Raw genomic sequence first — 57317 nt, 5'->3', positions numbered from 1 at the left:
ATGCCGGTCGCCGCCAACACGGCGGCAAGCCCCTCCTGCAGATCTCTGACGAAGTGGTCTGGATTCTCGAGCGACGGAAAATGTCCCCCTGACTCGGGTTCCTTCCACCGCACGATCTGACGGAAGCGCTCCTCAGCCCACGCACGAGGATTCTTCTCGATGTCGCGCGGATACGTAGTGATCGCCGCCGGAACGTCGACCCGCAGGTCCGGATCCAGGGAGTTGTGGCTTTCGTAGTAGATCCGAGCCGACGACGCTCCCGAGCGCGTGAGCCAGTACAGGGTGACGTTGTCCAGCAGCCGGTCTCTGGAGATCGCCGGGAAGGGGCTGTCGTCGGTATCCGTCCACTCCGCGAATTTGTCGAGAATCCAGGCGAGCAGACCGACCGGAGAGTCGACGAGTGAGTACCCGATCGTCTGTGGCCGGGTCGCCTGCTGCTTCGCGTACGCCGAGTGGTGGTGCCGGAAGTCGCTGTTCTCCTCGGTCCAGCGGCGCTCGTCAGCAGTCAGGCCCTCGGTTGTCATCCCCGGCGGTGCCTGCGCCAGAGTTGTGTGGATCCCGATGACATGCGCGGGGAATCTGCCTCCGAGGATCGTCGTGATCACGCCTCCCCAGTCACCACCGTGGGCCAGAAACCGGTCGTAACCCAGCCGGCGCATCAACTCGACCCACGCTGTCGCGATCTTCTCGGTTCCCCATCCGGTCGTACTCGGCTTGTCGCTGAAGCCGAACCCCGGCAGCGACGGGACGACGACGTGGAACGCTGGCGCGCGGGGGTCATCGGGATGCGCCAGAGCGTCCACCACATCGACGAACTCGGCCATACTGCCCGGCCAGCCGTGCGTCATGATCAGCGGAGTGGCATCGGTACGCGCGGACCGGCAGTGCAAGAAGTGAAATCCCAGACCGTAGACGCTAGTGCGGAACTGACCGATCGCGTCGATGCGCTCCTCGAACTTTCGCCAGTCGTAGCCCGTGCGCCAATAGTCGAGGATCTCCTGCAGGTCGGCGAGAGGAACGCCTTGGTCCCATCGCCGACGGCCGGGCTCGGTCGAAATCACCGGTTCGGATTCCGGCAGCCGTGCGGCGGCCAACCGCGCGCGCAGGTCGTCGAGGTCGTCGTCGGGTGTGAGGGGCTCGAACGAACACACTTCGAGGCCGCTGAGCGACTGCATAGGAACTCCTGCTTTCGGTTGAACCGTCTAAGCCAGTTCTACAGGGCACGTCCTTGGACCGCAACCGGCTAAGCTGGTTCCATGCCCGCAAGGTTTCCCGAATTTCGCCCCGGTAGCGTCCTCTCGACCGCCTTCACCGGGACGCTGACCGAACGATGCGGCGAACCTGTGGAACGGATTCCGGTGCCGCAGCGGCTCATCGACTGGTTGGCGATGAACGGGCTCGCCGTCGAGGGGTGCACCGACTCCCAACTGTTCCTGGCTCACGAACTGCGAGAGGCGATTCATCTCGCAGCGACAGCTGCCGCAGTCGAAGACACACTGCCCAGGTCGGCCGTCCGAACCATCAACGATCGCAGCATTCGCGGGCAGTCCGCTGCTGTTCTGACGGCCGAGGGCGACCGCCGCTGGCAGCTGAGTTCGATGCAGTCCGTAGAAGACGCCCTCGGCGTAGTTGCGGCCGACGCCATCGACGTCATTGCCGGTGTTCGAGACGGCAAACTGGCATTGTGCGCGTCCCCTACGTGCCGGGCCGCGTTCTTCGACACCAGCCAAAGCCGCTCGCGCAAGTGGTGCGACATGAACACCTGCGGAAACCGTCAGAAGAAGGCGCGATTCATAGCGAATCAGCAGCGCCGAACATAGAAGGAGCCGAGAACAGTGAGCATCCATTCGATACGTCCCGAGGATGTTCTGCCCGACGGGGCCGAGAGGGCGTCGTTCGACGGACTCGAGATTCGCAAAGGCACCGTCGCGGCGTTCGTGGCCAACGCCCGAGCGCTCGACGACGCCGAACAGGGCACCGAGACCCACCGAGAACTGTTGGCAGCGCTGGGGAATCTCGCGCCGCAGCTGGCGGCAATCGGACTGCTCGAGGTATTCGAGCCGCGGAATCCACAGATCGCAGAGCTGGTGAAGACCGCGGTCGCCCGGGACTGAACGACTGCAACGCTGTTTGCGTTGCTTGACCGTGGGCAATTCTCTGGTCATGCCCCTCGCCTCTCATGGACGCTTCGACTACTCCCCCATCGGCGATCGCCCGCAGTTCGAGTGGCCGGGTGGCGCGCGCCTCGCGGTGTACATCGCCGTAAACTGCGAGCACTTTCCGTACGACGACGGCCGCCCAGGGCTGGGCTACACGCCCGCGATGGATCAGCCGAACACCTACAACTGGGGGTGGCGTGAGTACGGCAACCGCGTCGGCGGCTTTCGGATCGCAGAGACGTTGCAGCAGAGCGGGATTCGGCCGACACTGCTCGTCAATACCGAGGTGTACGAGCATGCGCCGCAGCTGATCGACGCCTTCCGCGCCCTCGACGCCGAGGTTGTCGCACACGGCCGAACGAACGCCATACAACCGAACGATCAGAACGAGGACGACGAACGACGATCGATAGACGAGGTCACGTCCGCCATCGAGCGGCACGAGGGAGCCCCTCCTCGGGGTTGGATGAGCCCCGGTGCCAACCCCAGCCGAGTGACCGAAGACCTTCTCGCCGAACGCGGCTACGACTACACCTTGGACTGGCCCATCGACGACCAGCCGGTGTGGCTGAACACCCGCGGTGGCCCGTTGCTCAGCGTCCCGTACCCACACGAGGTGAACGACCTACCGGTGTTCGTCCACCATCACCAGACCGCAGCGACGTTCGAGCGCAACATAATCGACAGTTTCGACGAGCTGAAGGAGAACTCGGCGCACCAACCCGTAGTGCTCGCGATCTCGCTGCACACCTTCCTCACCGGACAGCCCTACCGACTTCGACGGCTACGCGCGGCGCTGAAACACATGACCGACAACAGCGACGGCGTCTGGTTCACCACCCCGGGCGAGATCGCGACGCACTACCGAGAGCTGGTGCCACCCGCCCCCGCTCATCACAACCGGTGACGACAGACGACGCGTAACTCGAACCACTCCAGCCGCTGAGGACCGGGGCGCGCTCCGATGCACCGATGCACCGCCGACGGAGTCACGACGTTGCCAGGTCCGCACGCAGCAAGCAGCTAGCAGCTGACTGGGCGGTCGAACGCAGAGCGACCATGACGGTACGTCGTATGTCGGGCAGAAGCACTCCCCCGGCGGCCCGAAATTCGACGGCGTGTTCGCAGCTGACATGTTGTCAGGCTGCGCGCCGTTTTCGTCGGTGGTAGCTGGGGATGGGTTGTCGTGTGGGGTCGATGGATTCGGGCGGGATGGCGTAAGGGTGTCCGTCGTCGCCCATGAACAGTTGCCAGTCGCCGTGGTGGACGAGGCGGTGGCATTCTCCGCAGACCAGGGCGAGGTTGTTCAGATCGGTGGGGCCGCCGTGTTCCCAGAATTTCACGTGGTGGGCTTGGCACCACTGCGCGGGGCGCCCGCACATCACGCAGCATCTGTCGCGGATGGTCAGGGCGATGCGTTGGTCGTCGGAGGCGAGTCTGGTGCTGCGGCCGAGCGCGAGCGGGACGCCGTGGTGGTCGACGATGACCGGGGTGAGGTCGGCGTCGCAGGTGAGAAGCTCGGCGAGGGACCGGCTCATCGGCCCGGTCCAGTCGAAGTGGAACGGCCACTCGGCATCGCCAGGCTCGGGAGCGGACTTCTCCCCGGCAGCGCGACCACCGGCAGCATCACTACCGGCATCGCTACGGCCGACACGATCGTCGCGGAAATCGCCGGTTCGTGAACTGCCGCCGGCACCGGCGTCGGCATCCCTGGTTCTGGTAGCGCCGTCGGCACCGGCACCGGGTGTCGAACTCGTTGGTGCGCAGGCAGTGTGATTCTTTCCGCGGTCACTGAGCAACTCCCGCAGCGGGACGATCAAATGCACCGACGCCCGTGACCCACCTGCCGATCCGCGGCTGCTGCCGCTCAGGTGCCGGTCGAGGATCTGATCGAGTGCATCGGCCCGCCGCTTCGACGGACTCCGCGGGTCACGCGCACCACCCGGGCCGGGCCGCGGAGCGGTCAAAGCCGACAGTGTCGTGAGCAGCTTCTCGGCGAGGAGCCGGTCGACGTTGCCACCGAGCTGGAAGCGGCCATCGGACAACGGATGAACATCGAACCGGTTCAGGTTCGGGTTCTCCGACACCGGTACCGGCGGCGGCCCCGATGGAACAGGTTCGGGCCCAGCAGGTTCGGGCCCAGCGGCACCCGTGCCACCTGCGCCATCTGCGCCATCTGCGCCACCGCAATCACCCGAGCTACCTGCATCGGCTCGGCTCGCCTGCTCCTGCTCGCGCTCTCGTTCCTGCTCCCGTTCGCGTCGTTCCTTCTCTGCCTGCTCATGTCTTTCTCGCGCGTCCTCTGCCGCAGAATGCGCGAGAGCCTGCGCACGGGAGGTGGCCTGCCCGGCGGTGCTACGCATCGCGGTCTCGAGCAGGTCCGCGACGACAGCGTCGCGGCGCTGCTCGTCGAGGGTGGGGTCGGCGACCAGCACGGTGGCGTAGCCGTCGGCGATCGCCGAGGCGTGTGCGGCGTGGATGTCACCACCGGCGAGGGCGTCGAGCACCGTGCGCCGGCCGGTGAGCCACTGGCCCAGTTCCATCTGACGGGCAGCGGACCCGTCGGTGATGCGCACCGACCTCGCGTACCACCGCGTGACCGTCGAATGCCCGAGTTTCATGGCCAGACCACGCCGCTCGATCTCCGCCAGCATCGCGTATCTGGCTGCAGCGAGCGCATTTTCGTGGGAGGACACCTCAGCGAGCGCGGAGACCAAGTCCTGGTCCCCGAGCCCGAACACATCCCCCCATGTCTTCACCCCACGAAAGCTATACCCACCCACCGACAGGTTCGGATCACGGAGCGACGGTGCGGTACCGCAACATCATTTCGTGGTCCTCGTGATCGAGCATGTGGCAGTGCCACATGTAACCCTGCAATTCGCTGGACCCGCCCATGTCATGGCCACCGTGATCGCCGCCGTGATGCGCAGCCGGACCGGCGAAGGTGGCGTCGGGGTCGAAGCCGAGTTCGTCGGCCGTCGGGAATCGGACGAGGATCTGCGTGACGGTGCCCGGGTACGTGTTGACGGTGTCTTTCCAACCGGCTTCCCACGCCGCCGGCGGCACCGACGGTCCGGTGAGGAACTTCTCCACCGGCGGAGCCCATCTGGTACCGAATGTGGGCCTGGGGAAGTCGCGCTGGTAGGCGGCGAGGTCGATGGGGATCCGTCCCAGCGTCCGGAAGTGCGCCAGGTGCAGGTGAATCGGGTGCGGCTCCACCGTCGTGTTGACGATGTTCCATATTTCGACGGTGCCCTGCTTGGGCATCTCGATGTCCGGGTCCGAGTACCTCAGGTTGTTCAGGTTCATCAGCGTCATATCGAGGTTCAGCCCACCGGACGGCTGATTGACGGTGACCGTTCGAGTGAAGGTCGCAGTCGGCAACGGCGGCAACACATCCGGCTGACCCTTGCCGCCGCGCAGCAACGTCGGCATGCCGCCCCGGAACCCAGCGGCGGACGCGACGCGGAACTGGCAGAACATCGGCATCGGCACCGCACCGAGCGATGCGGCCTGAGCGGGCGGCGGCTCGTCGTTGAGCAGCTCGATCAGTGCGCCCGGCTCGACGGCACCGAAGTCGACGAGGATGTCCACGCGCTCGGCAGGCGCGAGCCGAATGCTGGTAGCTTCCACCGGGGCGTCGAGCAATCCACCGTCGTTCCCGATGACCCAGAAGCGAAGTCTGTTGGTGAAGAACAGGTTCCACACGCTGTACGACCCGGCGTTGACGACTCGCAGTCGGTACATCCCCCGGGCGACCTCCATCGTCGGCCAGATCTTGCCGTTGACGACGCCCACGTCTCCGGTGCCGCCGCCCTCCCACTTTCCCTGCGGGACGGTGATGTTGGAGCGGATGCTCATACTGCCGTCGGGGTTCATGATCTTTTCCTGCAGCACGAGCGGCAGCTCGAACTCACCCGAGGGCAGACCCAGCGCGTTGTCGGAAGTGCCGGTGTCCCACCGGTCTCTGACGAGGTTCATGCCGAGCAGGCCTGCATAGACGTTGATGCGCGTCATCGACATCGCGTGGTCGTGGTACCACAGTCCCGCAGCGTCGTTGAGTCCAGGGAAGTTGTGCGTCATCGACTCGCCCGGGCGAACCAGCATCTCCGAGTGCCCGTCGCTCGCCGGTTCGGTGATGCTGCCGTGCAGGTGCAGCGACGTCGGCGTCATCGTGCGGTCCATCTCGCTCATGCCGTGCAGCGAGGTGTCGATGTCGGCGGCGAGCGGGTTCCCGGCGGTGGTGTTGGAGTACTTCAGCGTCCACGGCTGGCCGGTCTGCGACTCGATGGTGGGTCCGAGGTAGTCGCACTCGCCGTATCCGAAGGTGGGCGCGGGCCGTAGATCGGCGTGGAACACATGGGTGGAGCTGTGTGCATCGAGCGAGATCTCCGTGCCGCTGATCAGCGGCAACCGCGGCAATTCGTCCCGGAACGGCGTCAGGGGCGGTGAGTGGAACAGCAGGGGGCTCTGCCCGCGGAGGAAGTCGTCGGCCATCGCGCGGCGCGTCGTCGACGCCACCGGGAGTGCAGCGGCACCAGCGGCTACGGCGGCGACGGCGAGCCCACGCAGGGCGGTTCGTCTGGACACAGAGCCGCTCACCCGGCCACCTCTCTCCTTGTTGTGATTGGGGCCATACTATGTGCCCGTCGGCTCCCGCCGTCACCCCACACTCGGATCGTCCGGCACGTTCCTGCCGGTGGAGGGATTTATTTGCCATGGCAACGATTACTTTCGAGCGCACCACCAGGCTGTTTCCGGGCTCCGACGCCCCTGCGGTGGACGAGCTCGACCTGCACATCGAGGATGGCGAGTTCCTCGTTCTGGTCGGCCCCTCCGGCTGCGGCAAGTCGACGTCGCTGCGGATGCTTGCGGGGCTCGAGGAGGTCAATTCCGGCCGCATTCTGATCGGCGGCAAGGACGTCACCCATTCCGAGCCCAAGGATCGCGACATCGCGATGGTGTTCCAGAACTACGCGCTGTATCCGCACATGACCGTCGCGGAGAACATGGGCTTCGCCCTGAAGTTGGCCAAGGCGAGCAAAGAAGACATTCGCACTCGCGTCGAGGAGGCAGCGAAACTCCTCGACCTGGAGCCGTACCTGGATCGCAAGCCGAAGGCGCTCTCGGGCGGTCAGCGTCAGCGAGTTGCCATGGGCCGCGCCATCGTTCGTCAGCCCCAGGTGTTTCTGATGGACGAGCCACTGTCCAACCTCGACGCGAAACTTCGGGTCCAGACGCGCACGCAGATCGCGCAGCTGCAGCGCAGGCTCGGGACGACGACGGTGTACGTCACTCACGATCAGGTAGAGGCCATGACGATGGGCGATCGCGTCGCCGTCCTGAAAGGTGGTGTGCTGCAGCAGTGCGCCACTCCGCGCGAGCTGTACCGGAAGCCGGTCAACGCGTTCGTCGCCGGGTTCATGGGCTCACCGTCGATGAATCTGTTCCGTGTCCCGGTCACCGACGGCGGCGTTCGCCTGGCCGATCAGGTGATTCCCGTACCGCGGCAGACTCTCGGGTCCGCCACGGAGGTGATGTTCGGTATCAGGCCCGAGCACATCGAGATCGCCAGCAGCGGAGTCGCTCTGGAGATCGACGTGGTCGAGGAACTCGGTTCCGAGGCGTTCGTGTTCGGCCGTGCAGACATCAACGGCAAGTCGGAAACCATTGTCGCGCGGGCCGACTGGCGCAGCCCGCCCGAGAAGGGTGACCGCGTCCACGTCCGCATCGACGACGCTCACGCGCATATCTTCGACGCCTCCGCCGAGGGCCTGCGGCTCAACTGACGCCCGCTCGTGCTCGTTGTGCACCCCCAAGAGGTGCACAACGAGCACCAGCTACACCAGCAGTTCGGCGATCTGAATCGTGTTGAGCGCCGCGCCTTTACGGAGGTTGTCGCCCGAGACGAACAGGGCCAGTCCCCGGCCCTCAGGAACGCCCGGGTCCTGACGGATGCGGCCGACCAGGGAATCGTCCGCGCCTGCGGCTTGCAAAGGCGTCGGCACATCGACCAACGTGACACCGGGTGCCGAGGCCAGCAATTCGCGAGCGCGCTCCACCGAGAGCGGGCTGGCGAACTCGGCGTTGATCGACAGCGAGTGACCGGTGAACACGGGCACGCGCACGCAGGTGCCGCTGACCAGCAGGTCGGGCAGGCCGAGGATCTTGCGCGATTCGTTGCGCAGTTTCTGGTCCTCGTCGGTTTCGCCGGATCCGTCATCCACCAACGCACCGGCCAGCGGCAGGACGTTGAAGGCGATGGGCGCGACGTACTTGTTCGGGGCCGGGAAATCCACCGACGAACCGTCGTGCACCAGCTTTTCGACGTCGCCGATGACGGCGCGCGCCTGGGTGGCGAGTTCCTCGACGCCGGCGAGTCCGCTACCGGAGACGGCCTGGTAGCTCGAGACGATCAGACGCCGCAGGCCTGCCTCGTCGTGCAGCACCTTGAGCACCGGCATGGCGGCCATGGTGGTGCAGTTGGGGTTGGCGATGATGCCGCGAGGCGGGTTCTTCGCTGCCTCGGGGTTGACCTCGCTGACCACCAACGGCACGTCGGAGTCCTTGCGGAAGGCCGACGAGTTGTCGATGACGGTGGCACCTGCCGCGGCGAAGCGCGGTGCCTGTTCGCGCGAGAGCGTGGCACCGGCCGAGAACAGTGCGATGTCGATTCCGGTGAGGTCTGCGGTGGACGCGTCCTCGACGACGATCTCCTCGCCGCGGAACGGCAGCTTCTTGCCGGCCGACCTGGCGGAGGCGAAGAATCGAACGGTGTCGGCGGGAAAGTTACGCTCCTCCAACAGGGTTCGCATGACGGCACCGACCTGGCCGGTGGCTCCTACGACTGCAACTGTGGTCATCTTCTATCGTCCTGTTCCTGCGTGTACGACCGCTTCTTCGTCGCCGCCGAGATCGAAGGCGGCGTGCAGCGCGCGTACTGCTTCGTCGAGCTGAGTGTCACTGCACAGCACCGAGATACGGATCTCCGAGGTGCTGATCAGGTCGATGTTGATGCCGGCGTCGGCGAGGGCCTCACAGAACGTCGCGGTGACGCCGGGGTGGCTCTTCATGCCGGCACCGACGAGGGAGACCTTGCCGATGTGATCGTCGTAGAGCACCTGCGCGAAGCCGATCTCGGCCTGGAGCTTGGTGAGCTTCTCCACTGCCGTCGGGCCGTCGGCCTTGGGGCAGGTGAAGGTGATGTCGGTCTTGCCGGTGTCGATCTTGGACACGTTCTGCAAAACCATGTCGATGTTGATCTCGGAATCTGCCACGGCGCGAAAGACCTTGGCGGCGTAGCCCGGTGTGTCGGGCAAGCCGACGACGGTGACCTTCGCCTCGCTGCGATCGTGTGCGACGCCGGTGAGAATTGCTTCTTCCACTGGAATGTCCTCCATAGATCCGGAGACGATCGTTCCGGGTTTCGTGGTGTACGACGAGCGCACGTGAACGGGAACGTTGTAGCGACGGGCGTATTCGACGCAGCGCAGCATGAGCACTTTCGCGCCGCAGGCGGCCATCTCCAGCATCTCCTCGAACGAGACGGTGTCGAGGTGCCGGGCATTGGGCACGATGCGCGGGTCTGCGGTGAAGATGCCGTCGACGTCGGTGTAGATCTCGCAGACGTCGGCGTTCAGTGCTGCGGCGAGGGCTACGGCGGTGGTGTCCGAGCCACCGCGACCGAGCGTGGTGACGTCCTTGCTGTCCTGGCTGACGCCTTGGAATCCGGCGACGAGCACGATCGAGCCCTCGTCGAGAGCGCTGCGCACGCGACCCGGGGTGACGTCGATGATCTTGGCGTTGCCGTGCACGCTGGTGGTGACGACGCCTGCCTGGGAGCCGGTGAACGACCGGGCCTCGGCACCGAGCGAGTGGATGGCCATTGCGACCAACGCGTTGGAGATGCGTTCACCCGAGGTGAGCAGCATGTCCATCTCGCGGGCCGGCGGGGCCGGGCACACCTGCTGTGCCAGGTCGAGCAGTTCGTCGGTGGTATCGCCCATGGCCGACACGACCACGACGACGTCGTTGCCTGCCTTCTTGGTCTCGACGATTCGTTCAGCGACGCGTCGGATGCGTTCGGCGGTCCCCACCGACGATCCACCGTACTTCTGGACGATGAGAGCCACGCGTGTTTACCTCCGCTGGATAGCCGACAATCGGGCGATTGTTCCGGGGTAACCCTACCGATCCGGCACCCCGAGCGGTGGCCCGGGTAGCTCCGAGCAGGGGCTTTAGGGTGGCTCGCCTGCGGATACGCCTGTCCTAACATGGTCGGGTGACCGTTCCCGAGCACCGCCCACCACCACCCCCGCGAGGTCTGCGGGTGCTCTTCGGGCTCCCCGCCGTCGGCCGTCGCTGGCCGGGTGGACTGCGCTCGGCTCTGGCGTTCGGTGTCCCCGCGATCGCGGCGTGGGTTCTCGGGTTCCATACCGAGGCCCTGCTGGTGGTCTCGGGCAGTTTCGCCGTCATCTACGGCGAGGGCCGTCCCTACCGTTCGCGATGGTGGGTGGTCCTGACTGCAGGCGGCGCCCTGGTGGCCTCGGTGTGGCTCGGGGCGACGGCCGGGCAGATGGCGCTCGATCTCGGCAGCACCGGATGGGCACAGATGATCCCGGTGACCCTGCTCTCGCTCCTCGCTCTCGTTGCGGTCTACGTCATCGCCGCGCTGCGACTGGGACCGCCGGGAGCGTTCTTCTTCGTGCTGGTGTGCGCGGTGTCGTCGTACATCCCCGGAGCCGGCATCAGCGCCGCTCACGGAGCGGTCTGCGCGGCTATCGGCGTCTCGTCGGCGCTGGTGGTGTCGATGTCCGGGGTGCTGTGGGACCCGCGCGGACCCGAACGAGAGGCCGTCGGAGCCGCGGTGGGCGCGATCGAGAGATACACGAGTTCGCCGACGGCGTCTGCCGCCGATCGTCACGCGGCGGCCGCGCGTCTGCACGCAGCCTGGGCCGCCGTGTACGACGCGGGTGCGGCGCGGTTGTCGTCGAGGCCGGTGCTGGTTCAGAGATTGTTCGACGCGCACCGGGCCTTCGCGGCGACGACCGCTCGAAGCACGGATGCGGACCGGACGGTCGACTCCGTGTCCGACCAGCTGCCGCTGGCTCGGCCCAGCGTCGGGTATCGATTGCGGCGCTCACTGCATCGGGATTCGCATGCGGCGTCAACGGCCGTGCGGGTGTTCTGTGCGGCGGCGGCCGCGGGCGGGATCAGCGTCGCGCTGGATCTGAGTCGACCGGACTGGGCCATCCTCGGTGCCGTCCTGGTGCTGCAACAGGGTCCCGATCGGGTGCACGGCACCTACCGTGGACTGCAGCGGCTCGGCGGAACGCTCGCCGGCGTGGCGTTGTTCTCGGCCATCTATCTCTCGCCGCTGACCGGCCTGGCCGTCATCGTGGTGTTGATGGTGCTGCAGTTCGCGATCGAGGTGTCGGTTGCGCGGAACTACGGTCTGGCCGTCACGTTCATCACCCCGCTCGCTCTGCTGATGGGCACACTGACGCATCCGGGGGCTGTGCTGGAGGACATCGTCGTCGACCGGATCGTGGAAACGACGGTGGGCGTCGCTTTCGCATTCGCGGCGCTGTGGCTGCTGCTTCCCGGGGCATTTCGTCGCACATTGCGGTGGTCCGACGGCCGGGTTCTGACGCTCGGCGCACATCTGCTGACGGTGTTGCGGACCGAGGACGTGGCCGCGCCGACCGCCCTCGCCGTGCGGCGCGACGTCCAGTTCGAGCTCGTCGGGTCCGCGTTGGCCGGGGCCGAGGCCGCGCACAACGATCGACGGTGGACACATCGGGTCTGGTCGCAACATGCCGAGGTCGATCGGCTCGGGTACGAACTCCTCGCACACTGCTGGTCGATGACCGACGTCGGACGAATGGATGACATCGAACGTTGGCAACGTCGACTCGACGCGGTCGTTACAGAATTCGACGCGTCAACCCTGGGGTAGGTCATCGGTTGGCGGTAGTACACTCAGCCCATGCTGCGAGCTCTCCTTCTTAACAGCCGCGACGGGGTCTGAGTCCAGACTGGCTTCCCGTCGCGGGGTTCGTTGCGCCGGTCGAACACATTGCTCTGATCTGTACGGAGAGACGAAGACCATGTCACCAGCCGACGCATTCACCTCGGGATCTCGCACCATCACCCCGCCCTCGCGGTCCGCTCCCAGCGACCAGCCCGCCTGGAACACCCAGAAGAACTCCTCGATGCCCACCTTCCGTTATCGGCCGTTCGCCGAGGAAGTGGAGCCCATCACCCTCCCCGACCGCACGTGGCCGGACAAGATCATCGACCGGACGCCGCAGTGGTGCGCCGTGGATCTGCGCGACGGCAACCAGGCGCTGATCGACCCGATGAGCCCGGCCCGCAAACGCCGCATGTTCGACCTGCTGGTCCGCATGGGCTACAAGCAGATCGAGGTCGGCTTCCCGTCGGCCAGTCAGACCGACTTCGACTTCGTCCGCGAGATCATCGAGGACGGCGCTATCCCCGACGACGTCACCATCCAGGTGCTCACGCAGTGCCGTCCCGAGCTGATCGAGCGCACTTTCGTCGCGTGCGAGGGTGCCCGCAGCGTCATCGTGCACTTCTACAACTCGACGTCCATCCTGCAGCGCCGCGTGGTGTTCCGGGCCGAGCGTGACGTCATCAAGAAGATCGCCACCGACGGTGCCCGCAAGGTCCTCGAAGAGGCCGCCAAGTTCCCCGATACCGACTGGCGCTACGAGTACTCCCCCGAGTCCTACACCGGCACCGAGCTCGCCTACGCCAAAGAGGTGTGCGACGCGGTCACCGCGATCATCGATCCCACTCCCGCCAAGCCGCTGATCCTGAATCTGCCTGCCACCGTCGAAATGGCGACGCCCAACGTCTACGCCGATTCGATCGAGTGGATGAGCCGCAACCTCGATCGCCGCGACAGCATCGTGCTGTCACTGCACCCGCACAACGACCGCGGAACCGGTGTTGCAGCAGCAGAACTCGGCTACCAGGCCGGTGCAGACCGCATCGAGGGATGCCTGTTCGGCAACGGCGAGCGTACCGGCAACGTCTGCCTGGTGACGCTGGGGTTGAACCTGTTCACCCGCGGTGTCGATCCGCAGATCGACTTCTCCAACATCGACGAGGTCCGTCGAACGGTGGAGTACTGCAACCAACTTCCCGTCGCCGAGCGCCACCCCTACGGCGGCGACCTGGTGTACACCGCCTTCTCCGGCAGCCACCAGGACGCCATCAACAAGGGCCTGGACGCGATGAAAGTCACTGCGGACGAACAAGGTTCGGACATCGGGGACGTCACCTGGCAGGTTCCGTACCTGCCCGTCGACCCGAAGGACGTCGGTCGCACCTACGAGGCCGTCATTCGCGTCAACTCGCAGTCGGGCAAGGGTGGCGTCGCGTACATCATGAAGTCCGATCACGGACTGAACCTGCCGCGTCGCCTGCAGATCGAGTTCTCCCAGGCCGTCCAGCGCATCACCGACGGTGAGGGCGGCGAGGTATCGCCCAAGGAGATGTGGGACGTCTTCGCCGAGGAATACCTGACCCCGATCCGTCCGCTCGAACGCATCAAACAGTCGGTACAGGCTGCGGAGGTCGACGGCGGCACCGACACGATCGTCGCGACAGTGAAGGTCGACGGTGTCGAGCAGGAGATCGCCGGCTCCGGCAACGGCCCACTCGCCTCGTTCGTCGACGCACTGTCCACCATCGGCTACGACGTCAGCGTCCTCGATTACTCCGAGCACGCCATGTCCGCGGGCGACGACGCTCAGGCCGCCGCCTACGTCGAGGCCTCGGTCACCTCACCTGCCGGTGTGGCCACCACCGTCTGGGGCGTCGGCATCGCGACGTCGATCACCACCGCGTCACTGCGCGCCGTGGTCTCGGCCGTGAACCGCGCGCTGAAATAAGTTCCTGCTCGACGACAAGCCGCCCGTTCCTTGCGAATGGGCGGCTTTTCGTGCTTATCAGCGTCCAACCGACACTCCGCGTGGGACAATCACTCCGCTGTCGGGGCACCTTGAGGGAATGGAAGTTCGCCATGGACTCTTTCTGGGATTTTCTTTGGCTACTCATCGTCGGATTCGCCTTCGTGGCCTACCTCATGGTGATGCTGTCGATCATCGGAGACCTCTTCCGAAACCACAAGGCATCCGGGCTCGTGAAAGCCGCGTGGGTACTGTTCCTCATCATTGCGCCGTTCTTCACCGCACTGATTTACCTCATCGTGAACGGCGGCAACATGGCCGAGCGCCAGGTTGCAGCCATGCAGCACGCCAAGGACCAGCAGGAGGACTACATCAAGCACGTCGCCGGGCGGTCGGCATCGGAGGAGATTGCACACGCAAAAGTGTTGCTGGACAACGGAACCATCGACCAGGACGAGTTCATGACGCTGAAGGCCAAAGCCCTGTCCTGAACGTCGCTTCCGCCCTGAACGCGTCGAGCACTGCCGCGATCGCCGGTAGCCGTCCTGCGTCGGGTCTCGTCGCGAGTTCGTAGATGCGCCCTGCCCGCACCCCGGACAGTTCTCTGCGCACCAAGCCCGGATGCACGACGGCGTAGCGCGGCATCAACGCCACGCCGTGCCCCGCCGCCACCAACACCTCGGTGACGCGGAAGTCGTTCACTCGCTGCATCACTCGCGGTTCTACGCCGGTGGCGGCGGCCACCGAGAGCAGCACGTCGTCCACCGGAAACCCTCCGCGCACACTGATCCAGCGTTCGTCGACCAAGTCCCGGAGGTATATCGATTCGTGTTGCGCCAGCGCATGACCGGGCGGCAGCACCAGATCGATGGGCTCACGCATGAGGGTGGTCACTTCGATGCGCGGGCCCGCGGTCGACGGTGCCCGGTCGTCGCGGTGTGTGAGCACGACGTCGTAGTCCGCCAACAGTTCCGGCACCGAAGATGCGGGCAAATCCTCGTCGCGGGCGTCGATGTCGACGTCCGAGTTCGCCAACCGCGTCAGCAACCCGGGCAGCAGCAGCGCGGCACCGGACGGGAACAGCGCAACTCGGACGCGTCCCCGCGGGGACGCCCGGTAGCGATCCATCTCTGCTGTGGCTCGATCGAGAGCGGCGAACACATCATCGGTCCTGAGCACCAATGCCCGCCCGGCGTCGGTGAGGCGCAGCCGACGCCCGTCGGGTTCGAGGAGCGTCACCCCAGCTTCCTTGACCAGCAGCTTGAGCTGCTGAGACACCGCCGACGGCGTCATGGACAGCGCCTCGGCGACGGCAGCGACGGTCCCCCTGTCGGCGAGTTCCCGGAGGACCCTGAGCCGCTCCACATTCATGTAGTAAATCTTAACTGTTGCTGCGGATATATTCGATTGTGCTGATCATTTGCTGCCGTCACGATGGACGGCATGACCACTCGCGACCGCCTCCTCGGACTGACCGTCGTCGTATTGTGGGGACTGAACTTTCTCGCCATCCGCGTGGGGCTCGATCACTTCCCGCCGTTCTTCTTCGCTGCATTGCGATTCCTGGTCATCGCCGTTCCCGTCGTGCTGTTCGTCCCGCGGCCGAAGGTTCCGCTGAAGTGGCTGCTGCTCTACGGGTTCGGGTTCGGGTTCCTGCAGTTCGCCTTCCTGTTCGCAGCGATGGCGGCCGGCATGCCCACCGGATTGGCGTCGCTCGTGCTGCAGTCGTCCGCCCCGTTCACCGTCGTTCTCGGCGCGATTCTGCTGCGCGAGCACGTCTCCCGCCGACAGGCGATCGGTATCGCGATCGCCGTGATCGGCATGGTGCTGATCGGGTGGGATCGCGCCCAGAACGCCACCCTGCTGCCGGTGATCCTCACCCTGCTCGCCGGCCTCGGTTGGGCGTTCGGCAACCTGGGGAATCGGCTCGCCAAGTCCGATTCGCCGATGACGCTGATGCTGTGGATGACCGTCGTCCCGCCGGTGCCGATGCTGGCGCTGTCGGCGATGGTCGAGGGTCCGAGCACAGGCTGGCAGGCACTGATGGCATCGTTCGGTCCGCAGGGCTGGCCCGGTCTGGTCGCGTTGGCCTACATCGTGATTCCGGCCACGATCGTCGGTAGCGGCCTGTGGAGCATCCTGATGAGCCGCAACCCCGCCGGTCTCGTCGCGCCGTTCTCGCTGCTCGTTCCCGTCGTCGGCATCGCGGGTGCCTGGATCTTCCTGGGCGAGAACCCCTCGGTGCTGGCACTGATCGGTGGCGTCGTCGTCATCGGCGGGTGTCTCGGGGGCATGGCGGTCCGACGACCTGTCGAAGTACTGGAGAAAGCACCGGTGTGAGGGACGACCGCCGACGTGAAACTGTGCGCTCTTCTGTGCCAGACTCGGCGGATGGTTGAAGTGGGTGAGCGCAGACGTATCGGCGCACGTGGTCGCGTGGCTCTGCGCGCGGCGGAGCTGGCGACCTGGGCGTCCCGCAAAGCAGGCCGCGGCAAGGGATCGATGATCGGCGGCCTCGTCGCACTCAAGATCGACCCGGACATCCTCGGCGGACTCGGCCGCGGTCGACGCACCGTCATCGTCACCGGCACCAACGGCAAGTCCACCACCACCAGAATGACTGCTGCGGCGCTGGCCACCCTCGGTGACGTCGCCACCCAGGCCGACGGCGCGAACATGGACGCCGGCATCGTCGCTGCACTGCACGCCCACTTCGACGCCGAGCTGGCCGCTCTCGAGGTCGACGAACTGCACGTCCCCCATGTGTCCGACGCCGTCGATCCCGCTGCCATCGTGCTGCTCAACCTCAGTCGCGATCAGCTCGACCGTGTGGGCGAGATCAACATGATCGAACGCAAGCTGCGCGCGGGCCTGGCCCGGCACCCCGAGACCGTCGTCATCGCCAACTGCGACGACGTCCTCGTCACCTCCGCCGCGTTCGACGCACCGAACGTCGTCTGGGTCGCAGCGGGTGGTGGATGGGCAGGCGACTCGGTCAGCTGCCCGCGCACCGGCGAACCCATCGTGTGGGACGGCGAGCATTGGTACAGCACCGGCAGTGATTTCAAGCGCCCGACGCCGGACTGGTGGCTCGACGACGAGAATCTCTACGGCCCCGACGGGCTCGTACTGCCGATGACTCTGGCGTTGCCAGGAAAAGCCAACCGCGGCAACGCAGCTCAGGCTGTCGCCGCGGCAGTGACCCTGGGCGCGAGCGCGGAAGATGCCGTCGCGGCCGCGTCGAGCGTCGACGAGGTAGCCGGACGCTACTCCACCATTCAGTACGGACCGCATTCCGTCCGAATGCTTCTCGCGAAGAACCCCGCGGGCTGGCAGGAAGCGCTGTCGATGATCGACCCCACCTGCGACGGACTCGTCATCGTCGTCAACGGGCAGGTTCCCGACGGTGAAGACCTGTCGTGGCTGTGGGATGTCCGCTTCGAGCACTTCGAGAACGTCGCCGTGGTCGCCGCCGGTGAGCGCGCGACCGACCTCGGTGTGCGTCTGCTCTACGCCGGTTCGCAGCACACCACCATCGCAGATCCGTTGCAGGCCATCGCATCCTGCCCGCCGGGACGAGTCGAAGTGCTCGCCAACTACACCGCGTTCCGCGATCTCGGGCGCGCGCTGGCACGTGAGGTGAAAGATGTCTGAGTCCACCGTTCGCATCGGCCTCGTCCTGCCCGACGTGATGGGCACCTACGGCGACAACGGAAACGCGCTCATTCTGCGGCAGAGACTGCGGATGCGAGACATCGACGCCGAGGTCGTCCAGATCACCCTGAACGATCCGGTTCCCGATTCACTCGACGTGTACACCCTTGGTGGAGCGGAGGATTCAGCTCAACGCCTCGCGACCCGTCATCTCACCCGATACCCGGGACTGCAGAACGCGGCCGCCCGCGGGGTGCCGGTGCTCGCCATCTGTGCCGCGATCCAGGTCCTCGGTCACTGGTACGAAACCTCCGCGGGTGAACGCGTCGACGGCATCTCCCTGTTCGACGTGACCACCGCACCTCAGGCCACCAGGTCCATCGGTGAAGTCGTCACCGAACCCGCGCTCGACGGCCTGAGCCAGAAACTCTCCGGTTTCGAGAATCACCGCGGTGGAACAACTCTCGGACTCGACGCGTCCCCTTTGGCCAAGGTCACCCACGGCGTGGGCAACGGCGTCGGCGACGGCCGCGAAGGCGTCGTACAAGGTTCTGTGATCGGCACCTACATGCACGGCCCGGTACTCGCCCGAAACCCGGAGTTGGCGGACTACCTGCTGGAGCGGGCGTTGGGCGCGACTCTCGCGCCACTGGAGTTGCCCGAGGTTGCGCAGCTGCGGAAAGAGCGGCTCCGCTAGTGCCTGCGGCAGTGGTGCGATTAAGTGCCCTGGGCGGCACCTAGCCGCACCACTGCGCAGCACTCGCACGCATACGACGTGTCCGTCCAGCCCTCCCGCACCAGAACATCACGCACCTCGCGGTACACCCCACATGGGTCAGTGGACACTTCCTGCCATCCGTAGACCAACCGCGGGCGATTACTGAGCTCGGCGGCGTTGTCTCGTAGGCGGTCTCGAAATCTGACATCCCTCGCCGAGTGGAATTGCTGACCGTCGAGCCGAACGATCAGACCACCCTCGGAATACTCGACGTCCTCGAACAACACCCGTTCACCGATGTGGTGGGGTGCCTGACGACGACCGGAAGGCAGTCCGTGCGCCTGCTCGACATCGGTCGCGTAGCGGAATTCGAGAACGGACTGGACACCACCCGCCAAGAGCGACAGGGCGTCGAGCAGGATTTTCTTGTACCGTCTCGGTCGCCGCAGTTCGATCTTCCGACGCATTGCCGAGACGGAGACTCTCCCATTGGTCATAGCTGAGACAAAAGCAGCTGCCCCCTCGTGCGCCGTCGGAGCGGATACCGCCAAGTCCAAGACCGTGTCTTCTTTGCTCGTCCGACGCGGATCGGTGTCGACACCGATGTGTTCGATGGCCAACGAACGATGCACGACCACGCCGGGATGGATACGCGCATTGCTCAGCGATGTCGGACGAGTCAGCACGTGACGCATCGTCGGCGGTTGACTGATGGCAGAGCACGCACGCGGCACAGTCAGATGGATTGGCCCGGCGTACTCACGCAGCATCCCCCACTGGTGCGCGGCGGTGTTGTGACTCAGGATCGCGCCGCCGCCTCCGTACAGCAGCGCCGCCTGCAACTCCATCTCCCGGTTGAGTGGACCATTCGTCACACAGATGACGTTCCGAAACACTCGCAGCCATTGGCCGGTCTCGACGCGGTGGCGGATGGCCTTTGGAGTGAACCCCCATGCGCGGAGCTGGACAGTGGTCACCAGCCCGTGCTGAGCATCGAGAACAGACTGCGGTATCCGGACCCCGTCGTTTTCCATGCCGGGATGATGCACCGGGGGTACGACACAGTGGCTTCGCCAGTGGCGCGAATAGGTGCCGCCCAGGGCACTTAACCGCACCACTGCCGCAGGCACTCACATACGTCGACGCCCGGTCAGCGCACGCCCTAGGGTCAACTCGTCGGCAAATTCGAGGTCTCCGCCCATGGGCAGGCCGGAGGCGAGGCGGGTAATGGCCAGGCCGGGGAAGTCTCGCATCATGCGCACCAGATACGTGGCCGTTGCTTCGCCCTCGGTGTTGGGGTCGGTGGCGATAATGACCTCGGTGACGTCCACTCCGTCGTCCTGAGTTCCCACCCGAGTCAACAGCTCTCGGATACGCAGTTGATCCGGACCCACACCGTTCAGTGGATCGAGTGCTCCGCCGAGCACGTGGTAGCGACCCTTGAATTCTCGCGTACGTTCCACGGCCTGCACATCTTTGGGCTCTTCGACGACGCAGATCATCGATCTGTCTCGACGCGAATCGGCACAGATTCGGCACAGTTCCTTGTCCGAGACCGTGCCACAGACGATGCAGAACTGCACACCATCGCGGATGCGCTGCAGTGCGCGCATCAGCCGGTCCACCTCAGGCGGTTCGACACCCAGGAGGTGAAAGGCTATGCGCTGAGCACTTTTCGGACCGACTCCGGGGAACTTGCCGAGCTCGTCGATCAGATCCTGTACCGGACCTTCGTACACTGACTAGAACCCGGGCAGGCCGGGCATGCCACCGAGACCACCAGCGAGGGGACCGAGCTTCTCGCTCGCGACGTTCTGCGCTGCCTTCGAAGCATCGGCGATGGCACCGATCACCAGGTCCTGCAACGTTTCGATGTCGTCGGGATCGACGACCTTGGGGTCGATGGTCAGTCCGACCACCTCACCGGTTCCCTTGACCGTGGCGACTACGAGTCCGCCGCCCGCCTGGCCGGTCACTTCGGTTTCCGCGATCTCTGCCTGCGCCGCCATCAGCTGCTGCTGCATCTGCTGGGCCTGCTGCAGGATCGATGCCATGTCGGGCTGCTCACCGGGTTGCACTGTGCCGTCCTCTCGCGTGGGTCGAAGCGAACTCCAGCGTAGTCGCACGGCAGTTCGCCCTCGGTAACGAGGATCAGCCTTGCTCCGCGCGATGGTCGTATCCGGCGGGGAGGAGTTCGCCGGCGAGAACGCTGACGAGGCCGTCGGGCGAACCGATGATGACGCGCATCAGGGGGTAGAGGTCGGCGAAGATCTGACGATCCTTGCCGCACGGGCTCTTCACCCCGCGCCCGTGGTTGCCGACCGCCACGATGTGAGTCGGCTCGGTCGCACCGGCCACCCGAGCCGCTGCAAGCGCGACGGTCTCTGCGCACGGGCCACCGGTGAAGTGATAGAGATTCACCCCGGCGAAGGTTCGGCCGTCCGCCACTCTCACCGCCGCACCCATCGTGTGGATGCCGTCCTCATCAGGTCCCGCATCCGTCGACGAATCGATTGTCTGCCTGGCCAGTTCGACCAGCGTCCGATCCCCGTCGGTCGCGGGTAGTGCGGAAGAGAAGGACACGATGCGATTCTAGGGCCCCGCGTCTGAACATCTGTCATTACTCTGCGCACGTAGTCTCGTGGCATGGATCAGCCGGCGGCCCCCGAGGGACGCCACTCCCCTCGCAAGCGCCGCGTCACCGCCGAGGCCATGGCCGAGGCAGGTATTGCCCTGACCCTGCCGAAAGTATCCGTGAAGTCGGTCGCTCAGAGCCTGGGGGTCTCGATCGTCGCGATCTACAACAACATCGACGATCTCTGCTCACTCAAAGCCCTGGTGGCGGAGGAGATTCTCCGCAGGTGGTCGCCGCCGCTTCCCGGTGACGACGAATCGATGCACGACGCCCTACTGAAACTCGCCTCCGCGATGCGCAAACTCGTGCACACGAATCCGGGCATCGCGCAGTACCTGATCGGCCTGACCCCCAGCTCGATCGATGCCCTTCGTATGGCCGACGCCGTCCAGACGCGCTACCGACTGCGCTACGACCTCACCCCCAAGCAGGCGACGTGGGCCGTCATCACCGTCGTCGAGCACGCGATCGCATTGGCCGAGATCGTCTACAACGATGCCCGACGCGATCGTGAGTACGACGACGCGATCGCTGCCCGCACCGACCTCGACACCCTGCCCGGGGCCTACGACACGATCGACCGCGGACCCGACGGGATGTTTCTGTGGTCGATGCGCACCGTGGTGGTCGGGACCCTGGCGCTCATCCAGGCCCCCGACTTCGAGCGGATCTAGATCAACTCGCGACGCAGGTTCTCCAGCGTCGCGGCCTGGATCTTCTTCAGTCCCAGCGGCGCGAAGGTCTTCTCGAAGAATCCGCCGATGCCGCCTGCACCCTTCCATTCGGTCGTCGTGGTGACGGTGGTGCCTGCGCCGTCCGGGGCGACCGACCAGGTGGTGACCATGGACGAATTGGCGTCGCGTTCGGTGATGGTCGATCCGGCGACGGTGATGGTGGCGGCGACATTGCGCACTCGCTTCTCGGTGGCCTGCAGGGTCCACCTGACCACGGTTCCGTCTCCTTGCCCGCCCGCGACCACCTCGTAATCGCGGTACTGCTCGGGCAGGATGCGCGGGCGCACCGTCTCGTAGTCGGCGAGCGCGGTGAGCACCCGATCCGGTGCGGCAGCGATGGTGACGGAACTGGATGCACTGACCTGAGCCACGAAAACGTTCTCCTTCTCTAGCGGACGGGATGTGCATCCATCCTGCCTCGCCGACCGCTCGCGTCCGGCATTGCGTCGAGCGCCGTGTGATGTGCTTAACAAGATAATTCTGGAGCACGCAAAACACATGCATGACCCAACCATTTGTCCGATTTGATCGGATTACCGGTCGAGATTCGGCAACAGTTGCGTGAAGTTTCACCGGTCGGACGCCAATGCCGGTGGATACCACGCGGTACGAGATATAGCGTCAGTATGTGGCTTCAGTGAATGCTCTTCTCGGACGACGGCCAGAACCGAGGGAGAGCGGTTACGCAGCGCACCGGTCGGGTGTCGAGCAGCTGCTTCGCAGCTATCGCGCAATTCCGGCCGATGCGACGGTGCGTCTGGCGAAGAAGACGTCCAACCTGTTCCGGGCCAGGACGTCCACCACCACGCCGGGTCTCGACGTATCGGGCCTGAGCAAGGTCATCTCCGTCGATCCCGCCTCGCGCACAGCCGATGTCGCCGGCATGTGCACCTACGAGGACCTGGTCGACGCGACGCTTCCCTACGGTCTCGCGCCCCTCGTCGTCCCGCAGCTCAAGACGATCACCCTCGGTGGAGCCGTCACCGGACTCGGTATCGAGTCGACGTCGTTTCGTAGTGGACTCCCGCACGAATCGGTGCTGGAGATCGATGTACTCACCGGTAGCGGCGAGATCGTCACCGCGACACCGGAGGGCGAACACGCAGATCTCTACTGGGGCTTCCCCAACTCGTACGGCACCCTGGGCTACTCCACTCGGCTGCGGATCCAGCTCGAACCCGTGCTGCCGTATGTCGCGTTGCGCCACCTACGATTTCACGATCTCGACACTCTCCAGTCCACGATGGACACCATCGTCGAACAGCGCGAGTACGACGGCATCGAGGTCCAGTACCTCGACGGTGTGGTGTTCAGCGCCGACGAAAGCTATCTCACCCTCGGTGTCCAGACCGACGAACCGGGGCCGGTCAGCGACTACACCGGTGCCGACATCTTCTACCGCTCGATCCAGCACGCGTCGGACACACCGAAGACCGACCGCCTCACCATTCACGACTACCTGTGGCGCTGGGACACCGATTGGTTCTGGTGCTCCCGCGCATTCGGAACACAGAACCCGAGAATCCGACGCTTCTGGCCGCGCAAGTACCGGCGCAGTAGTTTCTACTGGAAGTTGATCGGCCTCGATCGCAAGTACGACATTGCCGATCGACTCGAGAAGCGCAAGGGAAATCCGCCGCGCGAACGCGTCGTGCAGGATGTCGAGGTTCCGATCGAACACACCGCCGGCTTCGCGCAGTGGTTCCTCGACAACATCCCGATCGAGCCGTTGTGGTTGTGCCCGTTGCGTCTTCGTGAGCCCGCAGCGCCAGGTGCCAATCCGGCCCGACCGTGGCCGCTGTACCCACTCGAACCGAAACGCACCTACGTCAACATCGGCTTCTGGTCCTCGGTCCCGATCGTTGCAGGCGAACCCGAGGGTGCCGCGAACCGCGCTATCGAGAAGAAAGTGACCGAGTTCGACGGGCATAAATCGCTGTACTCGGATGCTTATTACACCGAGGATGAATTCGCCGTGCTGTACGGCGGTGAGAGATATATCCAGCTGAAGAAGAAATACGATCCCGAATCCCGATTGTTGGATTTGTACTCGAAGGCTGTGCAACGCAGATGACGACGTTCAAGGACTCCGGCAATCGCACGGTGAACGGTGCCCAGAAGCTCAAGATCTCCGAGATTCTGGAACTGATCTCCGACGGCAACATCCCACTGCGCTTCACCGCATACGACGGCAGCACCGCAGGACCCGAGGACGCGAGAATCGGCCTCAACCTCAAGAGCCCTCGTGGAACCACTTATCTCGCAACCGCTCCCGGCGATCTCGGCATGGCGCGCGCGTACGTCTCGGGCGATCTCGAAGCAACGGGCGTCCATCCCGGCGACCCCTACGAGTTGCTGGCACTGATGGGCGACGAGCTGCACTTTCGCCGGCCCTCGGCCATGACACTGACATCGATCGCCCGCTCGCTCGGCTGGGATGTGTTGCGGCCCATAGCTCCCCCGCCCCAGGAGGCGATTCCGCGGTGGCGTCGCATCGCAGAAGGTCTGCGCCACTCCAAGACTCGGGACGCGGAAGCGATCCATCACCACTACGACGTGTCCAATGCCTTCTACGAGATGGTGCTGGGCCCCTCGATGACGTACACGTGTGCTGCGTTCGAGAGCAACGATCAGTCTCTGGAAGCGGCGCAGGAGAACAAGTATCGACTGGTGTTCGACAAGCTCGGACTGAAGCCGGGCGATCGTCTACTCGACATCGGCTGTGGCTGGGGTTCGATGGTGCGCTACGCCGCGCGCAGAGGCGTCCAGGTCATCGGCGTGACGCTCTCGCAGGAGCAGGCGTCGTGGGCGCAGAAGGCCATCGCCGACGAGGGCCTGTCCGAGTTGGCCGAGGTGCGTTTCTCCGACTACCGCGACGTCGCCGAGACCAACTTCGACGCCATCTCCTCCATCGGACTGACCGAGCACATCGGCGTGCACAACTACCCGTCGTACTTCTCGTTCATCCAGTCCAAGCTGCGGGACGGCGGCCGGCTGCTCAACCACTCGATCACGCGTCCGGACAATCGCGCGCATGCCAAGGCGGGCAGCTTCATCGATCGGTACGTCTTCCCCGACGGCGAGCTCACCGGTTCCGGACGCATCATCACCGAGATCCAGGACGTCGGTCTCGAGGTCCGTCACGAGGAGAACCTGCGCGAGCACTACGCACTGACCCTCGCCGGATGGTGCCGAAACCTCGTCGACAACTGGGACGCCTGCGTCGCCGAGGCGGGCGAGGGAACAGCCCGCGTGTGGGGCCTGTACATGGCCGGGTCCCGTCTGGGATTCGAGCGCAATGTGGTTCAGCTGCACCAGGTTCTGGCGGTCAAGCTCGGACCGAAGGGCGAAGCAGGAGTCCCCCTGCGGCCCTGGTGGGACGGCTGACCGATGTGAGTGGAACTTCGTAGTGGACTACGAAGTTCCGTGCACATGGGAGCGTCAGCGACCTGTCGCCCGCAGGATTACGCGAGCGGTTTCGACTGGCTGATCCCAGTGCGGAAAGTGTCCGCATTTGTCGAACCAGTGCAGGGTGGCGTCGGGGAATCGCTCCAACGCCACCTTGGCCTGGCTGGGCGTCGTCACCTTGTCCTGGCGGCCCCAGCCGATGAGCAGCGAGCCTTGCAGCGACCCCTTCGGCGCACCGATTTGCTTGGGCCCGTGGATCAAGGCCTTGCGGGCGGCGTCCAGCGAGGGTGAAGTCTTGGCCGAGAAGCCCTTCAGCTCCCGCTCCACCAATCCACTCGGCAATTTCCACGGGGCAGCCGAGAACTGTGCCAGCGCAGCCGTTCTCGTCACCGGATTACCGGCCAGGAACGGCACAAGCGGCTGCACGTTCTTCATCAGCGCCAACGATGCGGTGATCGTGGCTCCGAAGATCTTGACCTGACGGTCGTTCCAGAAGCCACCGGGATCGAGCGCCACCATCGACCCCCGATGACCGCGACGGGCCAGTTCGACGACCATCCGCGCACCCATCGAGCTACCGACGAGGTCTGCGTCGGACAGTCCCTCGTTGTCGAGGAACTCCCTCAGCGCGTCGGTCAACGTCGCGATGGAGACCTCGGGGAGCGGCGGGGTCTGCCCGAACCCGGGCAGGTCGAGGGCGATGACCTCTCGATGCTTGGCGAGGGCGGGAACGATCGGGTCCCAGTTTCGGTGGGAGGACCCGAGCCCGTGGACGAGGACGATCGGGGTTCCGGTTCCGGTTCTGACACAGTGCATACCCCGCGTGGTACCCCGAGCGCGCCGTTCTACACCTTCGGGCTGTAGTGCGAGGGGTCCGATCGCCTCTCCACCGGCGGCAGATTGCGGGCAGGTGTGTGCACGAGCGGTGCCGTTCTCGGGATCCGGCCCTTGACGCGGTCCCATCCGGCGCGGCCTCGCGGGTGCAGTCGCCGTCGCGGTGGTACCAACCCGAACACGAGGTTCACCGCCTTGCCGAACAGCGTGAAAAGCTTTTCGTCCTGTGCGGACCAGCTGTAGCCCAGGAGCTTGCGTACCGGCTCGTCGTAGAGGCCGACGGTGATCCAGACGAACAGCCTCGCCACCGGACGCCGGAGCACGGCCCAGATCGGCTCGGGCAGCCAGGATGCGTACGGCGGTGGTCCCAGCTTCGACAGGTCCAACACCCCACGCGCGGCCATGTTGTCCTCCAACACGGTGCTGCACATGTGGTCCCAGTACGTCTGGAACTCGGGCCAGGTGGCGGGCACCGACCGCATGCTCATGCCGTAGAGGCGGTACCACTGCACGTGCTCGTCGAACAGCTGGACCTTCTGAGCCTCGGTCAGTCCGCCCATGAAGTGGTCCGCAGTGAGCACGGTGCCCATGAAGAAGGTGGCGTGTGCCCAGTAGAACGTGTCGGGATCGAGCGCGTGGTACTTGCGGCCTTTGGCGTCGATTCCCTTGATGTTCGTGTGATAGCCGCGGACCTGCAGTGCGGTCTCCTCGGCCCGATCGCCGTCGAACACGACCCCGCCGATGGGATACAAGGACCGATACAGGCGCTGCCAGCGCTCGTCGAAGAACGTGGAGTGTTGCTCCACCCCGGCTCCGAGCCCCGGGTGCATGTTCTGCATCGAGCCTGCCCAGACGCCCTGCAGCATCCCCCGCCAGTCGCCGAAGTACTTCCAGGTGAGTGAATCGGGACCGAGCGGGACGGGTCGAGCGGACTGACTACGCATGTTGTCAGACTAGGGTTGACAACATGCGTAGTCAACAGTTGGAGGAACGCAGATCCAAGCGGTACGACGCGTTGCTCGCGGCCGGGGTCGAGCTCCTCGGCTCCCCGGACGGACCGGCCGTCAACGTGCGCGCCGTCTGCCGTACCGCCGGACTGACCGAGCGGTATTTCTACGAGAGCTTCTCCGACCGCGACACCTTCGTCCGGGCGGTGTACGCATGGGTGGGCACGAGAGCGCAGAGCACCTTGCTCGACGCCGTCATGCAGGCGACCACCGCCGAGGACACCATCTCCGCGCCGGTACGCGCATTCGTCGAACTCATCATCGACGAACCGCGAACGGGACGGGTGCTGCTCATCGCACCGTTGGCCGAACCGGCGCTCAGCCGCCGCGGACTCGACCTGCTGCCGGGCTTCGTCGAGCTGGTGCATTCGCAGCTTCCCGACTCCGCCGACCGACAGCTGATCGCCGTCGGAACCGTCGGGGCACTGACCGCCCTGTTCATCGGCTATCTCGACGGCACCGTCACCGTCGCCCGCGAAGCCCTCGTGGCGCACTGCATTCGGCTGATTTCCGAAGCCTCCATGCGAGGATGACACCACCTCTAATCGAAGGAGTTCTTTCATGTCCGATCTCGACCAGTCGTTCGCCGACGCGCAGGTAGACGTCAAGAAGCTCACGTCCAAGCCGAGCAACGACGACCTACTGAGCCTGTACTCGCTCTACAAGCAGGGTTCGATCGGTGACGCCTCGGGTAAGCGGCCGGGACGACTGGACATGGTGAACCGCGCAAAGTTCGATGCCTGGGCGAAGCTCGAAGGTACGAGCCAGGATTCGGCGAAGCAGCAGTACGTGGATCTGGTGACCAAGCTCCTCGCCGGCTGAGCCTACGGCTATGGTCGAGTGCGGGGGTAACGCAACGAAGGGACCCGCATGAGACGCACCGACACCGACGTCGACGAGGCCGAGCTCGATATCGAGAAGCCGAAGACCCACGCGGCAGGCCCCGTCGCCGTCGCAGTGTCGATGAAGCGAGCACTCGGGCACATGGGCCCGAAGCGCACCGCGCAGACGCTCCTCAAGCTCAACCAGGCCGAGGGTTTCGACTGCATGAGCTGCGCCTGGCCCGACCCGGATCCGGGCCATCGGCATGCAGCGGAATTCTGCGAGAACGGCGCGAAGGCCGTTGCCGAGGAGGCGACGACGACGCGTGCGACGCCGGAGTTCTTCGCGCAGCACAGCATTGCCGAGCTCGACGGTCACACCGAGCATTGGCTCGGCCAGCAGGGCCGCATCACGCATCCGATGATCAAGCTGCCTGGCGGCACTCACTACGAGCCCATCGAGTGGGACGACGCGTTCCGCCTGATCGGCGACGAGCTGAAGTCGCTCGCCAGTCCGGACGAGGCCATCTTCTACACCTCGGGCCGCGCCTCGAACGAGTCCGCGTTCACCTACCAGCTCTTCGCCCGGGCATTCGGCACCAACAACATGCCCGACTGTTCCAACATGTGTCACGAGTCGACGTCCATCGCGCTGCAGGAGTCGATCGGCATCGGCAAGGCCAGTGTCACCCTCGATGACGTCCACAACGCCGAACTGATCATCCTGGCCGGCCAGAATCCCGGCACCAATCACCCGCGCATGCTCTCGGCCCTCGAGCTGGCGAAGCAGAACGGCGCAAAGATCCTGTCCATCAACCCACTTCGCGAAGCGGGTCTGCTCAATTTCAAGAACCCGCAGACCCCGCGCGGCATGGTGGGACCGGGAACGGACCTGTCGGATCTGCATCTGCCGATCAAGCTCAACGGCGACCTCGCACTGTTCCAGGCGCTCGGTTCCCTGCTGGTGAAGTGGGACGCGCTCGATCACGAGTTCCTCGACAACTACACCGTCGGTTTCGACGCGTGGAAAGCGCATGTCGCCGAAGTCGACTGGGATCTCGTCACCGAGGTGACCGGACTGTCGGTAGCGCAGATCACCGAGGCCGCCGAGATGCTGCGCGACTCCAAGGCAACGGTCTTCTGCTGGGCAATGGGCCTGACGCAGCACCGCAATGCCGTCGCCACCATCAAGGAAGTCACCAATCTCGCGTTCGCGCAAGGCAATATCGGCAAGGCAGGAGCCGGTCTCCTGCCGGTCCGTGGTCATTCCAACGTCCAGGGCGACCGCACCATGGGCATCTGGGAGCGCCCTCCGGTGAAGTTCCTCGACGCGATGGCGGCGGAGTTCGACTTCGAGCCACCGCGCGAACACGGCTTGGACACCGTCGATTCCATCCGAGCCATGCGCGACGGCAAGGCGCACTTCTTTCTCGGCCTCGGCGGGAACTTCGTCCAGGCCACACCGGACAGTGACGTCACCTTCCTGGCGCTGCGGTCGATGCGGATGACGGTGCAGATCTCCACCAAGATCAATCGCTCACACCTGGTGTGCGGCGAGACCGCACTGATTCTGCCGACCCTTGGCCGCACCGAGAAGGACGTGCAAGCCAGTGGCGAGCAATGGATTTCGGTCGAGGACTCCACCTGCTCGGTGCACTCCTCACGCGGTCCGCTGAAGCCTGCGAGCGAGTTCCTCCGTTCGGAGGTCGCCATCGTCAGCGGTATCGCCGAGGCCACCCTCGGGGATCGCTACGGTCTCGACTGGAAGGGCTTCCGCGACGATTACCGCAACATTCGCAAGCACATCTCCCGCGTCGTCGCCGGATGCGAGGGCTACGAGGTCAATGTTCGACGCCCCGGCGGGTTCGTGCTCCCGCATCCACCCCGCGACAGTCGGACGTTCGAAACCAAGAGCGGCCGAGGCGAATTCGCAGTATCACCGATCGACGTGCTGCAGGTTCCGCCGTGCCATCTGATTCTGCAGACCCTGCGTAGCCACGATCAGTTCAACACGACCATCTACGGCCTCAGCGATCGCTACCGCGGCATCGAGAACGGCCGACGCGTCATCTTCGTGCACCGAGAGGACATCTCGACTCTCGGCTTCCGCGACGGCGACATGGTCGATCTCGTCACCAAGTGGGACGACGACGACGTGGAACGGTGCGCGCCGTCGTTCCGCATCGTCGAGTACGACACCCCGCGCGGGTCGGCTGCTGCGTACTACCCCGAGACCAATCCGTTGATCCCGCTGGATTCGACTGCGCTGCAGAGCAACTGCCCCACCTCGAAGTCGGTGATCATCTCGATGGTTCCGGCCGGGACGGGCGTGCAGGGAACGGCGAACGGCCATCAGGACAACGAGGGATCGGACGAGGGCCACAAGTCGCACCCGCAGCCGCATCATCTGAGCTGAGGATCTAGTCAGACCAGAGCCCGCCCGGAACGCATCCGACGCTGGACATCGCGCAGCAGGATGTTGAACGGCAGTGCTCGCACCACAGGCGGCGATATCCGGTTGAGCAGGGCCGCGCTGCGCAGCAGTAGCGCAAACCGTCTCTGCTTGACCGGATCCCAGGGCAGTTCCATCTCGTCCCGGAATCGCTGGGGTAGGAATCCGGTGGTCACGAAGCGGAAGAACGGCCCGATCAGCGGATGCAGTGCTGCGGGTCTGGCAAACGTGGCCGACGCGATGCCGTACAGGTAGCGCCTGATCGTCGGGTCGATGTGAATGTCGTCCAGCGCTGCGTCCCAGTACTTCTCGAAGGCTGCTCGATCTGCGGGCCACATCTCGCGTGGCATCTGCAATGTCGAGCCGAGCACGTGACACGCCTGGTACATCTCGTCCGCGACGGCCGGATCGGGTGGCCCGTACAGCGCAACGTACACATCCTCGAAACCTCGGTAGAGGCACGCCGCCACCCACAGCTGCAGGTTGGGATCGAAGGCGTTGTACTTCACCGGACTGTCGACCGTCGACCGTACGGCTGCATGAGATCTGTTGGTCGCCTTGCGGTATGCGGCCTTGGTCCTGTCGTCTCCCATACCCGCCACGGCGAGGTAGGACAACGTGGTTCGGGTGCGCTTGATCGGGTGCCGGTTGATCTGCCCGGATTCGACACGGCTCTCGAACACCCCGTACCCGACGGCCGGGTGTCCGAGTTGCATGATGACGTTCGCCGAACCGGCGAGCAGCCCCAGCCCGGTCATGGACTTGCGTAGAAAGTCGTTGTCGGCGCTCATGATTCGGTTGGTTCCTTCCACCGTCGAGCATCTGAGTACGTGCGTATTCAGATGACGTTAGGCGGGGATGCCGAGAGATGTCAAGATGTGATCATGCCCGATTCACCCCGCACCTACGGAGGCGTCGACGGCTCGGCTCGAATCGCCGAGCGTCGTCGCACTCTCGTCGAGGCCGGCCTCGATCTACTCGGAACCGCGAAGCCCGACTTGACCGTTCGCGGGGTATGCCGCCGGGCCGGCGTCGTCAGCCGCTACTTCTACGAGAGCTTCGCAGACCGGGACGCGCTGATGGAGGCGGTGTACGACCACGTCGTCGACGATGTCGCAGCCATCGCGCTCGACGCGGTCGCGGCAGCACCGAAGGACGACCGCGAACGGGTACGCGCCGGGATCCGTGCGATCGTGCGCGCTGTCGCAGAAGACCCGCGCCGCGGGTTCCTCCTCTTCTCCGCCACGACGGTCGGAGACATCCTGGTGGCCAAACGGGCCGAGTCGACCAAGATGTTCGCCCACCTGCTGGCGACTCAGGCCACCGAGTTCTACGGCACCACGAGAGACCACAATCTCGATCTGACAAGCCATTTCGTCGTCGGCGGGTTCGCTCAGGTCCTCACCGCGTGGCTCGGCGGAGAACTGGAACTGAGCGAGGAGACCATCGTCGACCGCTGCACCGAACTGCTGTTGGCCGCCTCACCCATGTAACCGCCTCACCCGTGCAGCCCATGCACCAATGTCGCACCGACGAGGAACTGCATGCACATCAGGTCCGCGACACCGTCGGCGTCCCGTCGACGAAATGCCTCGATCAATTCCTCGTGGCTGCTGAGCGCATGCTCGCACCACTGCCGGTTCGACGCGTACAGCCGGGCAGGCGTGTATCTGACGGCACCCAACAGAAACCATGCCAGCTTGGTCCCACCGGCGACTTTGTTGATGTATCTGTGGAATGCGAACTCACAGGATTCGATGCCGTCGAGGTCGCATCGGAACACCGCATCACGTAGTCGGTCGTTCAATGCACGCATCGCGTCTATCTGTTCGTCGGTGATGACGTGGGCCGCGCGGCGAGCCAGTGTGCCCGCAATCGTGCCCTGCAACCAGAAGATGTCGTCGATGTCCTGCTGGGTCAGTTCGCTGACGCGGTAGCCGCGCCGCGGTACCAGCTCCACCAGCCCCTCACCGCGGAGAGACACCAGCGCTTCACGCACCGGTGTCGCGCTCACACCCAGTTCGGTGGCCGTTTCGTCGATGCGCACGAATGCACCCGGCTCGAGCGCACCCGTGACGATCTGCTGGCGAATACTTGCGGCGACATCCTCCGAGAGCTGCGGGCGACGACGCAACACGATGACCTAGAGTCCGTACGTCTTGCCGATGATGTCACGCTGAATCTCGTTGGTACCGCCGTAGATCGAGGACACGAGAGTCGTCCGGACATGCTTTTCCATGTCGAACTCCGTGGCGTAGCCGTAGCCGCCCATCATCTGCATACCCTCGAGTGCCACCTTCTTCGCGGTCTCGGTGAGCTTGAGCTTGGCCATCGACGCCTCGCGTGGGAAGAGCTTCGTCGGGTTCTCGTCGACCAACCGAGCCACGTGGTAGACCAGCAGCCGTCCACACTCGATCTCGGTGGCCAGATCGGCAATTCGATGTCGCAGTGCTTGGAACGTCCCGACGGGCCGTCCGAATTGCTTACGCTGGGTGATGAAGTCGAGTGTGTCGTCGAACGCTCGTTGAGCAGTGCCGAGCATCATCGCCGCGAGTATGAGGCGCTCGATGTTCAGACCGGTCATCAGCTGAGACCATCCCTGCCCTTCCACCCCGACCACTGCGTCCTCGGGAAGCACGCAATCGGTGAAGTACAGGTCGTTGACTTCCTTGCCGCCCATTGTGTCGATGCCGATGATGTTCAGGCCCTCGACATCGGCCGGAACGTCGAACATCGTCAGACCCTCGTGCTTCCCACCCTCTTTGCCGGTGCGTGCCACGAGCAGGATCCGATCGGCGAAATGCGCGTTGGAGCACCAGGTCTTCTGTCCGTTGATCAGCCAGCCGGAGTCGGTCTTCTCGGCGCGGCAGCTCAGATTTCCCACATCCGAGCCGGCCTCGGGCTCGGACATCGAGATCGAATAGCTACGCCCGGCGACGATGCCGCCGAGAACGGTGTCCTTCTGTGCGGGTGTGCCGAACTTCTCGTACGCCGCGCCGGTGATCAAGGTGGGCCCGATGCCGCCGATGGGAGCCATGGCCTTGGCGGATTCTTCGAGCAGGATGCACAGGTCGACGGTGCTGCCGCCCGCCCCACCATGTTCCTCGGAGATGATCGCGCCCAACCAGCCCAGCTCGGCCATCTTGTCGTAGAGCGCCTGGTTGTGAGTGTGCTTCCCGTGTTCGGTGAGCGCGTCCCGTTGGGACCTGGTGCCCGCTTCCTTGGCACAGAAGGACGCGACCGCCTGCGCGAATGCGGTCTGTTCCTGGGTGAGATCGATACTCATGGATCTACTCCTGCACATCGGGGCCGACGGGGGTTGTAGCAACCGAATCGGACGCATAGTGTGTCCTGGACAACATTGAATCACATCAAATATATGTGATGCGATCTGCTGGAGGATAGAGCCCGTGACGGACCAGATCGAACGAACGAACGAGAGCACCTTCGAAAGCCTCGACCCGAGAACAGGTGTCGCACTCGCCACGTATCCGATCGCGGGCACCGCGGAGGTCGACGTCGCCGTCGCTCGCGCCCGTTCGGCCGCGCGATGGTGGGACGTGCAGGGCTTCGTCGGACGCAAACGATGGCTGCTCGAATTCAAGTCCGCCATCGCCAAGGACGCCGCGAGCCTCGCTACCGTCATCGCCGCCGAAACCGGCAAGCCCGACGAGGACTCCCTGCTCGAGGTCATGCTGGGCGTCGAACACCTCGACTGGGCGGCCCGCAGCGCCGAGAAGATTCTGCGGCAGCGCAAAGTCGGATCGGGCCTGCTCGCCGTGAATCAGAAGGCCTACGTCGGCTACCGCCCGTTCGGCGTCGTCGGAGTCATCGGCCCCTGGAACTACCCGCTCTACACACCGATGGGTTCCATCGCGTACGCCCTCGCGGCAGGCAACACCGTCGTGTTCAAACCGAGCGAACTGACGCCGGGCGTCGGGACCTGGCTCGCCGAGAAGTGGCAGTCACTGGCCGCTCCGCACCCGGTGTTCCAGACGATCACCGGCGACGGATCCACCGGCACCGCCCTCGTCGAATCCGGCGTCGACAAGATCGCGTTCACCGGCTCCACCGCCACGGCCAAGAAGGTCATGGCCACCTGCGCGAAGTCGCTGACCCCGCTCGTCGCCGAGTGCGGCGGGAAGGACGCGATGCTCGTCGACGCAGACGCGGACATCACTGCCGCAGTGGAATTCGCGACGTTCGGAGCGATGGGCAACGCCGGGCAGACCTGCGCGGGCGTCGAACGCATCTACGTCGCGGCTCCGGTGTACGACCGATTCGTCGGTGAATTCACGGCCGCGGTGAAGGCACTGAAGCCCGGCGGAACGAAGACCTCGTCCTACGGTCCGATGACACTGGGCAAGCAGAGCGACATCGTGCGAGGCCAGATCGAGGACGCTCTGGCCAAGGGCGGCAAGGCCGTGGTCGGCGGACTCGACTCGCTGCACGGGCCGTACATCGACCCGGTAGTTCTCACCGACGTACCCGAGGATTCGACGGCGATCACCGAGGAGACCTTCGGTCCGACCGTGGTGGTCAACAAGGTGCGCGATCTGGACGAGGCCATCGAACGGGCCAACGCGTCCAAGTACGGACTCGGCGCATCGGTCTTCACCCAGGACGGAGCGGTGGGCAGGCGCGCCGCCGAGAAGCTCGATTGTGGTGTCGTGACCGTCAATTCGGTGCTCGGCTTCGCCGGTGTTCCGGCGCTGCCGTTCGGCGGAACGGGCGACTCGGGATTCGGGCGCATCCACGGGGCCGACGGCCTACGCGAATTCAGCACCGTCAAATCCTTGACCGTGCAGAGTTTCGCAGCTCCGATCAATCTGCTGACGATGAAGCGTAAGGCACGAAACATGAAGCTTTCCGTGCTGGCACTGAAGCTTCGACACGGACGGGGCTGAAGATGGACATCACGCCGAAGAAGGGGCGCTTCGGCTGGCTCCGGCGCATCGAGGAACTCGACCCGGTGCGGGATTGTCACACGATCCACCGCATCACGGCCGGCTACGAGTTCCCTTGGGACTACCAGCGTTCGCTCGAATTCGCATTGTTCCGTACCTACTGCGTGCCGACCATCTCGGCACTGTTGGTCAAGACCGGCGAATTCGAGAACCGACCGCAGAAACGCTACGACGACACCTCGCTGCTGATGGCCGAACTGCTCGAGCACGGATACGACTCCGAGCGGGGACGTGAATCGCTTCGGATGGTCAACCGAATGCACGGTCAGTACGACATCTCGAACGACGACATGCTCTACGTGTTGACGACGTTCATCTACGAGCCGATCGAGTGGATCGACACCTACGGATGGCGTCGCCTGCACCCCAAGGAGAGACTCGCGACGTTCCACTTCTACCGCGAAGTGGGAAAGCGGATGGGCATCAAGAACATTCCCGAGTCGTACACCGAGTTCGCGCAGTTCAAGCTCGACTACGAGGAGCGAACGTTCCGGTTCACCGAAGACAATCGACGCATCGGCACGTACACCCTCGATCTGTACTGCACCTGGTACCCCGCTGCGCTGACCCCCGCCGTGAAGCAGGCGGTGTTCGCACTGTTGGACGACCGGATGGCCGGCGCCTTCGGCTTCCCCGCAGGCTCACCGACGGTCGAGCGGGTGGCCGTGCGGGCTCTGCGCGCCAGGGCCCGCGTGGAGCGGTTCCTACCCAAGCGGACGCACTCGCGGGCCACCGCGGACGCGTCCAACAAGACCTACCCCGGCTATCCCGTCGGCTACAGCCCTCGGGATCTGGGCGCTGCGGCGTGCCCGTACACCGCCGATTCGGCAGCACCGATCAAGGCCACTCCAGCACCGGCTTGACGGTGTCTCCGCGGCGGTGGTCGCCGAGCGCGGAGTCGATCCGGTCGTACGGATAGCGGGTGATCAGCGCATCGACGGGGAGCGCCCCCGCGGAGTACATCTCGGCGAGCGTCGGGATGAACTGCTGCGGGACGGCGTCGCCCTCGAGGCATCCGCGAATACCCCTACCGCTCAACACCGTATCCAGCAGATCCAGCTGCAACACACCGCGGCCGAGGGCCACGATCGCCAGCGTGCCGCCCTTGCCTAGAGCGGCCATCGCGTCGCGGATCACCTCGGCGTTGCCGGTGGTGTCGAGTGCATGCGTAGCGCCTCCGTCGGTCGCGTCCAGTAGCGCAGCTGCCGCATCCTCCGACTCGGGATCGATGACTGCGTGCGCACCGAGACTCGACGCCAATTCCCTTCTGGCGCTCGATCGTTCCACCGCGATCACGCGGGCACCGCTCGTGATCGCCGCGAGCACTGCCGCCATCCCCACCCCACCCGCTCCGTGCACCACCACGGTGTCCCCGGACCGGGGCTTCAGGACGTTCAGCACCGCACCGGTGCCTGTCTGCACGCTGCACCCGAGCGGAGCTGCGACGGCGAAGTCGATATCCCGATCGACGACGACGGTGTTGTCCTGACGGGTCAGCGCGAACTCGGAGAAACTCGACTGTCCGAAGAATCCGTCGAGCACCGGAGCACCCGCGCTCGTGACGCGGGACGTGCCGTCCGCGCGTGCACCGAACTGGTTGAGAGCGTGGCCGTCCACGCAGTAGGCGGGCCGTCCCTGCCTGCAATTGCCGCACACACCGCAGTGCCGGAACGTCAGCACCACATGGTCGCCGGGATCGATTCCGTGGACGGACCGGCCCACCGACTCGACCACGCCTGCGCCCTCGTGCCCGAGCAGTACTGGCCGCTGGGCCGAACCTGCCCGTCGCGCAACGAGATCGGTATGGCAGATCCCCGTCGCCTTCATCCGGACCAGGATCTCGTTCTCGCGGGGTTCGTCGATGTCGATGTTCTCGACGGTGAACGAGTCGGCAGGATCACGCGAGAGCAGTGCCCGCGCAGCGACCATCAGTCTCGCTCCAACACGAAGTAGAAGTGCTCGCCGCGAGAGAGCACCAGCTCCGGTTTGCCGTTCATGATGCCCATCAGCCTGCGGTCGTCGATCTGCTTGAAGTGATCGAAAACGGCTTTGCCGTCGTACACCATCGTGGCGGTCACCTCGCCGCGGAACTCGATGTTCCACAGCGAGGCTTCCCCGGACCCCATCTCGACGTTGGAGAACAGCGAGCCGTCATCGGCGCGGCAGATCAACGGTTGCGCCTCGGTCACGGAGACGAAGTTCTTACCGTGCCACTTGCTGGCGGGCAGTGCCCGGCACAGTCCGTGGCCGGTCTGGAAGGCGGCACCGGTCCAGCTTCCGAGGATGTCCTCGGCGCGTACGGGGGCGAGCTGCGACCAGAGTTCGTCCAGTTCACTGGCCAGGACACCCGATTGCTGTGCGAGCAATTCGTTTGCGCGCGCGATCGTTCGGTTCTCGGACATCGTTGTTCTCCGTTTCACGTCGAGTGGATTCATCCCAGGAGTACCGCTGTCATCGTCTGCTGCACCCGGGCCATGGTTCGGTCGGAGCGCTCGAACCGCACCGTGCGACCGACGTCGAAGACCAACCCGAGAGCGGCGTGGATCAGAAATTTCGAGACCACCACGCTCGTGTTCGGCCGCGCCTCACGCAGTAGCTGCGCCCAGCCGTCGATGTTGTGGCGCTGGATCCGGCGCAGTGTGGACCGCCGATCGGCCGGTAGATTTCCGATCTCGGCGAAGTACACGGCCACGAGTTCGCCCTGCCGGAAGGTCAATTCGGTGTACAGCCTCGCGAAGGTCCGCACCGCGTCCACCGGGGAGTTCGATTGCTCGAGCGCACCGGCGAGGGTGTCGGTGAGCTGGGCGTTGGCGCGATGCAACGCGGCCTCGAGCAACTCGGCCTTGCTGGGGAAGTAGCGGTACACGCTGGAGGCGGTGATCGACGCTGCTGCGCCGATGTCGTCCAGGCCCACCTCGTGGTAGCCGTGCAGATAGAACAGGCGAATCGAATGGTGCAGCAGCTCTTCGCGTTTCGATGCGTGCTCCAGCACGGCTTCGCGGTGGGGAGATGCACTGCCTTGCTGCGGAAGATCGGTCCGCAGTACCGACCGTGCCGCAGCAAGCATCGACTCCTCGATCTGTTTGGCCGACAACGCCGATCGATGCGCGGTGATGCTGGCGACGGCACTGATCGACGCCGTGGCCAGCAGTGCGGCATCCGCCTCGGACAGATCGGGGCGCAGCTGCCGCAACGGGACCGTCACCCGCTCGTGCACCGTTCGCAGCGCGCGGCGTAGGTAGTCGCGGTCCGAACCGACGAGATAGCGCCCCTCCCATCGATACAACCCACCGGTGCGGCGATTGTCGATGGTGGTGGCGATGATGGCACCGATGACCGCGTCGATCCGGGCCTGCGGGTCCTCCACCTCGATGACGGCCGGATCGGTTGCAGCGACCAAGGAGTCGGTCATCCGCATGACGGTGTCGACGAACAGGGAGTACTTGGTGGGGAAGTGCCGGTACAGCGCGGGTCCGGAAATGCCGACGGTGGCGGCGATGTCCTCGATTCCGACGGGGTGATAGCCGCGCTCGCTGAAGGCCTCGGCTGCGGCCACCAGAATCTGCGCCTTTCGATTCCGTGGCCGACGCCGCTGCGCCGTCGTACCTGTCTCGCTCATTGCCTGCCCTTGCCCCACCGGTTGTCTCGAATCCTCACAGTAGCCGCATCGATGCGAATGATCGCAAACTTACTACAGCACTGACCTGCAGAAATGTAGTCGACAGAGTTCCGGACAAAGCGGCACACAGTCTGTAGGCTGCATCACATTCGATCCCCTGCTCATACGGCTGACGAGAGGAACCGGCGATGGCCGCTCACCCGAACGAACCCGGATTGTCCAACCGAAACAACTGGAACAACCACGTTCGACGGCACGCCCTCATGCAGCCCGAAGCGGTGGCGCTTCGATTTCAGGGACGATCGATCAGCTGGCGCGAACTCGACGACCGCGTGTCGCGGTTCGCGGGCGCTCTGCACAGCCGCGGAATCGGATTCGGCGACCGGGTGTTGATCGTGATGCTCAACCGTCCCGAATACCTCGAGGCGGTACTGGCGATCAACGCGCTCGGCGCTCTCGCCGTCCCGGTGAACTTCCGGATGACTCCACCGGAGGTGGCGTTTCTCGCACAGAACAGCGGCTCCACCCTGGTGATCACCGACGAGACCCTCGCTCCGCTGGCCGAAGCAGTTGTAGCGCAAGGCGATTCACTCACCGAAATCATCACCGTCGGAGACGCCTACGAGGCGCTGCTGTCCACCGTCGAGCCGGCGTACACCGTCGACGTTCCGGACGACGCCCCGGCACTGATCATGTACACCTCGGGCACCACCGGAAGACCCAAGGGCGCTGTGCTCACGCACGCGAACATGCAGGCCCAGGCATTCACCTGCATCCGGGCACTGCAGATGAGCGCCACCGACGAGGTCGGCTTCTGCGCCTCACCGATGTTCCACATCGCCGCACTCGGCAGCCTCGCGCCGAGCCTGCTGCTCGGCATTCCCACCGTCGTCCACCCGGTCGGAGCATTCGATCCGGGCACCCTGCTCGACGTACTCGCCGCCGAGGGTGTCACCAACCTCTTCCTCGTCCCCGTGCAGTGGCAGGCGATGTGCGCCGAGCAGGCTGCCAACCCGAGAGAACTTGCCCTGCGGGTCATTTCCTGGGGTGCCGCCCCGGCATCCGACACCGTCCTGCGCGCGATGTCGGCAACGTTCCCGGGTGCGATGAACGTCGCGGTCTTCGGACAGACCGAGATGTCGCCCATCACCTGCGTGCTCGACGGCGTCGACGCCCTCCGCAAACTCGGCTCCGTCGGACGCGTCATCCCGACCATCGCAGCACGCGTCGTCGATGACGAGATGAACGACGTGGCGCAGGGCGAGATCGGCGAAATCGTCTATCGAGGGCCCACATTGATGCGCGAATACTGGGAGAACCCCGACGCGACGGCAGATGCATTCCACGGCGGCTGGTTCCACTCGGGCGACCTCGTACGCCAGGACGAGGAAGGCTTCGTGTTCGTCGTCGACCGCAAGAAGGACATGATCATCTCCGGCGGCGAGAACATCTACTGCGCCGAAGTCGAGAACGTCCTGTTCTCCCATCCCAGAATCCTCGAGGCTGCAGTGATCGGCCGCGCCGACGACAGATGGGGCGAGGTGCCCGTCGCGGTGGTGGCACTGCACGATTCGCCGGGCACCCCCGACCTGACCCTCGACGAGCTTCTCGTGTGGCTCGGCGACCATCTCGCGCGGTTCAAGCACCCCAAGGAATTGGTCGTCGTCGACGCCCTCCCGCGCAACGCGAGCGGCAAGGTGGTCAAGGTCGCACTCAGGAAGACCTACTCGCCTGCACCTGCCTGACAGACGCCTCAGGGAGGCGTCGGACATGCCCGGTACACGACGCCCTTCGAGGGCCGACACGGGGCCGAAGTGCTGGTCGGGGCACACCCCGAATCGGATAGGACGTAGCCTGGCTGGGAAGGTTCGGTGGCTCGACCGGAATGACAGTCGTGTTGTTCGGTTAGATTGGGAGAGCCACCAGGCACGATGCAAGAGGGTCGAGACCTGTCAACGAGCGACGGGTCACCACAATCGAGGAGAACAGGCCATGGCTTTACCAGTATTGACACCGGAACAGCGCACCGCGGCGCTGGCCAAGGCGGCCGAGGCACGCACTGCGCGGTCGAAGCTGCTCGCATCCGTCAAGTCCGGCGAACTCAGCGTCGCTGACGTTCTCGCCAAGGCGGAGAACGACGAGATCGTCAAGAAGACCAAGGTGTCCGCCCTGATCAAGGCCCTGCCGGGTGTTGGTTCCGTGCGCGCCGCACAGCTGCTCGAGCAGCTGTCCATCGCCGATACCCGCCGTATCGGTGGCCTCGGTGCAAACCAGCGCGAAGCCCTCCTGGCTGCCGTCGCATCCTGATTCACAACTTGCGATAACGCGTTGCCTGCAGGGCTAGCATTTCGACCATGAACGTCGAAGTGACCCTGCTGCCGGGAATCGGGGTGCGGAAGGATTTCGCCCTCGCTTCCGGGCGTCGCATCGGCGTCATCACCCGCAAGGACGGCGCGAACGAGCTGATCGTCTCGCGCAAGGACGACCCCGATGCGACGCAGGAATCCATCACGTTGAGCAATGAGGAAGCGGCGGCCCTGGGCAATCTGCTCGGGTCGCCGCAACTCATCGCTCAGCTCGGGGAAGAGCATCGTGACCTCCCCGGAATCAACACTCGCCAGCTTCCCGTCAGGGAGGGCTCGCGATACGACGGCCGCCCCCTCGGCGATACCGGGATGCGCACCAAGACCGGCGTCTAGATCGTCGCAGTGATGCGTGCAGGCCAAGTACAACCATCACCCACTCCGAGCTTCACCCTCGTCTCCGGCGATCTGCTGGTCGCCGTCGGAACCGCCGATGGGCTCGACGCAGCCGCCAGGATCCTCGGCAATGCCTGACAATCGTCGGTACTGACCGGTGGCCGAGACTGCACTCGCTCTCACCGAACTGGGAGCGGTGTTCTTCGTCCTCGGCCTACTGGCACGCGTTGCAGGCAAGTTCGGTGTCTCCCCCATTCCGTTCTATCTGCTCGCCGGTCTCGCCTTCGGCAACGGCGGCATCGTCACCCTCGGCGGCATCGACGAGTTCAGTGAACTCGCCAGCGAAATCGGCGTCGTCCTGCTGCTGCTCCTGCTCGGACTCGAGTACACCGCCACCGAACTCGTCACCGGACTGCGCCGCTCCTGGATGGCCGGGCTGGTCGACATCGTCCTGAACTTCACCCCGGGCGCAGTCGTCGCACTACTGCTCGGCTGGGGCGGCGTCGGGGCGCTGGTGATGGGCGGTGTCACCTACATCTCGTCCTCGGGCATCATCGCCAAGGTCCTCACCGACCTGGGCCGACTCGGCAACCGCGAAACCCCCATCGTGCTGTCCATTCTGGTGTTCGAGGACCTCGCGATGGCCGTCTACCTGCCCATCCTCACCACCGTCCTGATGGGGGCCAGCTTCCTCGGCGGGCTCGAAGCTCTCGGGATATCTCTACTGGTCGTCACGATCGTCCTGGTCGTCGCTCTGCGCTACGGCAGTTCGGTGTCCGCATTGCTCGACAGCAAAGACCGCGAGGTCATGTTGCTCAACGTCCTCGGCGCTGCCCTACTGGTGGCGGGCATCGCGTCGGAACTGCAGGTCTCGGCCGCCGTCGGCGCGTTCCTGCTCGGCATCGCGATCTCCGGCTCGACGGCCGCCAACGCCACCCGCGTACTCGAACCCCTCCGCGACCTGTTCGCAGCGATGTTCTTCGTGGTGTTCGGACTCGCCACCGACCCCGCGACCATCCCACCGGTGCTGGGCTGGGCCGTCGTGTTGGCATTCGCCACCGCGGCCACGAAGATCGCGACGGGTTGGTGGGCGGCCCGGCGTCAGGGCATCGGCCGACCGGGACGCCTGCGTGCCGGCGCGGCGCTGGTGGCACGCGGCGAGTTCTCCATCGTCATCGCCGGGCTGGCCGTGGCCGCAGGCGCGGTGGAGGGCGAGCTGGCGGCCCTGGCGACGGCATACGTGCTGCTGATGGCAATCCTGGGGCCCATTGCCGCCCGAGTCGTCGAACCGGTCGCGCAGGTCCTCCTGCGCACGAAGCCCGCCGTGTGATTGGCTTTCGGGATGGTGGACAAGCGTCGAGCATCGGTTCTGCGCCGACGGCCGCAGCTGTCGGAGGAGGTGGCCAGCCACGTCCGGCACCTCGTCATGTCCGGCGAAGTGAGTCCGGGAGACTTCATCCGACTCGACGAGACGGCCGCCGAACTCGGAGTGAGCGTCACTCCGGTCCGCGAGGCACTGCTGACGCTGCGGGGTGAGGGCATCGTCGAGCTGGTCCCGCATCGCGGATACAAGGTCTCGCCGCTGACGCCGAACGACATCGTCGACATCTTCTGGCTGCAGGGGCGGATCGCCGTCGAGCTGGTTCGGCGAGCTGCGCCGAAGATCACCGAGGCCGAGCTCGACCGGCTCGCCGAACTCACCGCAGCACTGTCGATCGCCGTCGAGAACGGCAAGCCGGAGGACGTCGAGAACTGCGAGTTCGAGTTCCACCGTGTCCTCAACCGACTCGCCGAATCCGCGAAGCTGGCGTGGTTCCTCAACAACGCCACCCGCTACACACCCACCCGCCTCTATGCCACCGACCGCGACTGGGGCCGAGCGACAGTGCGCAACCACGAGGAACTCATCGAGTCACTCGTTCGAAACGACATCGACGCCGCCTGCGAATTGATGAAGCAACAATTCACAGACGGCGCCGAGAGGTTGATCGCGCATCGGGCTTCGCCCTCGTGAGCGTTTTGCGTAGCTGGAGCTACGCAAAACGCTCACGTGGGGTCAGCGCAGCGAGGCGGGAACCTGGAAGCGGTCGCCGTACTTCTTCGCCAACTCGTCTGCTCGAGTGACGAATCCGGCCTGACCTCCCGGGTAGCCGACGACGTACTGGTGCACGCCTCCGGTCCAGGCGGGAAAACCGATACCGAAGATCGAGCCGATGTTGGCGTCGGCGGTGGTGTTCAGAACACCCTCGTCGAAGCACTTCTGCGTCTCGATGGCCTCGATGAACAGCATGCGTTCCTTGAGGTCCTCGAACGGGATGTCGGCCGAACCCGACTTGAACGCATCACGCAGGCCGGGCCACAATCCGGCACGCTTGCCGTCCTCGTACTCGTAGAAGCCCGCACCCTTGGCCTTCGACGGACGCTCGAACTCGTCGACCATCTTGTCGATGACGGCACCGGCGGGATCCTCGGGAGGGGTCTGACCCGCGGCGATGAGCGCGTCGTAGGTCTCCTTGCGGATCTTCTGCATCAGGTTGAGCGTGAGCTCGTCCGAGAGCTGCAGCGGCGCAGCCGGGTAACCGGCCTGCAGACCGGCCTGCTCGATGGTCGACGGCTCGACGCCCTCGCCCAGCATCGCAATGGCCTCGTTGATGAAGGTGCCGATGACACGTGAGGTGAAGAAGCCACGGCTGTCGTTGACGACGATCGGGGTCTTCTTGATGAGCTGCACCAGGTCGAATGCCTTGGCCAAGGCCGCATCCGACGTCTTCTCGCCGCGGATGATCTCCACCAGCGGCATCTTGTCCACGGGCGAGAAGAAGTGGATTCCGATGAAGTCTTCCTGACGCTTGATGCCCTGAGCGAGGCTCGTGATGGGCAGCGTCGAGGTGTTGGATCCGAGCAGCGCCGTCGGATCGACGAGGTCCTCGATCTCCTGGAACACCTTCTGCTTCAGCTCTTCCGACTCGAAGACGGCCTCGATGACGAGGTCTGCGCCTTCGACGTCCTTGGCATCGGCCGTCGGGTGGATACGCGCGAGCAGAGCGTCGGACTTCTCCTGGGTGGTCTTGCCACGCGAGAGCGCCTTGGCTTCGATGGCCTCGGAGTACGCCTTGCCCTTCTGCGCAGACTCGAGGGCAACGTCCTTGAGCACCACGTCGATTCCGGCCTTGGCGCAGACGTACGCGATGCCCGCGCCCATCATGCCCGCGCCGAGAACCGCAACCTTGGTGAAGGTGGTCTTCTCGATGCCGTCGGGACGGGACTTGCCGGCGTTGATCGCCTGCAGGTCGAAGAAGAACGCCTGAATCATGTTCTTGGACACCAGGCCGGTCACCAGCTCGGTGAAGTAGCGCGACTCGATGGTGCACGCGTTGTCGAAGTCGACCTGCGCACCTTCGACGGCAGCCGCGAGAATCGCACGCGGAGCCGGCATCGGTGCACCCTTGATCTGCTTGCGCAGGTTGGACGGGAACGCAGGCAGGATCTGTGCCAGCTTCGGATTCGACGGCGTGCCGCCGGGGATCTTGTAGCCCTTGACGTCCCACGGTGCGACGCCACCCTCGGGGTTGGCCTTGATCCACGCCTTGGCGGTGGGCACCAATTCGTCGATGCTGCCGACCAACTCGTGAATCAGACCGATCTCGAGAGCCTTCGCCGGACGGAACCGGGTGCCCTGGGCGAGGACGGTCATGAAGCCGGTCTGGATACCGAGCAGTCGCGTGATGCGGGCAACGCCACCGCCGCCGGGCAGCAGGCCCAGCGAGACCTCGGGCAGACCGATCTGTACACCGGGAACATCGGCCGCGATGCGGTGATGCGTCGCGAGGGCGATCTCGAGTCCGCCGCCGAGTGCAGCGCCGTTGATGGCGGACACGACGGGCTTACCGAGCTTCTCGATCCGACGCAGCTGGCTCTTGACTTCCTGGACCTCGTCGAACACCCGCTGGGCGTCCTCGGGCTGCGCGGCGATGAGAGTGTGCAGATCGCCGCCTGCGAAGAACGTCTTCTTGGCGGAGGTCAGCACGACTCCGGTGATGCTGTCCTTCTCGGCCTCGAGGCGGTCGACCGTCGCGCCCATCGAATCCTTGTACAGCTGGTTCATCGTGTTGGCGCCCTGGTTGGGGTCGTCCATCGTCAGAACGACGATACCGTCGGCGTCCTGGTCCCACTGAATCATGTTGTCAGACATCGTAATACCTCAGACTCGCTCGATGATGGTGGCGACGCCCATGCCGCCGCCGATGCACAGGGTGATCAAGGCGTACCGGCCGCCGCGGCGCTCGAGCTCGTCGAGCACGGTGCCGGTGATCATCGCTCCGGTTGCTCCCAGCGGGTGGCCCATGGCGATGGCACCGCCGTTGACGTTGAGCTTCTCGTTCGGGATGTTCAGATCCTTCTGGAAGCGCAGCACGACGGAGGCGAATGCCTCGTTGAGCTCGAAAAGATCGATGTCGTCGACGGTCAGGCCCGCGGTTGCGAGAACCTTCTTCGACGCCGGGGTGGGCCCGGTCAGCATGATGGTCGTGTCGGCACCACTGGTGGCGGTCGCGACGATGCGCGCCCTCGGCACCAGGTTCAGGTCCTTGCCGGCCTGCTCGCTGCCGACGAGGACGAGTGCTGCGCCGTCGACGATGCCGGAGCTGTTGCCGCCGGTGTGCACGTGATCGATCTTCTCGACCCAGTGGTACTTCTGCAGCGCGACGTCGTCGAATCCGCCCATGGCCGCGATACCGGTGAAGGCCGGGTTCAGCTTGCCGAGGGACTCGACCGTCGTGCCCGGACGCATGTGCTCGTCCTGATCGAGGATGAGAAGGCCGTTCTGATCCGTCACCGGAACGACGGACTTGGCGAAGTAGCCACCGGACCACGCCGCTGCGGCGCGCTCCTGGGACTGGACGGCGTATGCGTCGACGTCTTCGCGGCTGAACCCCTCGATCGTCGCGATGAGATCGGCACCGATGCCCTGCGGGGCGAAGTAGGTGTCGTAGTTGGTGACGGGGTCCATGGCCCACGCGCCGCCGTCGCTGCCCATCGGCACGCGCGACATCGACTCGACGCCACCGGCGATGACGAGCTCGTCCCAGCCCGAGCGCACCTTCTGTGCAGCCAGGTTGACGGCCTCGAGACCGGACGCGCAGAAGCGGTTGAGCTGGAAGCCGCCGACGGTGTCGGGCATCTTCGCTGCGAGCACTGCCGTGCGCGCGATATCGGCACCCTGATCTCCGACGGGTGAGACCACTCCGAGGATGAGATCGGAGATCCGGTTCTCGTCCATGTCGGGGAAACGTCGACGAAGCTCGTCGATCAGGCCCGTCACCAGGGAAATCGGCTTCACCGAATGCAGGGAGCCGTTCTTTCCCTTGCCTCGGGGAGTCCTGATGGCTTCATAAATGAATGCCTCTGTAGTCACAGCGCGCAGTTCCTTCCAGATACTCGTTCTTCTCGCGGTCGCAGTGGTGGCCGACCGCATCGGTGCGAGGCCACGACAGACCTCAGCTCATGCCACAGTAGGGCCGCGGGTGGATCCGACATAAGGACCGAAACGAGCGTTCTACATGACCGACGCGGAGTTTCAGGTTTGAACGAAGTCGGCATGGGACACTCCGATAGATCAGATCTACCGAGCGCGGAAGAAGACCCTCCATGGAAACCGACAACGAACTGACCGTGGGCGCTCGCGTCAAAGTACGCATTCACTCCACCGGCACCGACGACAAGGCCGGTCAGGACGCCTACGAGACCGGGGCCATCGTCGAGGACTTCGGCGTCCAGACACCCGACACCACCTCACGGGAATGGGCGGTGGCACGGCGTTGGGCCGTGGCACTCGACAGTGGCCGCCTGGTGTTCGCGGACAACGAGGACCTCACCGTCGGCTGATCAGGTCTCTTTGAGCGGTACCGCTCCCAGTTCGCTGACCAACAGCTCCATCGCGACGGTCTCCGGGTCGCGGCGAACCGTCGGATCGGCAGGCTCGGCTGCGGCCTTGAGCAGCTCTTCCTCATCCTCCGGGGTCTCCGGCGGCGGTGGGCCTATCGGCTCGGGCTCGTCGGGATAGTCCGGCGCTTCGGGTATCGGAATGTCGTCCGCCCCGATGCCGGTCGAGGATCCGTCGCCCGCTGATCCGAACCCGTCCGACGTGGGACGGGGAGCCCCTGCCTGGCTCGGCCTCGAGAACTTCGGCAGCGACGCGGGTTTCGCTGCCGGTTCATCTTTTTTTGCTGATGACTGTTCCGGTGGTGCCGCCGCACCGACCAGGCATACCACCGACCATTCGACGCCGAAGACGTCACGCAGAGCGTCGCGAATGACGTCGGCGTTGCGGGGTTCCTCCAGCCGTTTGGCCAACGGTGCCGAGTCGTGGCCGAGCGTGATGGTGCCGTTCTCGACAGTGCGCACCGAGGCACCGGAGAGCATGACCTCGACGGTGCGGCTCCGGTCTCGTACCTTCGTGCGCACCTCGGACCACACCGCTCGAACCGCGGCTGCGTCGGGCTCGCTCGACGCGGCGGCGGGGGCCGCCATGGGTTCCGGTTCCGACTCGAACACCGGATCCGGCTCGGGGCCGTAATCGTCCTCGGGCTCCGGCGGAAAATCCTCGTGTGCCACCGAGGCAGCGGGGACCGAGTCTCGTTGTGCGGGAACGACTTCCGGCACAGCTTCGGGTTGCGGGGCCGGCTCGGGTGCGGGTGCGGGCGTGGGAGCGGGCTCGGGCGTCGGAGCGGGCTCGGGCGTCGGAGCGGGCTCGGGTTCCGGCGTCGGCTCGGGTGTCGGAGTCGGCTCGGGTGTCGGAGTCGGCTCGGGCCGTGCAGGCTCAGGTGCCGGTGTGGGAATCGAGGCAGCGGGTGCGGGCGCTACGGGCGCAGCTGGTGCGGCGGGGGCCGGCTCGGTGGCGGGTGGGCGTTGCGACGGTCGCTGGAACTTGCTCACCGGTGCCGGACCCGAGGGTGCGGGCTCTTCGGTGGGTTGCAGCTGCGGTCGCGTCGGATCCGCGGCTGCCTGGGCGACGGCTGCTTGCTCGCCTGCCGGAAGGGTGACGTCCAAGCGGCGTTCGACGCGTTCGAGTCGTTGCAGCACCGCCGATTCCGCGTCGGAGGCAGAGGGCAGCAGCATGCGGGCGCACATCACTTCGAGCAGCAGACGCGGGGCCGTGGCACCGCGCATCTCGCCGAGTCCCGAGTGCACGATCTCGGCGTAGCGAGTGAGCGTCGCAGAGCCGAGCAGATCGGCTTCGTCACGCAGTCGCTCGAGCACGTCGCCCGGCACGTCGACCAGACCGCGTTCTCCGGCGTCGGGCACGGCCTTCATCAGGATCAGGTCTCGCATGCGATCGAGGAGGTCGATGGCGAAGCGGCGTGGGTCGTGGCCCGCGTCCATCACCTTGTCGACGGTGCCGAACAGTGCGCCTCCGTCGCCCGCGGCCAATGCGTCGACGGCTTCGTCGATCAGTGCGACGTCGGTGACGCCGAGGAGCGAGAGTGCGCGCGGGTACGTGACGCCTTCGGGCCCGGCTCCGGCCAGGAGCTGATCCATGACGCTGAGCGAGTCACGGGGTGAACCGCCGCCTGCGCGGATGACCAACGGGTAGACCGCGTCCTCGACCGGGACCTGTTCCTGGCCGCAGATCTTCTCCAGCAGAACGCGCATCGTCGACGGCGCGAGCAGCCGGAACGGGTAGTGGTGGGTACGCGAGCGGATGGTGGGGAGCACCTTCTCGGGCTCGGTGGTCGCGAAGATGAAGACGAGGTGCTCGGGCGGTTCCTCGACGACCTTGAGCAGCGCGTTGAAGCCTGCCGGGGTCACCATGTGTGCCTCGTCGATGATGAAGATGACGTAGCGCGATTCGGCCGGGGCGTACACGGCCTTGTCTCGCAGATCTCGCGCATCGTCGACGCCACCGTGGCTGGCCGCGTCCATCTCGACGACGTCGAAGTTGCCGGGTCCGCCTGGGGCGAGGGCGACGCAGGAGTTGCAGACGCCGCAGGGCGTCGATGTCGGACCTTCGGCGCAGTTCAGCGATCGGGCGAGGATGCGCGCCGAGGAGGTCTTTCCGCAGCCGCGCGGCCCGGAGAAGAGGTAGGCGTGGTTGATTCTGTTGCTGTCCAACGCCACGCTGATCGGCTCGGTGACGTGCTCCTGACCGACGACCTCGGCGAACGTCGCAGGACGGTACTTCCGGTAGAGGGCCACGCCCGAAAGGGTACCGGCGACCACGGACACAGTTGCATCGCCGGTCATCGTTGGCCGGTTGATACCGCTCTGATGTTCATGATGGCGAAGCTCTCGCGACTGCCGGTCGATTCCGAGAGCGCGTACAGCCAATGGCCGTCCTGCAGCGCATCCGAGATCGCGTGCCGCACGATGGCTCCCCTGGAGTTCTGGTAGTCGATCGAGACGGGGGTGCCGCGCGCTGCGGCGTCGGTCAACAGATCCAGCTCCCGCGGCAGCAGCCTGCTGTGCGAATCCAGTGCAGACCGCACTCGTGCCTCGTCGACGGTTCCGCTGCCGCCGGCCAGCAGGAGCCGCGCGACTTCGCGTGGTTCGCGTCGGTGCCGTGCCGGGTGGACGGCACGATGCGTCGGTCGGGTATCCCCCGTACGGATCCGAGGTGCGCTGTCGAGTTGGAGTTGCCCGGTGTCGGAGTGCCGCACCGGGGAGTATCCGTGCCTGCGAAGCACGGCGATGGTGTCGATCGGCGTGGCCGAACTGACCAGGACGGTGGGAGCGAGGCGCTGGAACTGCAGTACGGCCAGGGACTCGTCGCTCTCGATGTTCGTCAGCAGGACGACGTCCTCGGAGACGATGGCGCAGGGGATCCTGCGCACGGCCAGCGCGCCGTAAGTGCGCCAGCAGTCTCGAATCGTGTAGCTCAGCGCCTGAGGCACGTCGGTGTCGGCCATCGCGGTCAACGCATCGATCAACTCCTCGCCGGTGCCGCCGGTGTCGAAGAAGCCTCGGATGGTCGTCGGGGTGAACCGCCAGACAGACGCCACCTCTCTGGACTCGGGCTGCGCGGACGCGCCGAGTATCGACGCCACTTCGGTACTGGGCGGTCCGGTCACCACCGCCGTGGAATCGGGCAACAGCCGAACGGAGAACGGAACCCACTCGGCCATGTCCTGCAACTGTGCGGCCAGTGCCGCACGGATTTCGCGAGGGTCGCCGTCTCGACCCGCGGGGAACTCGACGAGAGTGCGGCACAGATCGGTCGGTGCACCGTCGGCCAGTATCCCGAGCCGACTGGCCTCCAGCCACAGCGCGTGCACGTGACCGGGTCCGGCGCTCGTCGAGACGACGGGGATGTGCCAGCCCAAGTAGTGGGCGAACTCCTCGGGATCGTGCAGAGCAGTCACCGGCGAGTCGGCGTCCTCGTATCGGAGCAGAGCTGTCATCGCCGTCGCGCGCAGGTCGGCTGCAGCGGGGTCGTCGAGCATCTTCTTGAGCACGAGAACGGTTTTCTGCGACGCACGGGGCACTCGGTGGGTGGGCGTGAACGGCGAAGTCCACCACGCGGTCACCAGCGTGGCTGCCTGTTCGGCTCGGCTGCTCGTCCGCCATGTCTCGTAGGCCGAGGTCAACGCGACGCCGGTCTTCCCGCGTTCGGCCAGCAGCCCGGCTTCGCGTGCCAACATCAGCATCAACGCCGTGTCGTGTTCGTCGGCGAATCCCAGCCGGCTCGTCAGCGACCGAATCCCCTTGGCACTGATGCCACCGGTCTTCATCGTCGTCAGGCCGTCGGCGTCGACGGCCGTCAGCAACGCCTGCGTGTGTTCACAGAACTGCAGCAGGGCGATGGAACGGTTGCGCCGCACGTCGTCGTGTGAGAGCACGCGGGTGTCGAGTGTCGGAGGCGTGAGTTCGATGGGCAGACGCCACCCGTCCCCTCGCAGTGCGATGCTCACCTCCAACGGCATCTCGACGCGATGCCCGTCCAGTCGATACAACAACCCCCGCTCGAAGGCGGGCGTCCCCGCGCTCGGAGGAATATCGAAGATCAGTGACACCGGCTTGCCATCGACGAAGCGAGACAACATCTCTCGCATCTCCTCCGACCCGCCGTCGAACAGCGCCCTGATGCGTTCGGGCGTCATCGCAGCCGCAACGGCGTCTGCGCGCGCCCCTCGCTCGAGCGCCGGATCGATACCGAGGATCGACAGCACGGCCAGCCTGTCCTGCTCGACGGCGCAGTGCAGGAACAGCTTTCGTTGTCTACGAGCAAGTCCGAAGGGATGCGAGAACACCCCGGACAGATCGATCGGTGAATATTCGACGGTGCCGGTGCCGGGTGAAGAGTGCGGCCAGATCAATCCGTGGGCCGTCAGGGTCGTGAGAGCTGCATCGATGTGCGGCGTCTCGTTGATCGATCCCTCACTCGCCCAGTGCCCGATCTCGGCGCGGCTCAGATCGCCCATGAGCGCGAACAATTCGAGCAGAACGAGCGAGCCGCTGTCGAGTCGACGCGGCAGCATCGACACCCGAGCCGGTGCACCGAGCAGCTGCGCGAGCAAGCCGAACGAGCGCGGTGGCGGGTCGGTGGCCACGTCCGGCCGACGGTGCAGCAGATCGGTCAGTGCGTCCTCGTCGAGAGACGCCAGCCAGCCCTCGTACGTCCCGATACTGTCGGTCATCTCGCCCCCGGTGAAAGTTCTGGTCACTGTAACGACCGGCACCGACAGACTTATTTGTTCTTGGCTGCGGCTTTCGCTGCCTTCTTGAACTCGCGCACCTCGAGCAGCGATTTCTCGTCCACCACGTCGGCGATGGATCGACGCGCACCGTCGTCGCCGTACGCTCCGGCGGCCTTGCGCCACCCGTCGGGCGTGACGCCCATCTGCTTGCCGAGCAGTGCAAGAAAGATGCGAGCCTTCTGATCGCCGTAGCCGGGGAGGGCCTTGAGTCGCTTCAGCACTTCGGCACCGTCGGGATCGTCGCGAGTCCAGATCTCCTGCGGCTTCCCGTCGTAGTTCTCGACCAGGAATGCCGCGAGCCCCTGGATGCGCTTGGCCATCGAACCCGGGAACCGATGGACGGCCGGGGTCTGCGCGCACAGGGTCGCGAATTCCTCGGGATCGGCGTCGGCGACGGTGTCGACTTTCAGGTCGCCGAGACGGTCTACGAGCTTCTTCGGGCCAGCGAACGCCGATTCCATCGGCACCTGCTGATCGAGCAGCATGCCGATCAACAGTGCGAACGGATCCTCGGCGAGCAGTGCATCGGCCTCAGGATCGCCGACGAGGTGCAGTGTGCGAGACATGGCCTCGATCCTGCCACGCGCGTGTACTCGTGCGATCAGGTGATCGACACCAGTTGGGTGATGTCGTCGAAGGGCAGTGGGCCGTCGACGACGGCTCCGACGACGGCGCTGTTGAGGATGATCGATCCGCCGTGGTTGTCGAGGAAGGCGGTGTCGGATGCGTCGCGTCCGGTGGCGATGCGTACCAGGGTCGATCGAGGTGCGAGGCACGTCGCGTCCACCACTCGCCATTGGCCTTCGACGAATGCTTCGGCGACCGCGTGGAAGTCCATGGGATCGCAGCCCGGTGCGTACACCGCGACCAGGCGAGCGGGGACGTTGACCGCACGCAGCAGGGCCACCACGAGGTGGGTGTAATCGCGGCAGACTCCGGCACCGGCGAGGAGGGTGTCGACCGCGCCGTCGATGGGGTCGCTGCTGCCCGGCACGTAGCTCAGCCGCGCCCCGACCCAGGACGAGACCTCGGCGAGCAGTTTTTCGGACGGCGGGTAGGAACCGAATTCCGTTGCCGCGAAACCGAAGAACTTGTCCGCCTCGGAGTATCGACTGGGCCGCAGGTACAGCGAGAGGTCGTAATCGGAGACCGGTGCAGGCTCGGTGTTGCCGTAGATGGTCGCCGAGTACGACGCCTCGAGCTTGCCGACGTCGGCGTGAATCTTGTGGATGCGGGTGCCGTGAGCACCGCTGATCTCCTGCGCCTCGATCGGCTGACCGTCGAGTGTGAACGAGAGCGCTTCCCACACATCGGTTCCTGGATGAGGTGCGATTGCGATCTGGAACTCGAGGGTGCTGGCCTCGGTCACGTCGACATCGAGGTACGCAGAGACGTCACGTTTCATCGTGCCGATCCTGCCATCTTCGAGCCGTTCGCGCAGACTATGACTCGTCGGTGGGGCGATCGCCGGTCACCAGGAAGATGACTCGTTTGGCGACCTCGACGGTGTGGTCGGAGTATCGCTCGTAGAAGCGGCCGAGCAGCGTGATGTCCACTGCGGCCGGCACGCCGTGCGGCCAGTCGGGTGCAGAAGTCAGCATGAACAGGCTGCGGTGCAGTGCGTCCATTTCCTGATCCTGGATTCGCAGGTCGGCGGCGAGTTCGGCGTCCCGGGTTTCGAGTACGCGTTGCGTGGCCTCGGCCTGCGCGACGGCAACTCGACCCATTTGCTCGAACACGCCCTCGACCTCGGGTGGTAGGACGTGCGCGGGGTGGCGACGACGGGCCAGTTCGGCGATGTGCACGGCCAGGCCGCCCATTCGCTGTAGATCGGCGACGATGTTGATTCCGGAGACGACGCGTCGTAGATCGTGGGCAACGGGTGCCTGCAGGGCCAGGAAGCCGAACGCTCCGTGCTCCCACTCGACGGCGAGGATGTCGATCTCTTCGCGGTACTCGATGGTCTGCTCGGCCAGGACGATGTCGGCGGTCAGCAAGGCTCGGGTGGCGTCGACCATTGCTTTTTCGGCAATCTTCGACATATCGGACAGGTTCGACGCCAACGTATCGAGTGTCTCGGTGTAAACGTCCCGCATGTACTACTCACCCCTACCGAATCGGCCCACGACGCGGGGCCTGTAGGTCTGTTACCCCCGAATGCATCCTTCTACACCAGGTCGGCACTGTGGGAGCCTTTGTCGCATGAACATTGTGAAGTCGGTCATGCTGTTCGCGGTGGCAGCCGTGTTCGAGATAGGTGGGGCATGGCTGGTGTGGCAGGGGATCCGCGAGCATCGCGGGTGGCTCTGGGCGGGAGCGGGCGTGATCGCCCTCGGGGCCTACGGTTTCGTGGCGACGCTGCAGCCCGACGCCAATTTCGGTCGGATCCTGGCGGCATACGGCGGTGTGTTCGTTGCGGGATCACTGCTGTGGGCGATGGTGGCCGACGGCTTCCGGCCCGATCGCTGGGACATCGCCGGATCGTCGATCGCGCTGATCGGCGTCGCGGTGATCATGTACGGCCCGCGCTGAGCTGCGCGGGCCGTACATGATCGAGGTGTTGCCGATTCAGCAGTTGGACGGTGCGGGCACTCCGTAGAAGCGGTCCTTGATCCAGTTCTGCGCCTCGCCGAGTCCGAGGATGTCCGGAATCAGATGTCCGGCACCGGAACCCGGGACGATGGCCGGAATCTGCGCGGCGCTCAGCTGCACGGTGGCACCCTTGCCGCACCAGTCACCGGCCAGGCCGACGGCCTGTCCGTGAGGCACGATGTCGTCGGAGGTGCCGGACTGGATCAGCACCGGAGCGTTGGGCGTGCGCTGGCCGATCTTGTTCTTGGCCAGGATCTCCTGAGCCCTCGGCAGCCTGTCGAGTACCACCGAGAGCGGCTCACCGGTCTTGGTGTATTCGTTCGTGCGGTGCAGCCCGACGTTCAGAATCGTTTCTCCCACACACTGGTTCGCCACCAGGTTCAGCATGGCCTTGCCTGCGTCGTTGATGTTCTCGTCGAGCAGCGGCTGGAGATCGGGATCGGAGTTGAGCAGACCGTTCAGGGTGTAGCCGATCACGCCGGTGAGAATGGTGCCGTCGACCTGCTCGAGGGTCTGCTTCAGATCGGCAGGTGGGGCGCCCGCGTATGTGCCGACCAGGTTCATCTCCGGTGCGTACTCCTCTGCGAGTTCCGCTGCAGCAGCCGCTGCTCCACCGCCCTGCGAGTAGCCGTACGCCGCGACCGGACCGTCCGCGGAGATCTTGGTGCCCTGCAGGTTCTGCGCTGCGCGGGCCGCGTCGAGCACAGCGTGAGCTTCCGATGCGCGGTTGACGTAGGTGTGCGCACCGGGGGTACCGAGGCCCTCGTAGTCGGTGATGACGACGCCGTATCCCTGCGAGAGCAGGGCGTATGCCGCGAGCACCTCGTACTCGACCATGAAGCCGAGCGGCGGGGTGTAGGTGATGACGTTGTTGAGCATCTTCGACGGCGCGCACTGATCGCCCTGACCCTGGGTTCCCGGGGCGAGGACGACGAGCGGACGCGGGCCGGGCCCGGTCCACGGCGCCGCAGGATCGATGTAGGTTCCCGTGACGGCATTCGCTGCGCCGTTTGAATCGTTGCTGCGGTACATGATTCGCGTTGCGGCACCCGGCAGAGGGCCACCGATCCCGGGGACCGACAGAGCGAGATGCGACGGCTCGGACCGGATCACGTCACCCGGGGAGCCTGCGGGCAGCGGGCTCGGCGGTACGTAGAAGTCGGATTCGACGGTCGAACCCGTCGACGATCCAGAGCCCGGGGCTGCAGATGCGATCGGATTGGCCATACCGATGAGCACTGCGGATACCGCCACTGCCGAAAAAATGACACGTGTCGAACGCAACTCGAATCCCCCAACGTCGATCCCCAGCTCCCGAGTACGCGATACATCGGGTAGCACTCAATTCCGTTAGGGACCCTACGTGATCGATCGCACAACGCAAAGGGTTTCGTGACGTGGACCCTGTTCGCTCAGCGGCGGCGACGGTGCAGCGCCGCTTTGGCCACGTCGACCTCGGCGTCGGTGAAGGGTCGGCCCGGCAGCTCGGCGAGAGGGACTCCGTCCCCGCGGAGACCGTCGAGCAGCACGGTGAAGTAGCGACGCCAGTTCTGCGCATCGACGGAAGTGGAGAACTCGACAGCGGAACCGATCATGCCGAGTATCGGATAGAAGTCGTTGACCTCGATGTCGGGCCGTAGCTGGCCGGACGCCCGAGTCCGATCGACGATCTTCGCGAAGAACGGATCTATCCGCTGACGCACTTGTGCGATTCCGTGGCAGCCCTGATCGGACCCGAGAACGACGTCTCCGAGTCCCAGATCGAGTGCCATTCCCGCGCACACATCGCCGAGGAACTGCACCAGCCCGTCCCATGGATCCTCGGCCGCGAGTGCACGCTCGGCGTTCTCGAGCATGTCCACGAGACGCTGCTCGAACACGCCGTCGATCAGCTCTTCCTTGCACGAGAAGCGGCGATAGACGGTTCCGACGCCCACCTTGGCGTGCGCAGCGACGTCGTCGAGCGTGATGTCGATGCCCCGTGAGGCGAACAGCTCGCGGGCCGCGTCGACGATGCGTCGACGGTTGCGCTCGGCGTCCGCACGGAGGGGCTTCGCTGCCGATGTGTCGGCTCTCACACTCATTCGATGTCCGTTTCACCCGATAAGCGGAGGACATTCCTCCACTTCGCTGCTACCTTGTTCTACAACCGGAGGATACACCTCCGCATAGTCGAACCGAGGACTCATGACCACCCTTTCATCGGAGAACGTGGGCGACGCGACGTCGACCACGCCGGCGGACGAACGTGCGCATCGGAATCGCTGGCTGATTCTCGCCACGCTCGGACTGGCCCAGCTCATGGTCGTGCTCGACGCGACCATCGTGAACATCGCGCTGCCCGCAGCCCAGCTCGACCTGGGCTTCGACAATGCCAACCGCTCC

54 protein-coding genes and 1 pseudogene (2 of these 55 running past the window's edge) are annotated in these 57317 nt (G+C 65.2%); 27 read left to right on the top strand and 28 right to left on the bottom strand.

Annotated features, from left to right (window positions below):
- Positions 1 to 1175, bottom strand: the 5' portion of a protein-coding gene (locus tag AYK61_RS19375; protein WP_121872014.1) for an epoxide hydrolase family protein. 13 nt of this gene lie to the left of the window's left edge; only the first 1175 of its 1188 coding nucleotides appear in the window; it begins with the start codon at positions 1173 to 1175; its stop codon lies off the left edge, out of view.
- An 81-nt stretch (positions 1176 to 1256) separates the two neighbouring features.
- Here AYK61_RS19375 and AYK61_RS19370 point away from each other — a divergent pair, with 81 nt between their 5' ends.
- The 3 genes from AYK61_RS19370 to AYK61_RS19360 are packed head-to-tail and all read left to right on the top strand — an operon-like array spanning position 1257 to position 3066.
- Positions 1257 to 1820, top strand: coding sequence for an ABATE domain-containing protein (locus tag AYK61_RS19370; protein ID WP_121872013.1), 564 nt, complete (start codon positions 1257 to 1259; stop codon positions 1818 to 1820).
- A gap of 15 nt (positions 1821 to 1835) precedes the next feature.
- Positions 1836 to 2114 carry a hypothetical protein gene (locus AYK61_RS19365; RefSeq protein ID WP_121872012.1) on the top strand — a complete coding sequence of 93 codons (279 nt, stop codon included), beginning with the start codon at positions 1836 to 1838 and terminating at the stop codon, positions 2112 to 2114.
- Positions 2115 to 2163: 49 nt separating this feature from the next.
- Positions 2164 to 3066 (top strand): polysaccharide deacetylase family protein, encoded by a 903-nt coding sequence (locus AYK61_RS19360; protein WP_121872914.1) that lies wholly within the window; start codon positions 2164 to 2166, stop codon positions 3064 to 3066.
- A gap of 232 nt (positions 3067 to 3298) precedes the next feature.
- Here the strand turns inward: AYK61_RS19360 and AYK61_RS27960 are convergent, their stop codons facing one another.
- Positions 3299 to 4918, bottom strand: a complete 1620-nt coding sequence (locus AYK61_RS27960; RefSeq protein WP_259468123.1) for an HNH endonuclease signature motif containing protein — start codon at positions 4916 to 4918, stop codon at positions 3299 to 3301.
- A 37-nt stretch (positions 4919 to 4955) separates the two neighbouring features.
- Positions 4956 to 6764: a multicopper oxidase family protein gene (locus tag AYK61_RS19345; RefSeq protein WP_121872011.1), complete on the bottom strand. Its 1809-nt coding sequence runs from the start codon at positions 6762 to 6764 to the stop codon at positions 4956 to 4958.
- A 116-nt stretch (positions 6765 to 6880) separates the two neighbouring features.
- Here AYK61_RS19345 and AYK61_RS19340 point away from each other — a divergent pair, with 116 nt between their 5' ends.
- Entirely contained in the window at positions 6881 to 7951 is a 1071-nt protein-coding gene (locus tag AYK61_RS19340; protein WP_121872010.1) for an ABC transporter ATP-binding protein, read from the top strand.
- 51 nt (positions 7952 to 8002) lie between these two features.
- Here AYK61_RS19340 and AYK61_RS19335 read toward each other — a convergent pair whose 3' ends face one another.
- Both AYK61_RS19335 and AYK61_RS19330 read right to left on the bottom strand, forming a co-directional pair.
- Positions 8003 to 9025, bottom strand: coding sequence for an aspartate-semialdehyde dehydrogenase (locus tag AYK61_RS19335; RefSeq protein WP_121872009.1), 1023 nt, complete (start codon positions 9023 to 9025; stop codon positions 8003 to 8005).
- 3 nt (positions 9026 to 9028) lie between these two features.
- Positions 9029 to 10294, bottom strand: coding sequence for an aspartate kinase (locus AYK61_RS19330; RefSeq protein WP_032395287.1), 1266 nt, complete (start codon positions 10292 to 10294; stop codon positions 9029 to 9031).
- 149 nt (positions 10295 to 10443) lie between these two features.
- Here AYK61_RS19330 and AYK61_RS19325 point away from each other — a divergent pair, with 149 nt between their 5' ends.
- From AYK61_RS19325 to AYK61_RS19315, 3 genes are all read left to right on the top strand, one after another.
- Positions 10444 to 12120, top strand: coding sequence for an FUSC family protein (locus AYK61_RS19325; protein WP_147458362.1), 1677 nt, complete (start codon positions 10444 to 10446; stop codon positions 12118 to 12120).
- 151 nt (positions 12121 to 12271) lie between these two features.
- Entirely contained in the window at positions 12272 to 14083 is a 1812-nt protein-coding gene (gene leuA, locus AYK61_RS19320) for a 2-isopropylmalate synthase (protein ID WP_121872007.1), read from the top strand.
- 131 nt (positions 14084 to 14214) lie between these two features.
- Complete coding sequence (locus AYK61_RS19315; RefSeq protein ID WP_121872006.1) at positions 14215 to 14592, top strand: PLDc N-terminal domain-containing protein; 378 nt, start codon at positions 14215 to 14217, stop codon at positions 14590 to 14592.
- Here the strand turns inward: AYK61_RS19315 and AYK61_RS19310 are convergent.
- A complete protein-coding gene (locus AYK61_RS19310) occupies positions 14561 to 15472 on the bottom strand; it encodes a LysR family transcriptional regulator (RefSeq protein ID WP_121872005.1) in 912 nt (303 codons plus the stop codon). The genes AYK61_RS19315 and AYK61_RS19310 overlap by 32 nt on opposite strands.
- Before the next feature lie 72 nt (positions 15473 to 15544).
- Here AYK61_RS19310 and AYK61_RS19305 point away from each other — a divergent pair, with 72 nt between their 5' ends.
- Genes AYK61_RS19305 through AYK61_RS19295 form a run of 3 tightly spaced genes read left to right on the top strand, consistent with a single transcriptional unit; the run spans position 15545 to position 18452 of the window.
- Positions 15545 to 16441 carry an EamA family transporter gene (locus AYK61_RS19305; protein WP_121872913.1) on the top strand — a complete coding sequence of 299 codons (897 nt, stop codon included), beginning with the start codon at positions 15545 to 15547 and terminating at the stop codon, positions 16439 to 16441.
- Between the two features lie 51 nt (positions 16442 to 16492).
- Entirely contained in the window at positions 16493 to 17755 is a 1263-nt protein-coding gene (locus tag AYK61_RS19300) for a Mur ligase family protein (protein ID WP_121872004.1), read from the top strand.
- Positions 17748 to 18452, top strand: a complete 705-nt coding sequence (locus AYK61_RS19295) for a type 1 glutamine amidotransferase (RefSeq protein ID WP_121872003.1) — start codon at positions 17748 to 17750, stop codon at positions 18450 to 18452. Before AYK61_RS19300 ends, AYK61_RS19295 begins: the two co-directional genes overlap by 8 nt.
- 20 nt (positions 18453 to 18472) lie before the next feature.
- Here AYK61_RS19295 and AYK61_RS19290 read toward each other — a convergent pair whose 3' ends face one another.
- The 4 genes from AYK61_RS19290 to AYK61_RS19275 all read right to left on the bottom strand — a co-directional run bounded on the left by AYK61_RS19290 (position 18473) and on the right by AYK61_RS19275 (position 21056).
- On the bottom strand, positions 18473 to 19507 hold the full coding sequence (locus AYK61_RS19290) for a type IV toxin-antitoxin system AbiEi family antitoxin domain-containing protein (RefSeq protein WP_121872002.1): 1035 nt from the start codon (positions 19505 to 19507) through the stop codon (positions 18473 to 18475).
- A gap of 96 nt (positions 19508 to 19603) precedes the next feature.
- On the bottom strand, positions 19604 to 20212 hold the full coding sequence (gene recR, locus AYK61_RS19285) for a recombination mediator RecR (RefSeq protein WP_032379989.1): 609 nt from the start codon (positions 20210 to 20212) through the stop codon (positions 19604 to 19606).
- A gap of 3 nt (positions 20213 to 20215) precedes the next feature.
- Positions 20216 to 20527, bottom strand: a complete 312-nt coding sequence (locus tag AYK61_RS19280) for a YbaB/EbfC family nucleoid-associated protein (protein ID WP_220709131.1) — start codon at positions 20525 to 20527, stop codon at positions 20216 to 20218.
- Between the two features lie 97 nt (positions 20528 to 20624).
- Positions 20625 to 21056: a hypothetical protein gene (locus tag AYK61_RS19275; protein ID WP_220709130.1), complete on the bottom strand. Its 432-nt coding sequence runs from the start codon at positions 21054 to 21056 to the stop codon at positions 20625 to 20627.
- 63 nt (positions 21057 to 21119) lie between these two features.
- Between AYK61_RS19275 and AYK61_RS19270 the strand changes: the two genes are divergently transcribed.
- Positions 21120 to 21782 carry a hypothetical protein gene (locus tag AYK61_RS19270; RefSeq protein ID WP_121871999.1) on the top strand — a complete coding sequence of 221 codons (663 nt, stop codon included), beginning with the start codon at positions 21120 to 21122 and terminating at the stop codon, positions 21780 to 21782.
- Here AYK61_RS19270 and AYK61_RS19265 read toward each other — a convergent pair.
- Positions 21779 to 22213 carry an SRPBCC family protein gene (locus AYK61_RS19265; RefSeq protein WP_121871998.1) on the bottom strand — a complete coding sequence of 145 codons (435 nt, stop codon included), beginning with the start codon at positions 22211 to 22213 and terminating at the stop codon, positions 21779 to 21781. The two genes, AYK61_RS19270 and AYK61_RS19265, sit on opposite strands and share 4 nt — an antisense overlap.
- Before the next feature lie 257 nt (positions 22214 to 22470).
- Here AYK61_RS19265 and AYK61_RS19260 point away from each other — a divergent pair, with 257 nt between their 5' ends.
- Positions 22471 to 23916, top strand: coding sequence for an FAD-binding oxidoreductase (locus AYK61_RS19260; protein ID WP_183130359.1), 1446 nt, complete (start codon positions 22471 to 22473; stop codon positions 23914 to 23916).
- Complete coding sequence (locus tag AYK61_RS19255) at positions 23913 to 25229, top strand: class I SAM-dependent methyltransferase (protein WP_121871997.1); 1317 nt, start codon at positions 23913 to 23915, stop codon at positions 25227 to 25229. The genes AYK61_RS19260 and AYK61_RS19255 overlap by 4 nt, the downstream gene beginning before the upstream one ends.
- Before the next feature lie 54 nt (positions 25230 to 25283).
- Here the strand turns inward: AYK61_RS19255 and AYK61_RS19250 are convergent, their stop codons facing one another.
- Positions 25284 to 26066, bottom strand: a complete 783-nt coding sequence (locus AYK61_RS19250; RefSeq protein ID WP_121871996.1) for an alpha/beta fold hydrolase — start codon at positions 26064 to 26066, stop codon at positions 25284 to 25286.
- A gap of 29 nt (positions 26067 to 26095) precedes the next feature.
- Positions 26096 to 27028: an oxygenase MpaB family protein gene (locus AYK61_RS19245; protein ID WP_121871995.1), complete on the bottom strand. Its 933-nt coding sequence runs from the start codon at positions 27026 to 27028 to the stop codon at positions 26096 to 26098.
- A 23-nt stretch (positions 27029 to 27051) separates the two neighbouring features.
- Here AYK61_RS19245 and AYK61_RS19240 point away from each other — a divergent pair, with 23 nt between their 5' ends.
- The 3 genes from AYK61_RS19240 to AYK61_RS19230 are packed head-to-tail and all read left to right on the top strand — an operon-like array spanning position 27052 to position 30328.
- Positions 27052 to 27624 (top strand): TetR/AcrR family transcriptional regulator, encoded by a 573-nt coding sequence (locus tag AYK61_RS19240; RefSeq protein WP_121871994.1) that lies wholly within the window; start codon positions 27052 to 27054, stop codon positions 27622 to 27624.
- Positions 27625 to 27652: 28 nt separating this feature from the next.
- Complete coding sequence (locus AYK61_RS19235; protein ID WP_032379982.1) at positions 27653 to 27913, top strand: acyl-CoA-binding protein; 261 nt, start codon at positions 27653 to 27655, stop codon at positions 27911 to 27913.
- Between the two features lie 48 nt (positions 27914 to 27961).
- Positions 27962 to 30328: an FdhF/YdeP family oxidoreductase gene (locus AYK61_RS19230; protein ID WP_121871993.1), complete on the top strand. Its 2367-nt coding sequence runs from the start codon at positions 27962 to 27964 to the stop codon at positions 30326 to 30328.
- 8 nt (positions 30329 to 30336) lie between these two features.
- On the opposite strand, the gene AYK61_RS19225 is transcribed toward AYK61_RS19230, so the two are convergent.
- Positions 30337 to 31155: an oxygenase MpaB family protein gene (locus tag AYK61_RS19225; RefSeq protein WP_121872911.1), complete on the bottom strand. Its 819-nt coding sequence runs from the start codon at positions 31153 to 31155 to the stop codon at positions 30337 to 30339.
- 93 nt (positions 31156 to 31248) lie between these two features.
- On the opposite strand from AYK61_RS19225, the gene AYK61_RS19220 reads away from it, so the two are divergent.
- Positions 31249 to 31857, top strand: coding sequence for a TetR/AcrR family transcriptional regulator (locus tag AYK61_RS19220; RefSeq protein ID WP_121872910.1), 609 nt, complete (start codon positions 31249 to 31251; stop codon positions 31855 to 31857).
- Between the two features lie 5 nt (positions 31858 to 31862).
- Here AYK61_RS19220 and AYK61_RS19215 read toward each other — a convergent pair whose 3' ends face one another.
- Together AYK61_RS19215 and AYK61_RS19210 are read right to left on the bottom strand one after the other, a co-directional pair.
- Complete coding sequence (locus AYK61_RS19215; RefSeq protein ID WP_237669133.1) at positions 31863 to 32501, bottom strand: GntR family transcriptional regulator; 639 nt, start codon at positions 32499 to 32501, stop codon at positions 31863 to 31865.
- A gap of 6 nt (positions 32502 to 32507) precedes the next feature.
- Positions 32508 to 33650, bottom strand: coding sequence for an acyl-CoA dehydrogenase family protein (locus AYK61_RS19210; RefSeq protein WP_121871991.1), 1143 nt, complete (start codon positions 33648 to 33650; stop codon positions 32508 to 32510).
- A gap of 103 nt (positions 33651 to 33753) precedes the next feature.
- Between AYK61_RS19210 and AYK61_RS19205 the strand changes: the two genes are divergently transcribed.
- Complete coding sequence (locus tag AYK61_RS19205) at positions 33754 to 35271, top strand: aldehyde dehydrogenase family protein (RefSeq protein WP_374700565.1); 1518 nt, start codon at positions 33754 to 33756, stop codon at positions 35269 to 35271.
- 2 nt (positions 35272 to 35273) lie between these two features.
- On the top strand, positions 35274 to 36194 hold the full coding sequence (locus tag AYK61_RS19200) for an oxygenase MpaB family protein (RefSeq protein ID WP_121871989.1): 921 nt from the start codon (positions 35274 to 35276) through the stop codon (positions 36192 to 36194).
- Here the strand turns inward: AYK61_RS19200 and AYK61_RS19195 are convergent.
- From AYK61_RS19195 to AYK61_RS19185, 3 genes are read right to left on the bottom strand one after another with little or no spacing between them, the layout of a single operon-like run.
- Positions 36169 to 37260, bottom strand: a complete 1092-nt coding sequence (locus tag AYK61_RS19195) for an NAD(P)-dependent alcohol dehydrogenase (protein ID WP_121871988.1) — start codon at positions 37258 to 37260, stop codon at positions 36169 to 36171. The two genes, AYK61_RS19200 and AYK61_RS19195, sit on opposite strands and share 26 nt — an antisense overlap.
- Positions 37260 to 37733, bottom strand: coding sequence for a DUF4334 domain-containing protein (locus AYK61_RS19190; RefSeq protein WP_121871987.1), 474 nt, complete (start codon positions 37731 to 37733; stop codon positions 37260 to 37262). The genes AYK61_RS19195 and AYK61_RS19190 overlap by 1 nt, the downstream gene beginning before the upstream one ends.
- Positions 37734 to 37762: 29 nt before the next feature.
- Positions 37763 to 38950 carry a TetR/AcrR family transcriptional regulator gene (locus AYK61_RS19185; RefSeq protein WP_121871986.1) on the bottom strand — a complete coding sequence of 396 codons (1188 nt, stop codon included), beginning with the start codon at positions 38948 to 38950 and terminating at the stop codon, positions 37763 to 37765.
- 188 nt (positions 38951 to 39138) lie between these two features.
- Here AYK61_RS19185 and fadD5 point away from each other — a divergent pair, with 188 nt between their 5' ends.
- The 5 genes and pseudogenes from fadD5 (at position 39139) to AYK61_RS19160 (ending at position 43663) form a co-directional block, all read left to right on the top strand.
- Positions 39139 to 40695, top strand: coding sequence for a fatty-acid--CoA ligase FadD5 (fadD5, locus tag AYK61_RS19180; protein ID WP_121871985.1), 1557 nt, complete (start codon positions 39139 to 39141; stop codon positions 40693 to 40695).
- Between the two features lie 247 nt (positions 40696 to 40942).
- Positions 40943 to 41257, top strand: coding sequence for an integration host factor, actinobacterial type (gene mihF / locus AYK61_RS19175; RefSeq protein ID WP_008712632.1), 315 nt, complete (start codon positions 40943 to 40945; stop codon positions 41255 to 41257).
- A 47-nt stretch (positions 41258 to 41304) separates the two neighbouring features.
- Positions 41305 to 41787 (top strand): annotated as a pseudogene (locus AYK61_RS19170) (cation:proton antiporter regulatory subunit).
- Between the two features lie 19 nt (positions 41788 to 41806).
- A complete protein-coding gene (locus AYK61_RS19165) occupies positions 41807 to 42979 on the top strand; it encodes a cation:proton antiporter (RefSeq protein ID WP_121871984.1) in 1173 nt (390 codons plus the stop codon).
- A 12-nt stretch (positions 42980 to 42991) separates the two neighbouring features.
- Complete coding sequence (locus tag AYK61_RS19160) at positions 42992 to 43663, top strand: GntR family transcriptional regulator (RefSeq protein ID WP_183130358.1); 672 nt, start codon at positions 42992 to 42994, stop codon at positions 43661 to 43663.
- A gap of 42 nt (positions 43664 to 43705) precedes the next feature.
- Here the strand turns inward: AYK61_RS19160 and AYK61_RS19155 are convergent, their stop codons facing one another.
- Positions 43706 to 45841: a 3-hydroxyacyl-CoA dehydrogenase NAD-binding domain-containing protein gene (locus AYK61_RS19155; RefSeq protein WP_121871983.1), complete on the bottom strand. Its 2136-nt coding sequence runs from the start codon at positions 45839 to 45841 to the stop codon at positions 43706 to 43708.
- A 9-nt stretch (positions 45842 to 45850) separates the two neighbouring features.
- Entirely contained in the window at positions 45851 to 47062 is a 1212-nt protein-coding gene (locus tag AYK61_RS19150) for an acetyl-CoA C-acetyltransferase (protein WP_121872908.1), read from the bottom strand.
- 233 nt (positions 47063 to 47295) lie between these two features.
- Here AYK61_RS19150 and AYK61_RS19145 point away from each other — a divergent pair, with 233 nt between their 5' ends.
- Positions 47296 to 47532, top strand: coding sequence for a hypothetical protein (locus tag AYK61_RS19145; RefSeq protein ID WP_121871982.1), 237 nt, complete (start codon positions 47296 to 47298; stop codon positions 47530 to 47532).
- Here the strand turns inward: AYK61_RS19145 and AYK61_RS19140 are convergent, their stop codons facing one another.
- From AYK61_RS19140 to phoU, 5 genes are read right to left on the bottom strand one after another with little or no spacing between them, the layout of a single operon-like run.
- Positions 47533 to 49842: a DNA polymerase III subunit gamma and tau gene (locus tag AYK61_RS19140; RefSeq protein ID WP_121872907.1), complete on the bottom strand. Its 2310-nt coding sequence runs from the start codon at positions 49840 to 49842 to the stop codon at positions 47533 to 47535. It lies immediately after the preceding gene.
- Positions 49843 to 49886: 44 nt separating this feature from the next.
- Entirely contained in the window at positions 49887 to 52280 is a 2394-nt protein-coding gene (locus AYK61_RS19135; protein WP_121871981.1) for a helicase-associated domain-containing protein, read from the bottom strand.
- A gap of 50 nt (positions 52281 to 52330) precedes the next feature.
- Positions 52331 to 52906, bottom strand: coding sequence for an HhH-GPD-type base excision DNA repair protein (locus tag AYK61_RS19130; protein WP_094635704.1), 576 nt, complete (start codon positions 52904 to 52906; stop codon positions 52331 to 52333).
- Positions 52907 to 52941: 35 nt separating this feature from the next.
- Complete coding sequence (locus AYK61_RS19125; RefSeq protein ID WP_052049483.1) at positions 52942 to 53745, bottom strand: transglutaminase family protein; 804 nt, start codon at positions 53743 to 53745, stop codon at positions 52942 to 52944.
- Between the two features lie 37 nt (positions 53746 to 53782).
- Complete coding sequence (gene phoU, locus AYK61_RS19120) at positions 53783 to 54436, bottom strand: phosphate signaling complex protein PhoU (protein WP_121871980.1); 654 nt, start codon at positions 54434 to 54436, stop codon at positions 53783 to 53785.
- A 106-nt stretch (positions 54437 to 54542) separates the two neighbouring features.
- On the opposite strand from phoU, the gene AYK61_RS19115 reads away from it, so the two are divergent.
- Positions 54543 to 54872, top strand: coding sequence for a YnfA family protein (locus AYK61_RS19115; protein ID WP_094612013.1), 330 nt, complete (start codon positions 54543 to 54545; stop codon positions 54870 to 54872).
- Between the two features lie 36 nt (positions 54873 to 54908).
- Here AYK61_RS19115 and AYK61_RS19110 read toward each other — a convergent pair whose 3' ends face one another.
- Together AYK61_RS19110 and AYK61_RS19105 are read right to left on the bottom strand one after the other, a co-directional pair.
- Positions 54909 to 56159: a lipase family protein gene (locus tag AYK61_RS19110; RefSeq protein WP_121872906.1), complete on the bottom strand. Its 1251-nt coding sequence runs from the start codon at positions 56157 to 56159 to the stop codon at positions 54909 to 54911.
- A gap of 185 nt (positions 56160 to 56344) precedes the next feature.
- Complete coding sequence (locus AYK61_RS19105) at positions 56345 to 57016, bottom strand: TetR/AcrR family transcriptional regulator (protein WP_121871979.1); 672 nt, start codon at positions 57014 to 57016, stop codon at positions 56345 to 56347.
- A gap of 103 nt (positions 57017 to 57119) precedes the next feature.
- On the opposite strand from AYK61_RS19105, the gene AYK61_RS19100 reads away from it, so the two are divergent.
- Positions 57120 to 57317, top strand: the start of a protein-coding gene (locus AYK61_RS19100) for an MFS transporter (protein WP_121871978.1). It continues 1317 nt past the right edge of the window; the window shows 198 of its 1515 coding nt (coding positions 1-198); it begins with the start codon at positions 57120 to 57122; the stop codon falls past the right edge of the window.

Source organism: Rhodococcus sp. SBT000017, assembly GCF_003688915.1.
Taxonomy (GTDB): Bacteria; Actinomycetota; Actinomycetes; order Mycobacteriales; family Mycobacteriaceae; genus Rhodococcoides.
This window is presented reverse-complemented; position numbering and strand designations above follow the sequence as displayed.

Coding starts and splice junctions, on each gene's coding strand:
- AYK61_RS19370 (WP_121872013.1), top strand. CDS start 1,257: ATGCCCGCAAGGTTTCCCGAATTTCGCCCCGGTAGCGTCCTCTCGACC.
- AYK61_RS19360 (WP_121872914.1), top strand. CDS start 2,164: ATGCCCCTCGCCTCTCATGGACGCTTCGACTACTCCCCCATCGGCGAT.
- AYK61_RS19340 (WP_121872010.1), top strand. CDS start 6,881: ATGGCAACGATTACTTTCGAGCGCACCACCAGGCTGTTTCCGGGCTCC.
- AYK61_RS19335 (WP_121872009.1), bottom strand. CDS start 9,025: ATGACCACAGTTGCAGTCGTAGGAGCCACCGGCCAGGTCGGTGCCGTC.
- leuA (WP_121872007.1), top strand. CDS start 12,272: ATGTCACCAGCCGACGCATTCACCTCGGGATCTCGCACCATCACCCCG.
- AYK61_RS19315 (WP_121872006.1), top strand. CDS start 14,215: ATGGACTCTTTCTGGGATTTTCTTTGGCTACTCATCGTCGGATTCGCC.
- AYK61_RS19310 (WP_121872005.1), bottom strand. CDS start 15,472: ATGAATGTGGAGCGGCTCAGGGTCCTCCGGGAACTCGCCGACAGGGGG.
- AYK61_RS19305 (WP_121872913.1), top strand. CDS start 15,545: ATGACCACTCGCGACCGCCTCCTCGGACTGACCGTCGTCGTATTGTGG.
- AYK61_RS19300 (WP_121872004.1), top strand. CDS start 16,493: ATGGTTGAAGTGGGTGAGCGCAGACGTATCGGCGCACGTGGTCGCGTG.
- AYK61_RS19295 (WP_121872003.1), top strand. CDS start 17,748: ATGTCTGAGTCCACCGTTCGCATCGGCCTCGTCCTGCCCGACGTGATG.
- AYK61_RS19290 (WP_121872002.1), bottom strand. CDS start 19,507: ATGGAAAACGACGGGGTCCGGATACCGCAGTCTGTTCTCGATGCTCAG.
- AYK61_RS19280 (WP_220709131.1), bottom strand. CDS start 20,527: ATGGCATCGATCCTGCAGCAGGCCCAGCAGATGCAGCAGCAGCTGATG.
- AYK61_RS19270 (WP_121871999.1), top strand. CDS start 21,120: ATGGATCAGCCGGCGGCCCCCGAGGGACGCCACTCCCCTCGCAAGCGC.
- AYK61_RS19255 (WP_121871997.1), top strand. CDS start 23,913: ATGACGACGTTCAAGGACTCCGGCAATCGCACGGTGAACGGTGCCCAG.
- AYK61_RS19250 (WP_121871996.1), bottom strand. CDS start 26,066: ATGCACTGTGTCAGAACCGGAACCGGAACCCCGATCGTCCTCGTCCAC.
- AYK61_RS19245 (WP_121871995.1), bottom strand. CDS start 27,028: ATGCGTAGTCAGTCCGCTCGACCCGTCCCGCTCGGTCCCGATTCACTC.
- AYK61_RS19240 (WP_121871994.1), top strand. CDS start 27,052: ATGCGTAGTCAACAGTTGGAGGAACGCAGATCCAAGCGGTACGACGCG.
- AYK61_RS19235 (WP_032379982.1), top strand. CDS start 27,653: ATGTCCGATCTCGACCAGTCGTTCGCCGACGCGCAGGTAGACGTCAAG.
- AYK61_RS19230 (WP_121871993.1), top strand. CDS start 27,962: ATGAGACGCACCGACACCGACGTCGACGAGGCCGAGCTCGATATCGAG.
- AYK61_RS19225 (WP_121872911.1), bottom strand. CDS start 31,155: ATGAGCGCCGACAACGACTTTCTACGCAAGTCCATGACCGGGCTGGGG.
- AYK61_RS19220 (WP_121872910.1), top strand. CDS start 31,249: ATGCCCGATTCACCCCGCACCTACGGAGGCGTCGACGGCTCGGCTCGA.
- AYK61_RS19210 (WP_121871991.1), bottom strand. CDS start 33,650: ATGAGTATCGATCTCACCCAGGAACAGACCGCATTCGCGCAGGCGGTC.
- AYK61_RS19200 (WP_121871989.1), top strand. CDS start 35,274: ATGGACATCACGCCGAAGAAGGGGCGCTTCGGCTGGCTCCGGCGCATC.
- AYK61_RS19195 (WP_121871988.1), bottom strand. CDS start 37,260: ATGGTCGCTGCGCGGGCACTGCTCTCGCGTGATCCTGCCGACTCGTTC.
- AYK61_RS19190 (WP_121871987.1), bottom strand. CDS start 37,733: ATGTCCGAGAACCGAACGATCGCGCGCGCAAACGAATTGCTCGCACAG.
- AYK61_RS19185 (WP_121871986.1), bottom strand. CDS start 38,950: ATGAGCGAGACAGGTACGACGGCGCAGCGGCGTCGGCCACGGAATCGA.
- fadD5 (WP_121871985.1), top strand. CDS start 39,139: ATGGCCGCTCACCCGAACGAACCCGGATTGTCCAACCGAAACAACTGG.
- mihF (WP_008712632.1), top strand. CDS start 40,943: ATGGCTTTACCAGTATTGACACCGGAACAGCGCACCGCGGCGCTGGCC.
- AYK61_RS19160 (WP_183130358.1), top strand. CDS start 42,992: ATGGTGGACAAGCGTCGAGCATCGGTTCTGCGCCGACGGCCGCAGCTG.
- AYK61_RS19155 (WP_121871983.1), bottom strand. CDS start 45,841: ATGTCTGACAACATGATTCAGTGGGACCAGGACGCCGACGGTATCGTC.
- AYK61_RS19145 (WP_121871982.1), top strand. CDS start 47,296: ATGGAAACCGACAACGAACTGACCGTGGGCGCTCGCGTCAAAGTACGC.
- AYK61_RS19135 (WP_121871981.1), bottom strand. CDS start 52,280: ATGACCGACAGTATCGGGACGTACGAGGGCTGGCTGGCGTCTCTCGAC.
- AYK61_RS19130 (WP_094635704.1), bottom strand. CDS start 52,906: ATGTCTCGCACACTGCACCTCGTCGGCGATCCTGAGGCCGATGCACTG.
- AYK61_RS19125 (WP_052049483.1), bottom strand. CDS start 53,745: ATGAAACGTGACGTCTCTGCGTACCTCGATGTCGACGTGACCGAGGCC.
- phoU (WP_121871980.1), bottom strand. CDS start 54,436: ATGCGGGACGTTTACACCGAGACACTCGATACGTTGGCGTCGAACCTG.
- AYK61_RS19115 (WP_094612013.1), top strand. CDS start 54,543: ATGAACATTGTGAAGTCGGTCATGCTGTTCGCGGTGGCAGCCGTGTTC.
- AYK61_RS19110 (WP_121872906.1), bottom strand. CDS start 56,159: ATGGCCAATCCGATCGCATCTGCAGCCCCGGGCTCTGGATCGTCGACG.
- AYK61_RS19105 (WP_121871979.1), bottom strand. CDS start 57,016: ATGAGTGTGAGAGCCGACACATCGGCAGCGAAGCCCCTCCGTGCGGAC.